The sequence below is a fragment of the Peribacillus loiseleuriae genome, assembly GCF_001183985.1.
GTDB classification, from domain to species: domain Bacteria; phylum Bacillota; class Bacilli; order Bacillales; family DSM-1321; genus Peribacillus; species Peribacillus loiseleuriae.
This window is the reverse complement of the sequence record NZ_LFZW01000001.1, coordinates 628552-683582: the sequence shown is the minus strand read 5'-3', so window position 1 is coordinate 683582 and position 55031 is coordinate 628552. Positions and strand designations below refer to the sequence as shown.

Below are 55031 nucleotides of genomic sequence, written 5' to 3'. Positions count from 1 at the left end.
GCTAATACTTTGTTCATATCTTTTTCTCTAACCCAAATTTCTCCTTCTCTAATCTCATAATTTATATTTGCCCCATCTAAACGTTCAATTTGGTTATCTGTTTTTTCTGTCCAGTAAATATAATCCTCTTCCGTATTACAACCTGATAAAGAAATGAGTAATATAAAAGCTATACCAAATATTTTCTTCATAGTAATCCCCTTTGCATTTATGGTCATTTACACCATAACATATTTTGTAAATTTATTATTGGACTTTTCTGCTTCGTTAGTTGATTAAAAGACCATTCCACAACCCTTGAGTTATGACACTCCAAGAATAATAGATAACATTGAACGATTACTCAACAAACGAATAGGATTAAAAAACTAGCATGATGAGTCAACTCGACCAGCCCTTTTTCAAACATCACCCCCATTTAGTACCATTTCATTAAAAAGAATTATGTACTAGAATAGTATGGAATAAAAGGAGGGAATTTTTGTGAGAAAAGGTTTATTATTTATCTTTACAATTGTTTTGGTGTTTTTACCATTTTCAATTAATGCCGATGCTCATCCAGGAAAAACTGATGCCGATGGAGGGCATACTTGCCATACTAATTGTGCTAAATGGGGGTTAAAAGACGGCCAATACCATTATCACAATGCCGATGGATCAGTTAGTCTTACTAAACCATCAACATCTAAACCTACAGCACCATCAGCTACAAATCGAAATCCATTGGTTGTATACATAAATGGAACGAAGCAATCTTATGACCAGCCGCCTGTGTTAGAGGACGGCCGGACATTAGTGCCGCTACGTGGCATTTTTGAAAGTTTGGGAGCTACAGTCCAGTGGGATCAACAAAAACAATTAGTTACAGCAAATCGTTCTGGAACAAAAGTACAATTAGAAATCGGCTCAAAAACGCCAACCGTCAATGGAAAAGTTGTGCCAATCGATGTACCTGCAAAGGTGAAAAACGGACGTACCCTAGTTCCTCTACGCTTTGTCGGTGAAGCTCTAGGAGCTACAGTTAATTATGATGCTGCAAACCGAACAATTAAAATTACATCAAGCGTGAATATTGCACCTTAATTTGATGCAAAAATTACGAAAGTCATGGCCGGCCATACACTAAAAGTAAATTTTAACGGTAAAGAAGAAACAACCCGTTTACTGTTAGTTGATACTTCAGAAACAGTTCATCCAAGCAAACCTGTTCAACCTTTTGGTAAAGAAACAAGTGATTACACTAAAAGTTTAGTGCTTGCTGGAATGGAAAGGCTGTTTGGAGTATTGAGAACTACGTTCAAGAAGATGAATTTAATTCATAATGTAAAAATCGAGTAGGAGGGTGTGACTAGCCCCCGTCTTCTCACACCACCATACGTATGGTTCCATTTTTGTCTGTCGTACTTGTGAATATCCCACATAAAGATTTTTCAACTCTTACGTCTCCCAATAGGAGTTTGTAAGGGTTCTTTGAGAATTTATAGGCCTAGCGTATGATTTTCATTTCTATAAACAATAAAAAAGAGTGCGGTAATGGAAACTTCGCACTCTTCTTATAAACTATTTAGTGTGTGCCTAATCTAAACTTATATAGAATCCTCAAAGTCAATGACTCTACGAATTTCATCAAAGCTAAATTTTTATTTGTAGCTAAATTTCATCGATTTTTTGAGTTCTTTGAAGTTCCAACAATCTGGATCTTAATTTCGGATCACTAGCATAAATATACAGCCCATGTATTCCTCTCTTCATAAGAACATTAATTGAATTTAATATGATCTTTTCCTTTATATCCTCACTATTTTGGAATTCATCTTTTCCTCTAAAAGCTTCCGTGTCCTTATAATTCTCAGTAAGAATTTTTAATTCATCTTTGCATTCATCATATGTAATTGATGGACCCAAAATTACACCAACATAGTTTAAATCAAAACCCTGGATTGTATATATGGACCCCACTTCTCTTACTGTATCTGCTTTTTCTGCCCATGTAATATTTCCGTAATCACCATTCCAAGGGAGTTTAAAATTATCTTCTTCTACGTAATACTCTTGATTGTCTTTCTTATGTATGTAATCGAATGTAGATACGATTCTCGCTAAACCATAGTCCTTATTCATTTTTTGTATTACGTCATACATTGTAGCCGCTGACTCGAAGATTTTAATATCATATTCAGGGTCCTTGGGTATTTTTGTAATCTTCTTTTCAACAAAATGGTCAATCCAATTCACCATTTCATTATTTGCTTTCATTCGGAATTGGTTAGTTAGCTTATAAGTAGGTTCCGTATTGTAATTTCCTATAATAGAGTAAAGCCTTTCTTCATCCCAGTAGCTCTTCATCTTTAACACTTGCTTATCATCATACACTGCAATAATAATCTTGCTATGCCTAATAATTTCTTGCAACTGATTATCCTCAACAAAATTATTATAGGGATCAGGCTTTGTTAACAACAAATGAGCTTCATCAACTAACACAATATCAGCCTTTTTCATCAATTTTTTCCGCTGATTAATAAAAGATGTTGGTTTTTCAAAATTCTTTTTAGTGAGTGCTTTAACGTTACCAGCTATTTTCTTATACGTTTTTAGCATCTCTGTATGATTTACTAATAAATAATTATTAGTATTATTTAAAGATGATGATTTTTCCTTGGAAAGCTCTTGGATTTTGTTAATAACTGAACTTAGTACAACACTTTTTCCCACTCCTGCTTCTCCTTTAATTAAGAAAACAAAAGGCTCATCATCATTAATGTGTTGTTTACAAACCTCAATAATCTTCTGCTGAAGTTCCAACTGTTCTATTGATAATTCTTTGAAGGGGGAAAGCTTGAATATATCCTTATTTTCAATGGTAGATCTAGAATTATCTACAATATCCCTTTTTAAAAGCTCGTCCCATATGTCTTCAAACAATTCCTCATTAAAGAATTTTTTATCATAATAATTGTGCATCACGCTATTAACTGTTTGACTCTTGTTTTGTAATTTGTACCGTTCATCCGCTAAAAAATAATTGATCAACTTGGTTTCAATATTGTATGTTGCGGATCGATTGAACTTTTCATGAATGATCAGCGACATCTTCTTTAATGATTTTCTCTCACGATTATTTAAGTGATCCCTCATACGATTTCTTACTGCCACAGTTTCACCAATATAGACCGTTGTACCATTATTTAGAAAGTAAACTACAGGATAATCGGTATAGTAACCATTAATACTATCTATTGATGTCTTTTCAAAAGGCATTGTTTTTATATCTATTTTACTCATTTTGCGTACTATCCACCCCATGTTTACTGATATATTGAAGAAGGATTCAATTTCCCCTATTCCTTAACTACTCTTTTTTTATTGGATATTTTAGAGCATTCTTCTCCATTTTCTTAAATACTTCCTCCTCCAAATCTACATTCATTTTTTCCGCTAATTGAAGAAGGTATATAAATACATCCGCCATCTCTTCTTTAATATTCTGTATCGATTCAGCGACCGCTTCTTCACTATTTCTCCATTGGAAATTTTCTAATAGTTCGTTTGCTTCTAATGATATAGAAATAGCTAAATCCTTTTCATTGTGATAAGGGGCCCAGCCCCGCTCATCTCTGAACTTAATAATTTTTTGAATAATATCGTTCATTTATAGCCCACCTAATTTAAATTCTATTCTTGTAAATATATTCTATTTTATCATTTGTTTTAATCTTCTGCTTATCATAAAAAAAGAGATACCAAAGTATCTCCCTAATTCGGTATATTATAAATTTCACCTTATCACATACTATTAGCAGCAATTTTCTTTATGACTTCCTCTAGTTCATAAGAGGAAAGCGCTCGACTTTCACTGTGCCTTCGCACAAAGGGGGAGATCCCCCCTTTTCTAATCCCCCAAAAAACAAGATACTTTAGGGCATCCCAAGCACTTATCTCGCCTCCAATGCATCCCGAACTTCTTCTTTCCGAACTAACTCCTTAATTCGCTGATCAATACGCTCTATCTCATTTACAGGATTCTTCCACCAATTTCTGCTCCAGATTCGTTCAATTACCCAGCCTCTTGATTCCAAATATCCTTGGCGATAAACATCTCGTTCTCTAGCGCTTGGGGAACTGTGATACATGGCCCCATCGCATTCAACTCCAAGTATGTATCTGGAACGATCATTTGGATGGGTAACTGCCATGTCAATTCGATAACCGGACATTCCTACTTGTGTGATGACTTCATATCCTAGATTCCGTAGTCGTTGGTACACTTGCTCTTCAAATGGGGAATCGAAATGAAGTGTTTGTTGTACAGCATGTGTACTTACGGTTTCGTTAATCTCTTGGATCACTGCATGTATGTCTTCTACCTTTCCGCCAGAAACGGCTCTTGCATATTTCAAGTAAGACTTTAATAGCTTCGGCCCTCGTTCGGATGCGTTGGCTACATTTAGGTCTTCTGGTTCAATACTAGAAACCACGATGGCCCCTTCTTTCGCACGGGTAACCGCTACGTTTAATCGATTTTCTCCGCCTTTTTGGTTAAGCGACCCGAAACGATTGTACACTTTGCCTTCTTCATTTTTTGCATAGCCGATAGAAAAAATGATAATATCTCGCTCGTCCCCTTGTACGTTTTCAATGTTTTTGACAAATAGTCGTTCATCTAGATTACGTGCCATTAATTCATTATAAAGGATTCTAAATTCTTCATCTTCTGCTGCTTCACCATCAATCATATCTTGTACCTTTGACTGTTGTTTCGCGTTAAAGGTGATAATCCCAACCGTTTTTCCAGGTTGTTGTTGCAGCGTACGTTTTAACTGCGCGACGACTTCCAGTGCTTCCACTTCGTTCGACTGGTTCAGCCATCTACCATCCACTCGTCTCCAAACAATTCCAGGTGGTTCTTTAAATGGCGTGACGTTTGGAGCAATTTGGACATAGCCGTTATAGAAGGCATGGTTAGAAAAATTAATAAGTTCTTCATACTTAGACCGATAATGCCATTGCAAAATCTTCGCTGGAAAACGTCGCTTCGCTAAATTGAGTAAACTAACTGACTCATCAGTATCAAACTCCGCTTCCTCCCCATTTTCTTCATCCGCGTATCCCGCTCGAAACATATTGGACGGCGGAAGCTGCTTTTCATCCCCCGCTACAACAATTTGTTTACCACGATATACAGACGGCATACCGCTTTCCACTGTTAACTGGGAAGCTTCATCAAATATAACAATGTCAAACAGTCCTTCCGTTAACGGGAAAATAGACGACACCATTTCTGGTGACGCTAGCCATACCGGTAAAATATCCACTAGTCCTTTGTCTGCAAAGCCGTTTACTAATTTACGAAGTGGCCAGATCATTCTCTTTTTACCTGTTTGATGTTTCAACTCTTTCGTCGACTTCCCTTGTACTTGTTGAACGGACTTTACCTTGTTCTTCAGTTCGTGGATCAGATACTCTGCAGCTACGTTCCGCTTTTCTTCTAATAGCTTAGCGAACGATTCGCGTATTCTTCCAAACTCGTTTGTAGAGACCTTTTGCACGTCTGGATACTTTGCCTCGATCTGATCAATCCAGTGAATATACGCTGAGTTTTTAAAGGTATCTACCCAAAATTCTGACAGCGTTTGGTCTGTATTTGACTCTTTTTCCTGTAGGGCAGTGATCACATTCTTTACATCGTCACTCGCCTGTCTCCAGAACATATCCATTAATTTCAGGTCATCAAAATCACGATGGATATACTCTAATAACAAGTCTAGCTCTTTTAACGGGATATCCCCTTCTGCGACGCGGTCTTGTAATATCTTCACTTGCTCCTCTTGCATCAAAGTAGACAGGACCTTCATGTCATCTGCCATAGCTTTCGTTACTTTTCCTAAGTCGTACATAATCTTTAACGACCGTTTTACCTTCATCCATTCTGTAGAACTAGTTCCTTTGAACTTCTCTCCGTTTGTAATCTCTTCAATAATGGATTTTCCTGTGATCGTCGTCCACCAGAAAATGCGCATACCTTGAAGGGTACGTTTTTGGCCATCATCTAAATCTGGATAGATTTTATCTAATCGATGTTGTACTTCCCATGTATAAGCAGGCGTAATCTTCTCAATATTCAGCGCTTCGATATAGTCTGTTGCTTTTTTCGCTTTCCCGATTAATGCTTCTAACGTTTCAATCGCTTCTAACTTCGCTTTCATGTCAAAAGCTGCAAAGCTCTTTCGGTGACGCAACGGATACGTCTCTTGTCCAAACTGCTCGTACCATTCTCCATACGTATACACCGCTTCCGCCATATCCCGTAAAGACTCTCTCGTCAATCGGTCGATCACACTGTTCAAAGAGATAATCTTGTTTGAATTGGTTATCGGTTTCGATTCACCGTAAAGCTCGTATAATTTATACCCATATGGCTGCGGCTCATAGAGCGCTTTGGCAATCGTGTTTAGTAACTGTTCTTGATTATCTAACCGAGAAGTCACGGTGATCAGCTTTTCAACCGCTTCGGCAAACTGCACCTCGTTATGTTCTAAAACGGTAGAAATTTTTTGGTAAAGTGCTTTTCGGTCCACTTTCTCATCATGCACAAGGGCAATATGGTCACTAAGCCCCAAACTATTCATCCGTTGATACACGACATCTAACGCAGCACGTTTCTGACAAACAACGAGTATCTTTTTCTTTCGATGAAGTGCATCCGTTATGAGATTTACAATGACTTGCGATTTCCCTGTTCCTGGAGGTCCGTGTATGACTAAGCCCTTTTGATGACGAGCCTCTCGCAAAATTTCTTCTTGGGAACCGTCTGTTCGTAATAGATTTAATATATCTTCTTTTTCACTAGTTAGCTCTTCTTCCTCAACACCACTAGATAACACACCTGCCTCAATTGATCGATCATCTTCAGAATTAATCAACTCCCCAACTAACGAAAGTGAGCTAGTTTCTGATAGATTAATCAACTCATCATAATCACGAACAATGGAAGAACCACCTTGTGGAAAATCACCAATGATCGCATTCTCCAGCAACGTCATATTAGCAACCTCTGGAATATCACTTACCTTATACTCCTTTAATCGACTTAGACCAGTTTCAGTAAACTGAACCTTTAACTGCTGCTTTTCCAAAAAGGCCATGATTTCCGTAAAGTCCATGGAACTCGCAATTGAAATAGCCTCTTCAAAAATCTCCTCTGAGAAGCCAAGCTTATTTAATTTCTTCATCGCCAAAAAGAGCGTCCGATTTAACTGTGGCCCACCTTCCTCCACACGTAACACCCATTTTTGCATCGCAATATTATCTTTTTCCAAACGAATTGGGTACAAGAAAAGAGGAGCTTGAATAAAGGTTCCATCGAGGAGAACACCAGATAGGAAAGGATATCCTAAATAAAGGTCATGTACACCTGTTTCATCTTCCATTGCTTTAATTTGACGATAGAGATCGGTTAACTTTTTTGATAAATTCATTGATTTCTCATCATCAAGAGAAGGATGCAATAATGTAATCTTCCCTTTCATTTTCTGCCCTACTATTTCCTTTATAATCGACTGTGCGTCTTCTTTTCCTTCTATGGAATCTAAATTCGCAAGGTCAAAGCTCCATTTCTGAGAGATCTTCAATAGGCGAATGGAGCGATTTCGTTTGTTTATATTGTTTAGCTTATCGCGCATGTGTATTAGATGAGCTTTCATTTGTATCACTTCTTTCGGTTAATGCGTTTTGTAGAAATAATCTATCTATAGTAAATTATACCTTATATTGTAGGCTAATGGTAACAAGATCTGGGTAGTAATATTTTCATGCTGCATCATTCCACATACTGAAGTGATATGTAGCATGTGTCATGGCACTTACAGTAATTCTAAGTACTGAAAAAACAACTGCAATATTCTTAAAGCAGTTGCTCTTTTTAGTTATATCAATGGTTTGGAACTATGCAATTTACTCTAAAATAGTTATACCTTAATTGGCTACACAAATTAAGTGAAAAAAAGTTGATTAATTCGATAGAGGAGGGCTGTTTAACTCTAGAAAAATTCGAAAAATCGGTCGTAGTGGTTCGGTCCCTAAGTAATACTGTTTCACTCATATCCTACAAAGGCATACTAAATTTTATAGACTACAGAGCAGATGTAACATCATCTAATTTAGCGCAAATATTACAAACTGAATTGTCCAGACGTGTTCCTTTTAATTTCTAAATTAAAGAATTCATATTTTGAATTCCATCCGTGATGTTTGGAGCCTTTTCAAACTCATTATTTTTAGCCTTTTAATAAGGGCAATTCACCATCAATACATAATTCAATTAAAATCTGACAACTAATACATACCTTGTCTTCTGGGGGTAATTCTATATATTCTTCTATGCATTGCCCGTATGTTTTTTCCAAATAATTAGAGAACTTAGACTGGAATAAGTCTTTGTCAATCCGTTTAAGTTTAGATAGGACATGCAATTCAAAATAATCTATTATTTGATCTAAAGTCCACGATTCCACGTCAGAACCGTGAGCATGGTGATTTATCCAAGAAACTGAAACCTCACTAGGGAACGCTATAGGTATAAAAGTTCCAGATCGAACAAAGATTCCATCTTCAAAAAGATAATTTATTTCTGGGGTATTATAGTTACATTCGAAGTATTTTAATAATTGTTGTAATTCTTTTATTTCAAATATTGGATCAATTATTTTAGTTTGATACCATTTTCTACTCATCATAAATCTCACCTTATTTCTTAATTAATTTAGAAATTAATTCTTTAAACTACTTATATTTTTCTTTTTATCTTCAAGGTAATTTTTTAATTGATTCGTCCATCACAATAAAAATTTGAATTAGCAGAATAAAAGCGGTAAAAAAAAGCTCCAGACCTTAAATAGAATATAGCAGATATTGTCGGTAACTGTCGGACTAGTTCCAGATTGAAAATTGGTGGTAACATCCATTTTAGTCACTAACTAAAAATAACTACGATACTTAGAAATAACTATATTATATTAAATTACCTTAACAAATCCTTTAAAATCATGGATTCTAAATAACTAGTGATTATAAATAATGGTCTTAGATTCAAATGTGGAGAAAATTATTTGAAGAAGATTTCAAAAGAAGTACTGTACAAATGATGATTGAGCAAAACAAGTCATTTGCCCAGACAGTGAGAGAACTATATATCAATCCAAATACCATTTATAATTGGCTGTAAAATATTCCAATCAGTTCATCGTTGTTACCCTTCTATAGACATTTTCGAATTATACCCGCGACTAATATCATTTAATTTATCACTTATATGTATTAGTTTTTTTCACTGTTTTACCTTCTTTCTGGAGAAACAATTGTACACAAATTTTCCATCTCAAAAAGGAAGAGCATATGCTCCTCCTTATAAATAGTTTATCTACATACTCTCTATTACATTACACTAATTTCAATAGATTGAAGAGCTGAAACAACTTCGTCTAATTTATTACAAACATCAGATATAGAATCATATAATTCGTTACCCTTTATTTGATCTAACTTATCATGTACATCTGAAATAGAATTATATAATCCTGTTCCTTTTATCTCTTCTAAAGTCCCATTTATATTATCCAATTTTTCATACACATCTGAAATAGAATTATAAACCCCATAACCTTTCATTTCATTCATACTATTATTTAAGTTGTTTATGCCATCTCGTATTTCTTTTAATACACTTACTAATTCATCCATATGCATCCCTCACAACATTTGTTTAAAATAGGTATTTTAGACCTATTTTAATAATACCATATAATAAAAAATATAGATAAAATTACCTAATTATTCATTATAAAGTATTTAATCTGGGAATCCTACCGCATATAAAGTCTCCTCAATTCTATCTATGATTTTCACTCTCTACTCCACTAAACCGTAACTACTCAGACCCCATGTGATTTTTTTAAAATAAACTCGCCTCTATGCTTGATTTCTTGATAACTAGTGAACACTTAAGATATCAAATTAAAGGAGGTGAAGGGTATAAACTACAAACAGTTTTTAGACATTTATCATCAAGGACCCGAGGAAGTCTATCGTTTACTCAAAACGTATGAAAAAAGAATCGAATCTTTAGGCGGACAACTTCAAGTGATTTCTAATCGTGTTTCTACTCTTGAATTTCAGTCTAAAAAAACTCTACAAATAGCCATAAGCCACCTTCATCCGACGGACTTCATAAGCCCAAAACAAAGAGTTTACGCAAAAAAAATCAAACCTGTTATATCAACAACATTTTCAAACTCAATCTGTTACAATCCGAAACCATGTCTATCTCTGGCAGCGTAGAGGTCATATGCCACTTCTTCATCTACGTAAAAATTTAACAAAAACTAAAAGCCTTCCAACTCAGGAAAGGCTCTTAACTCACTGTTACATCTAATTTTAATCTTTTAATATAAGTAGTGAACAGCACTCCACATGAGAAGTTTGCGGAAACATATCCACAGGCTGCATGCTCTCAACCCTATAAAGCGTACTCAACTCCTGCAAATCCTTCGCCAATGTCGATGGATTACATGACACATAAACGATCTTCTTCGGCTTTACTTTCATCATCGTGCGCAATAATGCTTGGTCACAACCGGTTCTTGGTGGATCGACAACAATAACATCCGGTCTAAAACCTTCCTTCACCCAACGCGGCATAACGTTTTCTGCTTTACCAACCTCGTAATGAACGTTGTTCCGATTGTGCTTTTTGGCATTTTTCTTAGCGTCATCAATCGATTCTTTGATGATGTCCATGCCGCGAACTTCTTTAGCTTGATCCGATAACCAAAGGCCGATTGTGCCGACTCCGCAATAGGCATCGACGACTTTTTCTTGTCCTGTTAGGGCTGCTGCTTGCTTGACTTCGTTGTAAAGCTTGACTGTTTGGACAGGGTTCAGCTGGAAGAAGGTTCTTGCTGATAGTTCGTAAGACAGGTCTCCAAGTGTTTCATTGATGATGCGTTCTCCTGCCAGGTGAATCGTTTTGTCGCCAAAGATGACGGATGTATTGCGGTCATTCACATTTTGAACAAGTGATTTCACTTCTGGTAGTTGATCGCGAATTTGCTTGATAAGTTCGTCTTTTCTTGGGATTTCGTTTGTTCTTGTGACTAAGACGACTTGGACTTCTCCTGTTTCGAAACCAACACGTGTGATCACGGTACGGATTACGCCTTTTTTCTTCCGCTCGTTATAAATGGAAATATCTAAGTTCTTTAAGATTTTCTTTACCGTTCTTGTTACTTTATTCGTTGCTTTATGCTGGACCAGACAGTTTGGAATATCAATTAGCTGGTGTGAGTCGGTACCGTATAGTCCGGCAATGATCTTGCCTTCTTTCATGCCGACCTGGAACTGGCTTTTGTTTCGATAATTCCATGGGTCTTCCATGCCGATCGTTTCTTTAATATTTAATGATTCAATGGGAACTCTTAGATAGCGTTCCATCGCTTGAACGACGATGTCGCGTTTTTCGACAAGTTGTTGGTCATAGCTGAGGTGCTGTAGTTGGCAGCCACCGCATTGTTCATAGACCGGGCAAGGTGCTGCAACGCGGTGTGGTGATGCTTTGCGGATTTGTTTAATTTTTGCTTGAGAAAATTTCTGATCTACTTTTGTTGCAATCGCAACGATTTCTTCACCAGGTAATGCACCAGGGACGAAGACGACTTTTTTCTTAAAATAACCGACTCCTTCGCCGTTAATGCCGAGTCGTTTTATCGTTAATGGGAAAGTTTGGTTGACTTCTAGTTGTTGATCTTGAGTTTGGCTCATTTCTTTTCACTCCGTTTTTCCGTACTTCTCCATAAATAGAGGGAGGCATAGCTTAAATAGGGCGACCAGTTTTCGCTATATTTGAGCATTTCTTCTTTGGTCGGCTTTTGCGGTAAGTTATATAATTGCTGCAAAGCCCTTTGGATACCAATATCAGCGACTGGAAACAAATCTGGTCTTCCAACGCCAAATAGCAGGAAGTTTTCTGCCGTCCAATTGCCAATCCCTCTTATTTTTACGAGTGTATCGATGATTTCCGTGTCTGTTTTTTCTGCTAGTTGTTTTAAATGTAACTCTCCAGTGGCTATCTTCTGTGATAAACCAATCACATACTCTGCTTTTCGCGTGCTAAATTGAATGTCACGCAATTCTTCCACCGTTAGTTTGGCTGCCCGTTCCGGTGTCGGAAAAAATGGTACACCATCTATTTCAAAGCCAAATGTTTTTACATAGCGTTCTGTTAGCGTATGGGCAAAGGAGAGGTTTAGTTGTTGATGGATGATGCATCTTACAAGACAGCTATAATAATCGAAGTCTAACACAATAGGTGTGCCGCGATGCTCGGTAAATAATGCCTGTAGGTCTGTCTCTTGAAAATGCGTTGCGATTTTTGCTAATGGCTCGTGAAAATGAAATACTTTCTTCACTCTCTCAAGTGCCTTTTCCTTATATTCATTTCGCTCCCCTTGCAAAATAAACGTAGGATTGTCCGTATGGCCGATACTTTGAATCTGAACGATGAGCGGTGTTTCTTCTATATATAGCGGCACCTTAATCGTCCGCTTTTCAAAATCAATGATTTGTAAAGGATCTAAGCTTAAGCGATCAAGAACTAAATCAAAATTATAAGGCGCTTCTACCTGTATCGTTTCCGTCCACATAATACCTTCCTTTAACAGTTTTCCACGTATTATAGCATATATGCGATACGATGCGGTAGCGGTGGGCAAGAACTAGATCATGGTTAATAGATAGACCGTATCGATTTAATGATAATAGGTATATTGGATGCTCTGAAGCACGATGAAATCTTTGGCGAAACATATGTCAAAAAAAGCTCCTTCTCCCTTAAGAAGAATGAGCTTTTTCCTTATTCCTTAATCTTCAGCCCCATCAAAGCAGCAAAGCCAATGGCTTGCTCTGTTGAAACCTCGCAGCCTTTAAGATCGTCAAGTGATACGCTGATTTGCTGAAATCGGCAGTTACTTAGATCCACGCCTTTAAGAGATGTTCCGATAAAGTTCGCTTCATTTAAATCACATTGCTTGAAAGCTACTTTGTTGAACTTTGCTTCAAATACATCGACATTGCAAAGCGAACACGAATCAAACATAACCTGTTTTAATTTTGCAAAGCCAAAATTACTTAAGTTTGCATGACAATTTTCGAACCGAACATTGCCTAATGTTGCATCTGATAGATTCAGACCTAGTATTTTCGATTCCTTGAATTCAACGCGATGAATAATGGCATCGCTAAAATCTGTATTGGATAGATTACACTTTTCAAAAATCACATCTGTTAATTCAATATTGCGGAATGACACATCGACAAAGGTCACATTTTTAAATATCACTTGTTCAAATCTGATTCGATGGATGTCTTCCCCAATGATCGAGCAATCGCTGATGATGCACAATTCATAATAAGGTTCGTCGTCCATTACGTGAAAATCTGTTGGAGTTAAATCATAAGGAATCTTTGGTTGTTCGATTTTAAATTTAGTAGCCATCCTATCACCTTCATTGTTTCCTTTTTCCAACAAGAATAGCACATAAATGACTGCTCTTCTAATGAAATCTTCCGGAATAACCCGGGGTCAGACCCCACATCTACTCTTTCTGGTAAATGACGTGTATATGACACATATAAATAGTGTGCGAGTGTGAGGTCTGCCCCCTAGTACAACATCGGATTCTCTATCTGCTGTTCAATCATTAAATCATCCAAGCTCTTAAACGTATACCCCTGCTTTTTCAAATCAGTAATGATCGAATCAAGCGCTTCGGCATTATCCTTTGATACAGTATGTAGCAAAAGAACGGCACCGGGATGAATCTGTTTCATCACTTCATTATACGAATAGCTTGCTCCTTTTTGCTGATCGACAATCCAATCTTTAAAGGCTAGCGACCAGAAGATATGAGTATAACCTTCTTGATTTGCGATGGCCATTGTACGCTCACTAAAGATTCCACGCGGTGGGCGTAAATAGTTCATCGTTTTCTGTCCTGTAATTCGCTCAGTTTCTTCCTTCACCTTCTGTAATTCATTTCGAATGACATCGTCCGTTTTTGTCGTCATATCCGGATGACTCCAAGAATGATTACCGACGATATGTCCTTCCCGTACCATTCTTACAACCAATTCAGGTGTTGTTTTCAAGTAATGCCCCGTTACGAAAAACGTTGCAGGCACATGTTGACGACGCAAAATATTTAGAATGTTTGCCGTATACCCATTTTCATAGCCATTATCAAAGGTCAGATAAATCTCCTTCTTTTCTGAGCTTCCTTTGTAAAGAGCACCATGCTTCTTCGTCATCTCATCAAGCTTAGCACCCGCTTGTGCTGGCTGCTCGTTTTTGCCTTTATTAAACCCCCAATGATTAGGTGCATTCGAGTTTGTCGCGAATGCTTCCAGCTGCGTGACAAAAAACAGCATCAGCACCATTGGTACGAATATTAACCTTTTCATAATTCCGCTCCTCTACTCTTTTTTACTTAGTGTTTGAATCAGGATTGAAATTATACGAAGTGGAATTTGGAAAATAATCTATGTTTGGGCATATACCTGTACAAAGGGGGAATTTATATGACTTTGTGGTGGGTCGTAACGATTGGCTTTGTCATCATTTTAGGGATTATTGGAACGATTTTTATCTATTTTCTAAGAAGCGGTTTAAAGAATGAAGAGTTGGTTGAACCAACATTTTATGGTGATGAAGAAACGACTGAGGGAGAACAGAATACTGACATAAAATAAACATATTGTTGAGCCAAGTTTGGTCCCTAAGGGAAAGATCTTGGCTCTTTTGTTTTTACTGTTACAGGAAATTTCGTTCTTTATTCAAAGCTTTCATTTTGTGGGTTAGTTCACTTTGCAGCTGTCTTATTTATGCTGAAACACCGGTTTGCGTTTTTCAATGAATGCCAAAACGCCTTCTTTACTATCCTCTGTTCGAAAAATCTCGACAAACAACTCCGCCTCTAATTGAAGTCCTTTGTCAATCGAGGTTTCAAAGCCTTCATCAATGGCTTGTTTAATCCTTGATAAGGATTGCAAGGAGTTTTTGGCGATTTTAGCTGCGAGGTTCTTTCCTTCGATTAGCCCTGTTCCTCTTTTAACGATCCGATTAACGAGGCCAATTTTTTCTGCTTGCAGTGCGGATATCGGGTCGCCCAAAAGCATCATCTCCTTCGCCTTTGCTATTCCTATGAGGCGAGGTAATCTTTGTGTACCACCACCACCTGGAAACAAGCCAAGCTTTACTTCAGGCAGTCCAATTTGAATCTGTTCCTCGGCAATACGGATATCACAAGCAAGCGCCAGCTCACAGCCACCACCTAGTGTTATGCCGTTTAAGACAGCGATGGTCGGTTTTGGACATGTAGCGATAAGATTTAGCGCCTCATGGCATTCTATAATTTGCTGTTTTATCATCTCATCGCCGAACATGTTGGGGAATTCTTTACTATCTGCTCCTGCTGCAAACGCCGTATAACCGGATCCCGTTATAATAACCGCAATCGTCTCGTTATCATGGATAAGATAGGTAAAGACTTCTTTTAAATCTCGAAAAACTTGTCTGCTGATGACGTTCAAAGGGGGATTCGTTATCGTAATAATCGCTAGTTTGTCTTCCTTTTCAACTTTCACAAATTGCGCCATTTACTTAGATCACCTCTTCTTCGGTTAAGTCAGGCACGTATTAGCATGACATCCTAGGGTAGATACAAGATGACTTCCATACGTCCAAGCCAATTTCCTTCTACATATATGATTTGAATACGCTCAACATGATTGCTAATAACTTTTTTTGAAATGGGATATAGTAACCGTAAATGTTTGGGGAGGAATAAGACGATGAAAAATTGGGTTTTCATTTTTACACTGGTTATGTTGAATTTTATTTTTCAACCGAATATCGCTACTGCGAGCCCAAGTTATCAAGACTTAAATGACACATTAATAACGACGCTAAATCCTGCTATTTCTAAAGAAATTCAAAAATTTTATAAAACGAACAAGCAATACGGATTATATGATGCGAAAATTATAAATATTCAGAGGGAACAAGAAGGTGGGTTTAGCTTTATCGTAAAGGTGCAGGTTACTACTTTTGAGCACGCCCATAATCCTCCTTATGGAACCGATACGATTACCTTACATGTAGATCCTAAAGAAGTGAAAGCAATAGATTTTGTTCACGTGGGCGATGCGGAAGAGACAAACGTTCAACAGTTTTACAAAGAAACGCTAGCGGATATTCAACACGCATTTGCGCTTAACTTGAAAAATCACCAGAAATATACATACAATCAACTTTTTTTTGAATCTGAAATACAGATGGAATTTAAGTCACTTTCTCATATTGCAGAAAGGATTGTGACGACGATTCTAAATCCTGAAATTAAGCCTCCCTATAAAAGCGTTATCGCCCCCGTAACTTTTATTAAAGACAATCATGGCTATATTCTCTTTAAAAGAACAGACGGTACAAATTATGTGTATTTCTTGAAAAAAACAAACGGAGAATGGCAGATTACTGATAAAAAAAAGAAAAAGGGCAAGAAAATGAAAGTAGAACTGCTTTGGTATGAATAAATGGAGCAAATAGCTTAATCATTTCATGTGGAAAAAGAAATTGTATATACAATTTCAGCCGATTTGTAAGTATATCAGCCAACCGTCTGAATGCGATCTTTTTATAAATTTTTCATTCCTAAATGGGTAGCAACCTTCCTCCCCTACTTGACAATTCCGATAAAAAGAGTATAGTTAACCTTGTTAATAGTTAATAAAGGTAACTATTTATTTCGAGAGGAGTGATCCATTTGCAAGGCTTTTTTCAGCGCTATTTATCTGTATACAGACCGCTCATTTCCAAGCTAAATGTATTACTCGGGGAACATGACCTCTCCTACTCCTTATGGCAGGTTATTTTTTTCGTAAAAGGCAACGGACCGTCTACTCTTGTGGATATTTCTACACATTACAATATTGAAAAACCTTCTATTACGAGATCTGTCCACCGTTTGGAAGAAATGCAACTTATAAAGCAAATCCCTGGAAAAGATCGACGTGAAAAAATTATTCAATTAACAAATTTGGGAGAAGAAATTTATCAAGTATGTCGTTCAAAGATCACCGAGTTGGAGTATAGCATTATGAAAGAAATTCCTGAGGAAATGCAGGAGACAGCTTCTCAAATTTTTCCTTTGATACGAGAAAACCTTATTAATAAAGAGGGGAATAAAAGTGAATAAACCAAAATTATGGACGAAGGATTTCTTAATTGTTTCTATTGCGAACTTTTTTCTTTACTTCACATTTTACTTATTGATCGCGACGATTTCGCTGTACGCAACAGAGAAATTTCAAGCATCGCCAAGTATGGCAGGCCTTGCTTCTGGAATTTTCGTATTAGGGGCACTTATTGCACGTCTGTTTTCTGGGAAATCGATTGAACAAGTTGGCAGAAAAAAGATGCTTTATATTGGTTTTATTGCGATTTTACTTGTCACACTTCTCTATTTTGTCATAAACAGTATGACTGTCCTATTAATCATTCGTTTCTTACACGGTGCAGCATTTGGAATCGCTTCAACAGCGACGGGAACCATTGTCGCAAGTGTAATTCCGAATGAGCGACGCGGGGAAGGGACCGGTTATTATGCATTGAGCGTGACTCTTGCTGCTGCAATTGGACCGTTTTTAGGCATATTTATCAATCAACATGCCGGTTTTAATATGAACTTTGTTTTATGTACGATTCTTTTAGCTCTTAGTTTTATCGCGGCTTTCTTTTTAAAAGTGACCAAAGTGGAATTTACGAACGAACAATTAGCAAACATGAAAGGCTTTAAGCTGAACAATTTCTTTGAACCAAAAGCCTTTCCGATTTCAATTATTGCTGTCTTTATCGGCTTATGTTATTCAAGTATTCTTACCTTCATTACATCCTATTCACAGGAAATACATTTAGTGGATGTGGCTAGTTTCTTCTTTGTTGTCTATGCAGTGGCCATTTTAGTATCAAGACCGTTTACAGGCCGATGGTTTGATACCAAAGGGGAAAATTTCGTGATGTATCCAGCTTTTCTATTTTTCACCATCGGGTTAATCATTCTTAGTCAGGCACATGTTGGCTATGCCCTTTTAATAGCTGGAGTATTTGTCGGTCTTGGATATGGGACGTTTATGTCAAGTGCTCAAGCAATTTCCATTAAAGTGTCACCGAAACATCGTATGGGCTTAGCCACTTCTACTTACTTTATTTTTACAGATTTAGGGGTTGGGATTGGGCCATTTATTCTCGGATTTATGATTCCAGTCATCGGCTTCCGTGGATTGTATGTGACGATGGCTATTGTGGTATTTGCTTGCATCTTCTTATATTATTTCTTACATGGAAGAAAAGCAGTACGTGGAACTGCAAATGTAGGCTAATTCGCTTAAGGGGCAGATCTCACACTCTATACATCGTTTATTATGTCGTGTTCACGTCATATAAACGATGTATAGTAGATGTGGAATTTGTCCCTTTTTTCGTGTTGCAAAAAGAGTAAAAAACCAGCCAAAATACCTCTAAGCCGGTTCTTCTGATATATTCAGGATTTGTGTATCATATATATTAGCGTTTGAATTGTTCGATTTTCATTTCAAGTTCATCAATCATGCTGATTAAGCGATCAATGTCTTCAAGCTCAGTATGTTCTGGATCAATATTTTCCAAGACCTCGATAAACATCGTTAGACGCCCTTTCAAGTATACTAATTGATCATCTTTATCGGTTATTTGCTTTCCCATGACGCACGCTCCTTTCGCCTTCTATATCGTATCGAACATGTTATGAAAGTGCAATATTAACATGATTGTAGCCATTGACATTATTTATTGATTGCCCATAATAGGAATGTAATCTTACTGAAGGAGTTTTCATAATGACCAGTTTAACCAATATTCCAGCAATACAACCGATTTCACCTGCCTATGATCCATGGGAAGCCTATATGGACGTTGAACAGTATGGAAAAATGACGCTCACCAATATCGAGTTCACGACGACGACACTGTGCAATATGCGATGTGAACATTGTGCTGTCGGCTACACCCTTCAGCCGAAAGATCCGAACGCCCTTCCACTGGACCTCATTCTTCGTCGTCTTGACGAAATACCAACATTACGCTCGCTTAGCATTACTGGCGGCGAACCGATGCTTTCTAGAAAATCGGTGAAAAATTACGTCCTTCCGCTGTTAAAATATGCACATGAACGCGGTGTACGAACGCAAATTAATTCGAATTTAACCCTTGACCTTGCTCGTTACGAAGAAATCATTCCTTATCTTGATGTGTTACATATTTCGCATAACTGGGGAACGACCGATGAATTCATTGATACTGGGTTCGCAATGATGGACAGAAAGCCTACTCGCGAGCAGCGTGCGAAGCTATTTGATAACATTATTCTAAATTCACAGGCTTTGACGAAAGCTGGTGTCTTAGTTTCTGCGGAAACGATGCTGAATAAGCGGACTCTTCCTCATCTTGAGCATATTCATAAGCAAATTGTTGAGGATATGGGCTGCCAACGACATGAAATCCATCCGATGTATCCTAGCGATTTCGCTTCTGCACTAGAAACGTTGACGCTTGATCAGATGCGAGAAGCAATTCATCGTCTGCTCGATTTCCGGAATAAAGATGTCTGGATGTTATTCGGTACCCTTCCTTTCTATTCATGTAGCAATAACGAGGAAGATGTGAAGCTATTGAAGCGCTTATATGACACGAAGAAGGTGACGGTCCGAAATGATCCAGATGGTCGCTCTCGCTTGAATGTGAATATTTTTACGGGGGATGTGATTGTCACAGACTTTGGCGATGCTCCATCACTCGGCAATATTATCGATCAACCGCTGTCACAATCGTATGAAACATGGATGAGCTCTAAGCTTGCCGGAGAATTAAACTGTCATTGCCCAGCAGTTAAATGCTTGGGTCCAAACGTACTCGTCAAAAACGCTTATTATCCAAAACTGGACTTTCAAACAAGAAATTCTACGATCTAAGAATTAAGGTCAAACTTCACACAATATGAGGTTTGACCTTTTAATTTAGGATAGACAAGCCACATTATCCCAGTTTAACGAACCATCAGTGGGTGATAAAAAACACTGATGGAAGTTTCACTTTATCTTGGCTGCTCACTAGCATTAAAGTTGAACGAAAGATGGTCTTGAACCGGAATCCACGCACCGATTCCTTGGGATGTGATATTTTTGATCAGCAAGGAACGCTTGCTTCCTTTTAGAATCACATACACCTCGCCATACGTGACTTTTCCTTTTTCGTTAATGGCTGAAGCATACGCATTTAGGTAGCCTAGTCGTCTTGCCGGTATATTATAGACTTGATCTTTCTTTGTTGCTCCACCAATAATCGTTTCAAACGCTAACGGCAAATTGGTTTTTTCCGCCGCTTTAATCAGCATCATTTTTTGCACGTCTGGTGAAGAGGGTATTTTGGCAGTTAAACCGCCGCGCACGAGTTTCTGCATTTCTTGAACATAATGAATGGGATGTGGGGTTAAATTGGCACGGTTATCAAAGAAATTCGTGTTGATTTTTTGATATTCCCAATTTGGCGCTGTTTCGCTCGATTGATAATTCAATGCCCAATGCCCTAAATAAATCGTCGCTCGATATCCAAATGAGAACGGTGCTTTCCCAACAGCTGATTCATTCAGCATATGAATGAGTTCAGGATTTTCAATTTTTATTTTTGATGTATCAATTAAGGATTGAGCGAATTCACTAGGTTGTAGATAAGGTAAATCCTGTGTCGAATTCGGATACGTGTTTTCCTTAGCAATATTTAAAACAGATGGAGGAATGACAGTTCTAGTCGCTGCGGGTGCTTTCTCCTTTGGTATTGGAGCGTTTCCCTTCTTTTCTACCGGCGTATTCTCTTTCTGTGTAGCAATTGCTTCATCTGCTAAAAAAGGAAGCCCTACAAGTAAAAAACCAACAATCATCCATATTCTAAGTCGCTTCATCATGACGCACTCCTTTAAAAAAGGTTTTGTTAATATCGTTTGTCAGACATAGCGTTTATATGCAAGTATTGAATAAAAAGAGTTGTGTGTTTTTATGAAGGTCATGGGGACGGGGCTTTGCAATTTATTAATATAGACAATCTACTTTGCAGATATACTTACGTTATAAAGAAAACACCTCAAAACCCAGCTCCGCACCGCCACCATTGTGATTAGGTGAGGGTAGCCTGCTACATGATTAATTCTTCATAATAAATGGTAGAGTTTTAGAGTCATTAAGGTTTCGTAAAAAAGATTTAGATTTTGTTGTTTTGTAACACAATTGTAAAATTCAGAATATTTACAAATTTAATTATGTGGTGTATAATCAACTTACATTCAAATAAAGGAGGGGAAATCGTTTAGTCAACATTACGTCAAGGAGGTATGCTTATAAGAACGACTTCATAACCTTTACTTTATTACACAATCATTTAACTAAAACGAAACATAAAGGATGGTGGCTACTTCTAGAATTATTCGTTCCATGTCACATAAAGTTACGTGAAGATAATTTTGGATGATTATATGTACTTACAGAATGTAATTGAATAAAAATGGCTCTCCTAATCAAGATAAGGTGAGCCATTTTTTCGTTTATCCCGGTTTAACAGGCTGTAATATGGCCGTTTCACTTTACTTATAATAAGTAAAATCCTATTCCCATGATCACATACGCTGCCAAAAGAGTAAGGCCTTCAAACCAGTTTGACTCGCCATCATTTGAAATCATAATAATTAATAACACCGCCGTCACCATGGCGATTAATTCAGGCAAAGTAAAGATCAGCGGCATATTAATTGGGAAAAACAAGGAAATCAAGACTAGTACAGGTGCTACGAACATGGCGACCTGTAATGTTGATCCAACTGCAATTTCAACCGCCACGTCCATTTTATTTTTATAAGCCATAAGAATAGCTGATGCATGCTCTGCTGCATTCCCGACGATTGCGACAATAATGACTCCGATAAATAGTTCTGACCAGCCAAATGTCTCGCCGACAATGCTGAACGTATGAACCAATTTTTCAGAAATATAGGCCACTATGAGCGTTGCCCCAAAAAGCACAGCAATCGCTGTTTTCTTACTCCATTCTGGTACTTCCTCTTCATGTTCTACCTGTTTTGTTTTTTCAGTAGGCTGATACACGCCTCGATGCGTGACAAGTTTAAAGAACAGCGCAGCAAGATATAAGAAGATTAAAATGATTGAAATACCTACACTTAATGACATCGTCCGGTTATGACTCATATTTTGCGTAAACACTTCTGGAATCACAAACGCCAAGCCTATCGCAAAAATTAATAATCCAGCATTATGCCTTGCATCAAATACATTGAATGTTTGTCGCTTAAATTTTGTTCCACCTACAAAAAAGGACAAGCCTGCGACCAACAATAAATTTCCTAGTACGGAACCCGTCAACGATGCAAGTACAACCCCAAGCAATCCTGCTTTCAAAGAAAAGATGGAGATAATTAATTCAACAGCGTTGCCAAACGTTGCATTCAATAAACCGCCGATTCTCGGTCCCATTACAATCGCAAGGCTCTCTGTCGCTCTGCCCATTAAGCTTGCGAGTGCAATGATCGTCAGACAGTATACGACAAACATCAAGATGGTTGGCCAATGCAGAATGGAGCCGATGATCGACAGCGGGACACCGACTACTAAAAGCACTAAAAATATTTTATTACCCATATCATTTCATCCTCCATTCCTCCATACTATCTCCTGTTTTTCCCATTCTATTAGTTCACTAAACAATTGATGCGGGATATTCGTAAGCATTGGCAGTATTACTGGACGTTTATTAGTGGGATCGTGGTTGAGTATGTTGATGGAGGATTTTTCTTTGCATGAAGCACTATGCTATGAATCATTTTCTTTTCAATCGCCATTTTTAATGAAAACAAGAAGGTTAATGAACCATTCGGATACACGCTATCAAAATAGATTATATAATTTACCGTTCGAACTTTCTTCCGATTCGAGTGCTATATACTATATCCCACAGGAAAAGGCTTAGACACGATGCCCAAGCCTTTTTGTTAATTAATGATATCCATTCTGCCCATTAGCAGAACCAGATGTTTTTTGCTTCGGTTTGTTTTTTCCTTTTTGCTTCGTGCTACCATCCTTTTGCTGACCCTTTGGCACACAAACGCCTCCCTACCTGTTTTGAAGCAACTAACTGCTTCTTTTTTTAGTATGGCTATATTCAGCTGCTTCATAAAGGTAATTTTCGGAAGGCTGTTAACATGTTGGATGTTTCCGTTCACTTGAAAGAGCATTGATTTCACCACCGATGATAATAATGATACCGGTCAGATAAAACCAAATCATGAGTACGATGATTCCACCAAGACTTCCATATGTAGTCGTGTACCCTCCGAAATGATCAACATAATAGGAAAACGCAAGCGATACGACAATCCAACCTCCTGTCGCAAAAAAAGCTCCTGGGGCAATATGTAAGCATTTCAGCTTTTTATTCGGAGCAAGCCAATACAACATAATAAACACAATAACAAGCACAACTCCGCTGACAAACCAGCGCAATGCATTCCAAATTTGCAGAAACTCCTCTGATAATCCGAATGAGGAAAATAAAAACACGCCAAGTTGTTTGCCAAATACAGGTAATAAGAGAGCAACCACAAAGACAAATATCATAGCAAGTGTAAGGAGAATTGACATCCCTCTGGCGGCAAAAAAGTTTCTCGTTTCCTCGACCTTATAGGCACGATTAAATGCACGAACGATGGCATTTAAGCCATTCGAAGCTGACCAAATGGTCGCAATGATTCCAAACGATAACAGTTTCGTATTTGCTTGCATCACTTGATTTATATTTTCCTCAATGAGCGCCATTGAGCTAGATGGGGCAAAGTTACGAAATAGTGTTAATAAATCATCTTCGGAAATAGGAAGATACGGCAATAAGCTAATGAGAACAAGTAGCAGGGGAAAGAGTGAAAGCAGGAAAAAATAAGCCAGCTGTGCCGCCAACCCTCCTACATCATCCTGGTCCATCCTTTTTATCATTTTTTTAACATACGCAATTCCCTTCATTTTGCCACCCCAAACTCGGTTACTTTGCCCAATAATATGTCTTTTCCGCCTTCGTCATGATTTTTTTTAAAAATATTACACAGTATGCAGTTGCAAATCGTCAGGTTCTTCATTCCTATTGTTCGTAATTTCAGCCGTAATTGCGTCTTTCGTTTCAATGACTGCATGTGCCAATTGTGGCGGGATTTCTTTCAATTCCTCCACCTTTTGTGAAATGAAGACAGCATCCTCGGTGATCTGTTCAATGGTCATTCGAATCTGCTCCGTTGTGTCACATACCTTTGTTAGGCTTAAGCTCGGATCCTTCACAAAGGACTTCATTTCTTGAATGCATCCTTTTCCAGAACTGATAACTGAGCTTCTCGTTGTTTTATCCAATAAACTAATCACCGCACCAGCTGCTGCACCTATTAAAATCGACTTCAAGAAGATACTTTTTTTTACCCCATACTTTTCATTCATAATTTTTCTCTCCCCTCATATTTTATATATGTGTGTTTGTAATTCTTCATTTTATCTTATGGTCCCATCATATACCAATTAGTGATTCTTTGTAAAAATTCTCTCGTTATTTTCCCATTAACAAGCATTTTCACCCATTGAACCACCTGGATTTTTCATTGACTTATCACCGCAATAATGACAAGATTAACTAAATGAATGGAGCGAAAGGAATGATATCATGGATGTGTCACATAACACAGCAGAAACAGCTGATTACATGGTTGAAAAGATAAAAGAAAAGTTAAAAATGATGAATATCGGAGCTGTAAAATCCACACATTTCAATGCAGAAATGTATGAGGAACTCCGAGACATTTACGAAATGGTCATGCGTAAAACCAAATTCAGCCCAAGCGAAATGCAAGCGATTGTTGAAGAACTAGGCAAACTACGCAACTAATCCTATGTTGCCCCAAAAGCTTAAATTGCTTTTGGGGTTTTTATATTTCACGTGAAAGAGGTCTGAATCATTTTGCGGAGTGGGAGATTGTCGCTGATCCAGTAAAGTCCTTATGGTGGCGAGTAACCTTGGTTACCCACCAAGTAAATCCAATTCTGGTTAGTAGGCCTGTATCATCCGTTCAAATTCACGCACGTATTCTCATTTTCCGAATCATCATTCACCGTTAGATAGGATCCATCAAACTCCCCTTCACTTTTTTCGTAAAAAGCTGTGTTAAATAACTCTGTTGACATCGGTAAAATCGTACACTTGTTCTATATCGAAATAAACAATTGAGAACGGAGTTGTTTTGGATGACTTTAAAGGAAATCATTACAGAAATAAGAAAACTGAATACAGCGGAGCAATAATTGGTAAATCACGACTTGATAAAGCACCGTAATAATGATGAAATGGTTAGTAAAATGATTGTTGAAAGTTGCCTGTTCTCAACAAATACTGCCAATGATAAACTTAGATTATCAAAACTTTAGAAAACCAATAATGTTTTTCAACTAATGGAGCTGTTAGCTTCAACGTCTAGTAAAGCATGGATGATAAATGAATAAGAAGATACTAAATTTATTTTAAAGAGGGGGGCAAGTAAAAGAAATGATGATTGTAAGTTTTCTTTTAATCGGTTGGATATTAAATTGGTTTAAGTTTAATAAGTTGTTTATTCAGGCATTCAAAGAGCTGTTTAACAAGGAAATCACAATTGCGAGTTATTATTTTATATTTTTTTGTGTTGGTACAATTGGCGACTTGATTTTATTTTTTAATGGAACATATAAAGTTTGATTATACAAATCGTTTATTCAGCTAATGAGGAACTTTAGTTGAAGATGTATGGGGAACCATATACCTACGGTTCCCCATTATATTTGATTCAAAATCAACAATACTGTTTAACATAGCTTCGCAAAAAAGCCAGCTCACACAAAATGAGCCGGCTTTCCGTCTATTTATTGCTTCGTTAAGATCAATGCCCCATCCTTCGTAATCGCAATTGTATGCTCATACTGTGCGGAATATTCCCCATCAGCAGTTGATGCTGTCCAACCATTCGGATCACGTACTGATTTATATGTACCGACATTTACCATCGGTTCGATTGTGAATACCATGCCTTCCTTTAAGCGAGGTCCTTTATGCGGCAATCCGTAATGCGGGACTTCAGGACTTTCGTGAATCACATTTCCAATACCATGACCGATGAAATCACGAACAACTGAGAAGCCCTCTCCCTCCACATAGGATTGAATCGCGTGACCAATATCTCCGATGCGATTGCCTGGCACACATACTTCAATCGCCCGATATAAGGATTCTTCGGTTACTTCAAGAAGGCGTTCTGTCTCCTTAGATACATTTCCTACTTTGTAGGTCCACGCTGAATCAGAAAGCGCTCCATTGTAATTAACAACCATGTCAATGGTAACAATATCTCCATTTTCCAATGGCGTTTTCCGAGGGTATCCATGGCAGATCTCTTCATTTATACTTGCGCAAGTGGCATATTGATACCCTTTGTAGCCCTTTTGCTCCGGTTTTGCTCCATGCTTTTTTAAAAAGCCCTCAACGAATTCTTCTATTTCCCAAGTCGTTACACCTGGCTTAATAAGCTTGGCGATTTCCCGATGGCATGCGGCCAGAATCTTTCCTGACTCATGCATTGCCTGAATTTCTCGTTCCGATTTCAATACAATCACTCTGGACACTTCCTTTTAAAATAACGTTTATCTCTATTCTACTGCAAAAAAGCCAAGATATGAACAACAATGCTCTTTTCTTCCAAGACAAAGAAAGTTGTCCTTTTAGAGGTTGTTCAAAAAGTCCGGTAAAAATAGCTGTCGAATTTCTTCGTCGCTCTGTCTCTCCGGTCCTCACGTATTATTGTATACGCTGCGCTCCTCGAGACGATCACTCCTCGAACTTCTCGGCTCTTTTTATCCTCCTTTTTGAACACACACTTTTAGGGACTGTCTTTACAATCTATACACAGTTTCTAGTAAAACAGCCTCTCGACTTGACCTGTATCTAATTATTGTTAGATCTGTAGACATTCTTTGTTTACGATTCTCAAGCTAATATAAAATAGAAAAAAAGACTCTAGTCACATTCCAATACTTGTAACATGAAAAACCTGGCTTCTATTAAATAGCAAGTATTTCCGCGCCATTTAAAGGAACCAAGTTTGTTTTTCTTATTTCATTATAGTATTCCGTGGCACGATAAGAATTTCCACACGCCGATTCTTCGCTCGTCCAACTGCTGTTTCATTAGCAGCGATTGGCATAAACTCTCCGTATCCTTTAGCACTAAACCATTTAGGATTCAAGCCATTATTTTCAAGCAGTATTTTCATAAAATTCACCGCACGCATCACACTTAAATCCCAGTTAGAATCATATCTAGCCGTTTGAATCGGTACATTATCGGTATGTCCGCTAATTACGATACTACGAGGTGGATCCATGATGAGCAATTCAGATATCTCCCGCGCAATCCCCTGGTTTTCCATCCTTATCTCGGCACTTCCCGAATCAAATAATACATTATCCCGAATTGTAAGGAGCAAACCTCCGCTCGTTAACGAGGTGTCTAATTTGTCATTTAATTGATTGTTCCTGATAAATACATTTACTTTTTCTTGGATTTCTGAGAGCTCCTTTTGTTCGACCTGTCCAAGATTGTCTTGCTCATTCTTTCCAGTACCATCTGCTGAAGGGTCTTTCTTGTCTGGTGGGCCCGGAACAGGAGAAGGATAATTCATTACCCCTGTTCCTCCTGTGAAAATTTGATTGAACACACCCGAAAGTTGTTGGAATTTACTAGCATCAACTGCGCTCGAGGAAAATAGCACGATGAATAATGCCAAGAGCAAGGTCATAATATCCGCATAAGGAACAAGCCATGATTCATCCATATGTTCTTCCTTACGTATTTTCCTTCTCTTCCTAGCCATCTTGCTTCACGCCTTCCAGCCATTTTCTCCGTTCATCAGCCGTCAAATAGGAAGTCAGCTTCTGTTCGATCGTTCGTGGCGCTTCTCCTTCAATAATTGATAGGATTCCTTCAATCATCATTTCCTTAATCCGTACTTCTGCCAGTGATTTACGTTTTAGCTTATTGGCAAATGGATGCCACAGCAGGTACCCTGTAAAGATTCCGAGCATGGTCGCAACGAAGGCTGCTGAAATGGCATGTCCAAGTTCGTCCGTATTATCCATGTTTCCAAGTGCTGCGATTAGCCCTAATACCGCTCCTAATACTCCTAGAGTAGGCGCATATGTACCTGCTTGTGTGAAAATGGCCGCTCCTCCAAGGTGACGCTCTTCCATTGCATCGATTTCTTCAGACAGTACATCACGAATATAATCCGCACTTTGACCTTCTACAGTAAGATTCAAACCATTTTTTAAAAATTGATTATCTACTTGCTCTGCAATGGTTTCTAATGCAAGTAAACCTTCCTTCCTTGCAATCACCGCCCACTCGGAAAATGTTTGAATTAATTCCTGTGGTTTTGTTAGCTCTTGTTCAGTAAATAAAATTTTCAATAGCTTTGGTAGTTTCTTTAATTCAGATGAAGGGAAAGCCGTGATGACAGCTGCAGCTGTTCCACCCAAAATAACTAAGATAGCAGCTGGATTCACCAAGGCAGACATAGCCACACCTTTTAAATACATCCCGACCCCTATTGCAACGACTCCTAGAATGACACCAATTATCGACGTTTTATCCATCATATTCACCCATTCATTTATTCTTCTACTCTCTTTCCTTTATATCGGTAGGAAACGTGAATAAATGAGTACCTTTTTATTTTTTTCAAAAAAACTAACAATATGATTGCTGATTGGTTTTCCGAATCAATTAAATTTCCATTTTCCCCAATATTCGTAAACAAGTTCAACAAAAAGAACAATTTACCTTTTCATGAATAGGACCGGATACGTTATCACTTCGTTTGTACCAGAAAAAAGATTTTAGCCCCCGTCCTCACCTATTACATGCTTGCAATTTTCTAAGCCAATATATGGCCCAGGCTGTTAAGCCGGGATAAACGTGATTGATCAAGTAGCAAGTTTTCTTATGGTACCATTTATGAATTGTCCCTTTAATTGGCATGGTTTTTTATTTTCTAAAATGATATGTTAAATGTCGAGCATTTTCCGGGAAATATTCACTCTTTCGACAGAGGCTTTTGGCGAATGTAAACAATTACCACATATTATTTCCCCCACATTCTACAAATTTTATGTAAAATGCTATATAGGGGTCAAACTCTAATTAATAGGGGTGACTAGATGTTTTCAAATACAGAAATTGGCATCGATTTAGGGACAGCCAATACATTAATTTATAGTAAAAACAAAGGAATTATTTTTAACGAACCATCTGTTGTAGCTATTGATACAATCACCAATAAAGTGGTGGCTGTTGGTAGTGCTGCAAAAGAGATGATTGGAAAAACGCCAGGAAATATAGTGGCTATTCGGCCATTGAAAGATGGAGTTATTGCAGATTTCGATATTACTTCACAAATGCTTAAGCAAATTATGAAGGTAGCAGCGAAGCAGCTTGGACTTTCAATCAGAAAGCCTGTCGTTGTAGTGTGTACACCATCTGGTTCTACGACAGTTGAGCGAAGGGCCATTGAAGATGCCGTGAAAAACTTCGGAGCAAAGCAGGTGCATTTAATAGAAGAAACAGTTGCTGCCGCAATCGGAGCAGACTTGCCCGTTGATGAAGCTACCGCGAATGTCGTAGTAGATATCGGTGGCGGAACAACAGAAGTGGCGATTATCTCCTTTGGTGGCGTCGTATCCTGCAACTCCATACGAATCGGTGGAGATCAGTTTGACGAAGATATTATTCAACATATTAGAAAACAATACAATCTGCTTATTGGAGAGCGCACTGCCGAACGAATTAAAATAGAAATCGGCCATGCTCTCATTCAGCATGACCATCTCACCATGGATATAAGAGGTCGGGATCTTGTCTCAGGTCTGCCGAAAACCGTAACTATTCACTCAGAGGAAATCCAAGAAGCCATTCGTGAGTCCCTTCTTCATATTTTAGAGGCCATTCGTGCTACCCTTGAAGATTGTCCACCTGAGTTGAGTGGTGACATCGTCGACCGAGGTGTAGTCCTTACCGGCGGTGGCGCTATGCTTAATGGTATTCAAGAATGGCTGAGCCAAGAAATTGTCGTTCCTGTTCATCTAGCGCCAAATCCGCTTGAATCGGTCGCAATTGGAACCGGACGTTCTGTACATCTGATAAGTAAACTTCAAAAAGCTATCAAGTAAACTCAAATGCTAACCCTTTCCTCTTTCACTACATGTAGTACGGAAAAGATATTGGAAAAAAAGAATCTCATCCATTGGAAGAGATTCTTTTTTTGCTAATCTCTATTACGCTTGAAGCCAAAACTTTAGGCTTCTTTCTGTTTGTGAGCAAAAGTTTTAGTCTCACCAAGGATTATGATCGTCTTTCGTAGGGAATAGACTTCTAACCAGTCAAAATCCAGGAGTGAAGTCTAATGAAACATCTACTAGCGTTCGGAAAAGAACTTAAGAACGAAATGAAGGAGGATCGGGCAACAGGGTTAGCTGCTGAACAGGCGTATTATTACTTACTTTCCCTCTTTCCATTACTCATTTTATTGCTTTCCATTCTTCCCTATCTAAATATTGAGCCACAACAAGCAATCAACTTTATGAATCATTTCTTGCCTTCAGAAACGACAGACGTGCTAGCTGATACGATTATCGGAATTGTAACAGAGTCAAACGGTGGACTTTTTACAGTAGGAATCTTAGGAACGATTTGGTCAGCATCCAACGGTATGAACGGCTTCATGCATGCTATGAATATTGCTTTTGATGTTAAAGAAACAAGAAATTTCCTTGTAGCTCGACTAATTTCCATTGCCTTAACTTTAGGGATGATCGTTGCCTTTATTGTTGTACTCGTACTTCCGGTATTCGGTAATGTTATTTTAAATATGGCTAATCAAGTTGTACCCATTTCAATCGAATTCAAAAGCATCTTCAATCTTTTACGCTGGGTCATCGCTTTCGCTGTTATTTCGACTGTGCTTACTTTTTTATACAAATTTGCTCCCAATAAGAAATACCTATTTAAGCATGTTCTTCCCGGTGCCATCGTTGCCACTGTCACTTGGCTAATCATTTCCATTGCCTTTTCCTTTTATGTAAGTAACTTTGGCCACTATTCTTCCACATATGGAAGCCTTGGTGGTGTCATCGTTCTTATGCTATGGCTGTATGTAACTGGGCTTATTCTTGTGATAGGTGGAGAAATCAATGCCATTTTTCATAACAGATATTCTTCAGTGAAGGAAGTAACTCGTGTAAAGCCGATGCATTCAAAAGACCGGAAATTAACGACCTAATGAGACGTATCAACTGTGTCAGTAGAACTTCACCGTTTGCAAGGACGTCGACAAACTCCAAGATAGTCATCAAGGTAAACCAATCTCTTCTTACGCTTTCTTTACGACTAACAACGGAGCAAAGCTTATAATTCTAGGCTTTGCTCCGTCATTTCATTTATTTAATTTGGGCTTATCCCCAAACCTCTTTTGAAACATCAACGATGAATTTTAGTTTTTCCCATTGTTGTTCCTCAGTTAGCTTGTTGCCATGATGCGTGGAAGCAAATCCATATTGTGGGCTTAAACACAATTGTTCATGTGGCACAATACGAGCTTTGATTGCTTCTTTATCTTCGACTTCTCCATTTTTAGATGTGACAATTCCCAATACAACTTGTGCACCATCATTAGGAATATGTTCTAATGGTTTAAAATCTCCTGAACGTTCATCGTCATATTCTAAGAAGAAACCATCTACTTTTTCTTTTGCAAGTAAGGTTGGTGCGATGAGTGAATAGCTTCCTTTAAACGCCCAAGTAGATTGATAGTTTCCACGGCATAAGTTTGTTGTCACGATTATATCTTCAGGTTTCCCTTCCAAAACGCCATTGACTACACGCAAGGCTAATTCGATCAAATATTCTCTTGAACACTCCCCATCATTGAATGGGATATCTGGTGAAGAAAGTCCAGCTATGTATATAACGTACACCTTACCTCATAAAACGCTTTTAATGCATCTTGGTACGCTTTAATAATATCAATATCATTTGCATATTCTTCAATGTCTCGGTAGATTGTTTCGCAATAGCTCGGTCCGCAACGATTTTCTTAAATTCAATAAAGTCCTGTATGAATGGATGATCAGGATTGAATGAAATCTTCCCTATATTACGAACATTATATCTCTCTGTTTCTACCCCACCATCAAAAGAGTATCCTTTTTCAGGTACAAATCCTTCAAACCCATTTAAATACTCTAAGAAGTCTAAGTGCCACCATGTGCGTCTAAATTCACCATCCATCACTAGCTCCAGCCCTACCTCAATTTGCTTATCAACAATCCGTTTTATTTCCTTTGTTTCAATTGTTCCGCAGTAATTGTACCTTCTTTAAAGTCTTTTCTTGCATGATGTAGAGTATCTGGTCGCAATAAACTACCTATGTGATCTGCTTTAAATGGTACTTTCGTTATTGTTTTTGTCATGTCCAATTCCTTCTCTCTTTTATTAGATTTTTTGCGTACTAGTAAGCAAAATATAAAAACCTCTTCTTGAAAACAAGATGAGGTTTACGCGCAATGACTATTTACTCTTCTTATCTTCAAGCCTTACGCTTCTGGAATTAGCACAGTACTTAAAAAGTCTGTTACTGAGGTATTAGGGCCAGTCCCTCCACCGCTCTAGATAAGAAAGTTACATATTTAATTGTTTGATAATTCTTACCTTATATCTATTATCATTGAATAGAAAGGATGAAAATATAAAACTCCAATTAATCTAATTGTTCATTTACTTCTTTATAACTAAACAAAAAGCACTGAGATGGCTTATTTTCCTGTTATAAGCTCCCTCTATTTTATTATCTATTCACTACATGTTGAACAGTTTTCACCATACCAATACGTTCTAGATACTCCATTGTTCGTTTGGCAATAGGGAATGGCTTATCAAATGGTGCAGGATACATGTCTTGTTCAACAATCACCCAACCATTAAAATCAATTTCAATAAAAGCTTCTAAAAACGACTCCATATCTACCATGCCATGTTCAGGCTCACACATAATATCTTTACTTATGGCTTTTACGAGTGACCACTTTCCAGTTTGCATACTCTCTCTTACCTTCAGATCGCAATTTTTAATATGAAGATATGGGATTCGATTATGATGTTTACGCATAAAAGCAATAGGATCACCGCCAGCGTACGCATGATGTCCTGTGCCTAGACAGAGCTGGATATCTGTATCTTTTAATAATCTTTCAATTTGTTCTTCTGTCTCAACATGAAGGACCGGACTTGCACAGGATGTGCTGACTTCTGTGTTGCTCGTCATGACGTGCGCGATTTTAATAGAAGGTCATTAATATGCTTTGATGCAATTCGACAGCTATTTTTATCAGACTTTTTTAACACCCTCTAATATTGTGAAATTTCATTAAAAAACAGGGCCTTTGGAATAACAACAACCAAAGGCCCTCATAAAAGGAAAAATAGATTGAGAGGAATCCCAATCTATTCTACAATTTAATTCGTCATAAGAGATTCCGTTTGTACGTGAATTAGTTGGCGTGTCTCAAATGATTTCTTACACGCATAGCCAAGTTTTGTTGATTCTACTCCGTCTTGTACAGTAACTGTTGGCTTACGCTCTTCTAAAATGCAATTAATGAATTCTTCTACTTCGCTTAAATACGCTTGCTCAAAGCGCTCTATAAATCCATCAAAGCATTCTTTTACAGCACCTGTTTCATTAAATATCACGACTTGATTTCTCTCTGGAACTGTACCAATTCTGATGCTACCTTTTGTACCGATGATCTCAGTCTCAATATGATAGCCATGTGCAGAATTTCGGCCAGCAACGAAAATCCCCATTGCATTATTTGCAAAGCGAACCATGGCCGCACCAGTTTCAGCATCTTGTAGTTCATCAAATTCCGAACGTGCATAGCCGCCACCAATCGCCCAAACTTCCTGCGCTTCAGATCCCATATACCACCGCGCTAGATCAAAGTCATGAATAGACATATCTAAGAAAAGTCCACCACTATAATTGGCTTTTGCAAATTTCAAGAAATTATCCATCTGGCTAGCTGGGTCAAGTCCATAACAACGAATCAAGATTGGTTCCCCTATATCACCATTGTCAATCTTTTGCTTAGCAGCAGCATAAGAACGATCATATCGACGCATAAACCCTACCATAAATACTTTATCAGAATGTGCTTCAACTGCCTTCTTCACTTCTTCTACTTCTTCAAGGTATAATCCTAGTGGTTTTTCACTAAAAACATGGAATCCAGCATGAAGAGCTTTTATTATTTGTTCACAATGATAACCTGATGGCGACGCAATGAAAATAGCATCTAATTCTTTGTTCGTTAGCATTTCATCATAGTTTGCATAACTATATGGAATTCCCCATTTTTCTTGAAATTCATTTATTTCACTTTCGACCACACTACATATTGCCGTAAGCTCACAATTAGGAATTCGAGAAGCTATATTCTCCGCATGTTGACGTCCTAATCGACCAAGTCCTACAATTCCTACCTTAATTTTTCCTGCCATCTTCCATTCTCCTTCTTTTGTTAAAAATGCCATATCATATTTTTTGTTTCTTTTATTAGATGGATTAGGAGCGTTACATTATATGAGCTCCTTCACTTCTCTTATGCTTTATGACTCGTTTTATACTCTTTCATTTTAGCTCTGACTGTTGCAGTGACTGCTTCTTTACCAGGTGTTAATATTGCGCGAGCATCGTACACCTGACTATCATTTTCTAGCACTTCACGAACAGCTTTTGTCCACGCCCGTAAACATTCTGTATTCACATTAATTTTGGCGTGACCTAGTTCTATTGCCTTCTGAATTTGGTATTCAGGTATACCTGAGCCACCATGTAATACAAGTGGTATTTTTGTCAACTCAGAGATTTGTTTCATCTCATCAAATCCGAGTTTAGGTTCACCTTGATAAAGTCCATGAACTGAACCAAGGGCAGCTGCCAATGCATCTACCCCTGTTTCATTTACAAGCTGTAAACATTCATCTGGATCTGCATATGTAATTCCACCTATTAGTCCATCCTCATTTCCGCCAACTGTTCCAACTTCCGCTTCTACTGATACTTGTTTTGAATGTGCATATTCAACAACTTGTTTGGTCATGGCGATATTTTCATGAATTGGATAATGAGATCCGTCGATCATAACTGAACTAAATCCAGCATCAATGGCTTGTTTACATCTTTCAACGCTCATACCATGATCTAAATGCAGCGCAACTGGAACAGTTATGTTCAATTCCTCTACAAGTCTATGAACCATAGTAGCTATCATGTTAAAACCGCCTAAATAATCAACAAGTCTGTCAGACGCTGCCAATATGACAGGTGCCCGTTCTTCTTCTGCTGCTTGTAAAATGGCTTCTGCCCACTGAAAACTGTTAATATTATACTGCCCAACAGCGTATTTTTCTTCTTTTGCTTTTATAAGCATCTCTTTCATAGATACTATCGTAGATGATACTGCCGCCACTTGTATCTCACCTCTCATATCAAAAAATAATCAATTATTTCTTTTTTTAGTTATTAGCTTAGTAAAAGATACTAGCTATCAGGAATAAGGATATTTATACGACTAAACGTCGTAAGTGCCTACAACACAATCAAAAGATAGCTCCTTTATAAGCCGTTCTACTATTCTTATTGAGCCTTTCTTAATTCTCTCTGATTGTTTTCATCATAGTTCCGGAAATATTGTTCCAGCTCCTCAAGTGAGTGGTCTTTAGTTTCTGGCAAAAATTTAGCCACAAATAAAACTGACAAAACCCCTAAACCTGCGAAGACAAAGAACGTTGTGGATAAACCAATCGTTCCGAGCAATACCGGGAAAAACAACCCAACAAAGAAGTTTGATATCCATAGAAAAAACACACTTAATCCCATACCAAGACCACGGAACCTTTGTGGGAATATTTCCGAAAGCGTTAACCATGTTACTGGTCCAATGGATCCCTGAAAGAATGCAAGAAACATAACGGTCATAGATAGAACAAGATACGGAAGTGCCGGAGACCCTTCCAATGTTAAAGAGAATATCCCAATAAGTAGAAGCGATATGATTGTCCCGCACAGACCAATGATTAGCATTGGTCGACGTCTGACCTTTCCAAGTAGCCAAATACCGAAGAGCATGGCTGCTACTGAAATGAGACCATTGGCAACGTTAGCGATAAGTGCAGCATCCGTTGTGAATCCAGACTGCTGAAGAATCTGGGTACCGTAGTACATAATTGAGTTAATACCTGTGACTTGATTCACAATGGCAATTCCAATTCCAAGAATTAAAATGCGACGAACCCAAGATACAGAAAAGTCTTTAATGGTTGCCTGCTTAATTTCCGACTCTTTGCTAATGCCTGTCTCGATTTCTTTGAGTTCTGCTTCAGCACTTTTTCCTTCACGTATTTGCTTAAGGACACGCAACGCATCCCCTTTTTTCCCCTTTGATGCAAGCCAGCGTGGGCTCTCTGGTACAATCATCATGCCGAAAAATAGGACGACAGCTGGTAAGGCTGCGATGACTAGCATGTACCGCCATACATGTGGATGATCCCCCATTGTAGTACCAAGGATCGCATTAAAGACAAAAGCTAATAATTGTCCTGTAACGATCATCAATTCATTCCGAGTAACAATTGCGCCCCGCTTCTCTGCAGTTGCCATTTCTGCTAAATACGTAGGTACTGTAACTGAAGCACCACCAACAGCTAGCCCAAGCAAGAAACGAAAGACAACCATCACCATAGTATTTGGAGCAAGGGTACATCCAAGTGTTGCAAAAAAGAACAATAGGGCAAGATGCATAATGTTTTTACGGCGGCCAACACGATCTGATAGGCGGCCGCAAAACACTGCACCGATTGCAGCTCCTAATAGAAGTGAACTTGCGACTAGACCTTCAGTGAATGGCGTGAGATTAAGCTGATCGGGTCTCGACATAAAAGGCAATGCACCATTTACAACACCAGTATCATATCCGAACAACAGCCCCCCAAATGTCGCGATTAATGCAAAAGTTCCTAAAGACTTGTTTGGATTATGTTTTTTCTTAGTTATGTGTTCTTGCATATATTTCATCCCCTTTCAGGGCTTTTAAAATTAATTTCTGACTAATCTATTACCTTCTTTTTGAATTAATTTTTCATCAATATATTTTCGAGCCATTAAAGCATACTCTAAAGGATGTGCGACAGAAGGATCTTGTTCAGCCTCAATGACAATCCAGCCTTGATAATTCGTATCAAGCAACTGCTTGTATACTTTTACAAAGTCGATACAGCCGTCACCTGGTACGGTAAACATGCCACTTAAAAAGGAATGTAAAAATGATTTTCCGCTCTTTTTGCATTGATCCATTACATCTTTTCTAACATCTTTAAAATGAACATGTTTGATACGATCCATATGCTTATGTAACAATGATATATAATCACCATCAGAAACGTAGATGTGACCTGTATCATAAAGTAAATGCACATAGTTTGAATCAGTGCTTTCCATTAGACGGTCTACTTCTTCTATCGTTTGAATACCTGTTCCCATATGGTGGTGATAGACTAATTTCAGATTGTACTGTTTTGCGATTTTGCCAAGTTCATTTAATCCTCGGCATAATTTTACCCATTCCTCATCAGTAAAATAAGGTTTTTCAGAAAACACATTACTATTTAACCCTTGAATACTATATGTTTGCTCTGAAACGACTGCCACGTCTCCATGAACTTCCTGTAAATACTCACAATGTTTGTGGAAAGCTTTAGATACTTCTTCGACACCATCACGAATGAGAAAACTACTGAACCATTGACCAGCGATTTTTAAATTACGAAGTTCCAGTTCTTTGTTTAACACTTTGGGTTCAGGGAAGAAGCCGCCAACTTCTGTCCCTTGAAAACCCGCCACTACAATATCGCTTAATAGGTGCTGCAATGTATTCTCTGCACCGATTTCTGGAATATCATCATTACGCCAGCCAATCGGGGCAATTCCCCATGAAATCTTTCCCTCTTCCATAAAGCGACCCTCTTTCTTAATATTGTTTGGCAATCTTTAGTTTTTGTTGTTTTAATTCATATGCCTTTTGCGTGCTCTCTTTTTCAGATACTTCAGCAACACCAACATGCCACCAGCTGTCATATCCATCTGTCATTGTTTTTGGCAGCACTTTCATTTCTATCAATGTTGATACTTCCTGTTTCTTCGCGTCTTCTAATGCTGCTTGTAGTTCTTCGACTGTATTAGTGCGATAAGCTTTAGCCCCGTATCCTTCTGCTACTTTTGCATAATCAATATTCAAGATTTTATGATCATGCGTCCTAAATTCACAGAAATAACTGCCGCCTCCATTTCCCATCTGCAAATTATTAATGCAACCAAACCCTGAGTTATCGAATAACAGGATATTAACTTTTTGATTATATTGAATGGCTGTGATAAATTCCGAATGTAACATGAGGAAACTACCATCACCTACAAGGGAGTAAACCTCTTTTGTTGGCTCTGCTAATTTGATGCCTAATGATCCTGAAACCTCATACCCCATACATGAATAGCCATATTCAAGATGATAAGTATTCGGTACAGTTGGATTCCAAATACGTTGTAAATCTCCTGGTAGTGATCCAGCAGCACTTATCACGATACTGTCAGGTTCGATGGTGTCATTAATAGTAAGTAATGCTGTTGTTTGTGCCAATTCTGTTTGTAAAGCGTCAGCATATTCATTTAGCATGTCTTGAGAGAATTGATTTTTCACCTCAGGATCAAAGCTCTCACGACTAAAACTGACTTGACTTAAACGCTCACGCTCTGCTACCCATTCTTCTTTTAATTCAGTAATCACATTGGCAAATTCACTCTCATATCCATCTAATAGAGGAGCCAATTGTTCTAATGTTGTTTTTGCATCTGCTACAACTTGGAACGCATCCAATTTATAAGCTTGCATCCGACTTACGTTGATATTTAGGAACTTTGTTGTCTCGAAATTAAAAGCGGTTTTTGATGAAGTAGCAAAATCTGTATATCTTGTACCAATCCCAATAATTAAGTCCGCTTGACGTGCTGCTTTATTAGCCGCTAATGTTCCAGTAACCCCCAAGCCCCCTAAATTACTTTTAAATGTGGATTCTACAGTTGCCTTACCAGCTTGTGTTTCGACTAATGGAATATGATGTTTTTCTGAAAGCTTCATTATAATTTCACGGGCTTCAGAATATTTTGCTCCTCCCCCAACAAGTATGACAGGTTTTTTGCTTGCTTTAATTAACTCAGCCGCCCCTTTTAACTCACGATCTACCGGAGCTTTACGATCGAGATAATGGACACGCTTCCCAAAGAATTTCTCATCAAAATCATATGCTTCCCCTTCAACATCTTGAGAAATACAAATGGTTGCCGGACCTGCTTTGGCCGGATCTGTCATGACTTCAAATGCGCGAATCAAACTAGACATCAACTGTTCAGGGCGGGTGATACGATCCCAATATCTTGAAACTGGTTTAAGTGCATCATTTGTTGTAATGGCTGCACTATACTCTTGTTCAACTTGTTGTAATACGGGGTCAGGCTGACGCGTTGCAAAAGTATCCCCTGGTAAAAACAATACCGGGATGTTATTAGCAAGAGCTGTACCAGCAGCTGCTGCCAAATTGGCTGCACCTGGTCCAACAGATGTTGTAACTGCATATATTTTGTGGCGCAACATTTGCTTACTATAAGCGATGGCAGCGTGAGCCATTCCTTGTTCATTTTTCCCTTGGATTACTTTCAAATGACCTGAATCTTGCTCAAGTGCCTGACCGATTCCCAAAACATTTCCATGTCCAAAAATAGTAAAAATCCCTTCAACAAAAGGTAATTCTTGGCCATCAACATGGATATATTGTTGATTCAAAAATTTGATTAAAGCTTGTGCTGTTGTTAATCGAATGGTTGCCATGAATTTCACCTCAATCTAAATGGTTGCTTTTTCTGATTCCCTGGAAATTAATTGTTCAATTTCTTCTACTGTAGGCATCGCTTCTGAAGAACTATGTTTGCTTACTACAATAGCCGCTGACGCACTGCCATATTTTAAAGCGGTTTCAATTTCTTCACCTGAAATTAAAGCGTATAAGAAAGCAGAAGCATAGGAATCACCGGCACCGAACGTTTTTAATACTTTTGTTAAATAGGCTTGCCCTCTGAACATTTGCCCTGATTTTGTGTAGGCATAGGAACCATCTACGCCGTGCTTAATTACGATTAACTCTGGAGAATGTTTAAACAAATTATTGACGGTATTCTCGTTTTGCCCTTCTGTACGATTTTCCATTACATCAAATTCATCACGTGTACCAATGACAACATCGGCTTGCTTTGCGACTAATGAATAATAAACAGAGGTTGCTTCAGCAGATTCCCAAGTATACGGACGGTAATCTAATTCAAAAATAACTTTTACGTCATTTTTCTTAGCGAGGTTTACTGCTTTTAATACCGCTTCACGAGATGGACTTTTCGAAAGCGCTGTACCTGAAACGAGTAAAATCTTTGATTGTTTGATGTAATCCTCATGAACCTCAGATGGTTTTAAATAGAGATCTGCCACATCTTCTCGGTACATTAAAATACTGCATTCTTCTGGGCTTTTAATCTCTGTAAAAGCTAGTCCTGTTTTATGCCCTTCTTTATCTATCACCATATTGGATGTATCAATCCCAACACCACGCATATATTGTTCGATAAAGCGGCCATGTTGGTCATCAGAAAGTTTACCAATAAATCCTGCTTTTAAGCCTAGCTTAGAGCCGCCAATGGCAATATTAGCTGGTGATCCACCTACGTATTTTGAAAATGTCATTGTGTCTTCCATCGGACGGTTATACTCTACGGCGTTTAAATCAATACAAGCGCGACCAATCGCGATAATGTCGTATTTTCTCTCTGTATTAAATTCATATTTCATCTCGGATAACAGCTCCTTTTCTGTGGATAAGGGGCGGGGCTTCGCAAAATCAGTTCCCCACCGCCACCTTCATTAGGTGGTACAGTTTAAGATCTTAAACCTTTTTCATCGCCTGAGTTGGGAGTAGACTCTCATGGATGTTTTTCATCTATTTTTACCGCTTTAAAATCCATTCATGATCAGGATCGTTGTGGAATTTCCAAGTACGTGTTGGTCCCGCCATTACGTTTAAATAATAAGATTGATAGCCATCAGGTACACCAACTGGATGATACCCTACTGGTACGATGACTACATCACCATTCTCGACAGTCATTGTTTCATCGAGTGAACGGTCGTCCGTATACACACGTTGGAAAACAAATCCTTGCTGCGGATTCATTTCGTGATAATAGGTTTCTTCTAAAAACGATTCTTCTGGTAAGTTATCCTGATCATGTTTATGTGGTGGATAACTTGACCAATTTCCGCTCTCTGTATATACTTCTACAACTAGCAAACTATTAGCAGATGGATCTGAATCAGGTAAAATATTATGTACTAGTCGTTTATTATTGTTTGTTCCTCTATTTTCAAACGTAATATCTGACGCTCTAATTAGTTTTGTAGGTAATTGTTTTTCAGAAGGTGAATAGCAAAGTGCCACACGAGCTTGACTCATTGCTTCGACTTCAAAACTACGATCATTTGATACATATACGCTATCTGTTGGTATTTTTTCAAAAACGCTTTCGCGCGTACCAATATTATGAAACGTTTCTTCTTTGTCTGTGACATTGATTTTTCCAGTTAACGCCACAATGCAACATTCTGTTTTCGCTAATTCCTCTGAATACTTAGCACCTGGAGCTAAATCGACGATTTTAAATTCAACATATTTTAATGAGGAATTCTCCGCCGTTACTTCATGAACAATTGTCACTGCAGAAGTCGATTCGGCTTTAGCTGGTTTTCTGCGCAATTTACTCATTATGAACACCTCTTATTTTTCTAATTCTTTCTATTATATAAGTACATGAATGAGTTCACTTGAGTCAGAGAAGAGTTCTTTATTAGGAAACTCTCTCTGACCTGATTTTTTCTTACAAGCATTCATGATTTAAGAACTAAAAATGACTGCCTTCATCTAACAATATGCCTTATTCAAAAGTTGGTTCTGCGTAACGTGCTGTGACAACTTTTTTACGGGTATAGAAATCAACACTGTCTTTTCCATTTGCGTGTAAAGTACCGAAGAATGATGATTTCCATCCGGAGAATGGGAAAATAGCCATCGGGGCTGGTACACCTAAATTAATTCCTAACATCCCTGCGTCAATATTTTCACGGAAGTAACGTACTGAATGAGCATTCGTTGAAAATAGACAAGCTCCATTTGCAAATTCTGATTGATTCGCAATTTCAATCGCTTCTTTTAAGTTTTTCACACGAATGATCGATAATACTGGAGCAAATATTTCATCTTTCCAAATTGTCATATCCGTTGTTACACCATCGAAAATGGTTGGTCCAACGAAATAGCCATCTTCAGGTGAGTTCGTTCGACCATCACATACGAGATTTGCACCTTCTGCAAGCCCTTTTTCAATATAACTGATCGTACGTTTTTGATTTTCTTCTCTTATAACGGGACCTAAAAATACACCATCATCCAGGCCGTTACCAATTTTAATAGCGGCTGTTTTTTCTTTTAACTTCGCCATAAATGCATCGGCAATTCCTTCTTCTACAGTTACAACAGCACATGCCATGCAACGTTCACCAGCAGAACCAAATGCAGCCCCGATAATATTTGTCACTGTTTCCTCTAAATCAGCATCATTTAGGACAATCGTATGGTTTTTAGCACCTGTTAACGCTTGAACACGTTTTAAATTCTCGCTGCCTCGTTTGTATACGTATTCTCCTACAGGTTTTGAACCGACGAATGAAATCGCTTTAATCTCAGGATGATCTAAAATACCATTTACGACATCATGTGCACCGTGAACAACGTTAAATACCCCATTTGGAAGTCCGGCTTCGGTAAATAATTCTACTATTCTTTGTGTTAAAAGCGGCGTTCTTTCTGATGGTTTCAAAATAAACGTATTCCCTAGCGCGATTGCCATCGGGAACATCCAACATGGCACCATCATCGGGAAGTTAAATGGTGTAATTCCACCAATAACACCAATTGGATAGCGATATGTTGTTGCTTCAACATCTGTAGCAATCGAAGATAGTGAATCTCCCATCATTAAAGTTGGTGCACCTGCAGCAAATTCTACATTTTCAATTCCACGTTGCACTTCGCCTAACGCCTCAGAAAGATTTTTACCATTTTCAATTGTGATTAGACGAGCTAGCTCTTCTTTATGTTTTGTTAATAATTGCTGATAATTGAATAAGATTCTTGCACGTCGTGGTACCGCAACTTTGCTCCATTTTTCAAATGCTTTTTTCGCGACTTCTGCCGCATATTCGATATCTTCTTTTGTTGAAAGTGGTACTTGGGCAATCACTTCTTTTGTTGCTGGGTTGTAAACGTCTTCATATTGAGTCGTTTTGCTTTCAACCCATTCACCATTTATATAATTTTTTAGTTTTTCTACTGCTACTGTTGGCATGTCAATTCCTCCTAGAGAATACCTTTAAATTTTGGCACTACATGAATAAATGCTAATACCTTTTTAATAACTTATCTATTTGGTCATTGTAACTGTATTCCATCAAATGATTCCAAATTGGTAAGGTTTATTACTTTTTGGATATCTTTTGATTATCTTATGATTAGATTATATTAATAAAAGCGCTTTCAGTCAAATGTTTTCTATTAATTCAAATATTTTTTTACTAAATTACTAAATTATTACACATTTATACGCAGAAACTAACCACTATATTGAATCGATTCATTCATATGTCTATTCCCTTGTTAAAAGAAAGAGATTATTAACTTCGAAAACCCTTTCAATCATCTTTTTTTTGATTTCATAAAATAAAATGATTATCTTTTGGTTAAGTATTGATAAAGCGCAACTGATATGACATACTATAATCAATTATCTAGTTAATCTATTTTGTTAAAATGTCTTATAGTGCATATTCAAAAAGGAGGATAAAAAGAGCCGAGAAGTTCGAGGAGCGATTGTCTCTATACCTGCACGTATACAGTAATACGTGAGGACTGGGCTTGCACAGGACGTGCGCGATCTTAACAGAAGGTCATTAATGAGTGACGAAGAAATTCGCAAGCTTTTTTACCGGAATTTTTGAACAACCTCTTATTGTAATGAGACTTTGATACATGTTATCATCTAATAACTCTATGACAATGTAACGAATAGTGGATATATTAGTAAATAAGGATGGATAAATATGATAAAAGTGAAACGAATTAACCTAATCCGAGATTATATTTTTGAACATCAAACTGTATCTTTTGATGAACTTGTTAATGTCTTTAATGTATCCAAAAATACAATTAGACGTGATATTCAGTTGTTAGTTGAAAGCGGGGACATTAAGAAGGTATATGGTGGAGTCGCTGTGAATCATTCAACACTTGTATCCTTTACTGATCGAATCACACGTAACCAGCAACAAAAAGTAATAATTGCTCAATCAGCTGCACAATATGTTGAAGACGGAGATATTATTTTTATCGATTCAGGGACGACAACATTAGAAATGTTTGAGTTTTTAAAGACAAAAGAATTGACGATTATTACGAATAATCTTGATTTTATTATTAATTCTCTCCCTTTTGAAAATTTAAATGTCATTTCAACGGGAGGAATGCTTGAACGCAAAACCAAATCGTTTGCGATCTTAAAAAAAATGGATTTATTAATGGCGTATAACATTAACAAAGCGTTCATGGCTTCAACAGGCATCTCCATAACAAATGGTGTGACCAATTCATCCCCTCTTGAAAATGAAATAAAACAAACAGTTGTTGAAAGAAGTTCAGAAGTCTATTTATTGGTTGATCATTTTAAATTTGATAAGTCTGCTGTCATGACTTATTGCACGTTAGATAAGATCGATTATTTGATTACCGACACCCTACCAGATGAAACATATCAAGAATTTGCAAAATCAAACGGAATTCATCTTGTTACCGCCAATGAATTAGCTTTGTAAATATATTGGGGATATTAATTTTCGGTCGATAAAGCCTGTCATCACCCGCAAGATTCAATATAGTAGTCGATTCGCTGTTGTTTTGAGAAATGTGATCATGCTGTTTATGCCTTAAGGTAGATACAGGCTTTAATGAGCAAAAACAAGAAGAGAAAACCGATGGATTAGCCTTTTAAACAGACTATTAAATTCAATTCGGATATAGAAATATTCATCATTAGCTTACAAATAACCATAATGTATGTTCGTCTTCGCGTTGCATATAGTGCGACAATATGATGACAAATTCTCTCCTATTTATTGTAAGCGTTACCATAATCACTCATGAAATAGGTTCACTTTGGTCTGATGCACAAAGTTCGATTTCAGCTCGCAAAAACTCTTTTCCAGTGCGTAAAGCGCTCATTCCTCAGCTGGTGGATCCCATTCGGGCATGAAAACTTGATCTACAGGACTGAACACTTTCACTTTTCAATGAAAATCACTACTCGCATCCGCAAAAAAAGACAAAGAAGGTGTCCATAAGAGTCTGAACCCTCTGGATTCCACCTTCTTTTGCCTACTCTCTTACTCGTTCAAATATGCCCATGCATATTGAGCGTATAGTTCGGCTCCAGTAGCGAGAGCGTCTTCGTCAATATTGAATTTTCCATGGTGATGTGCCCATTCCGTATCTTTTTCGGGATTCCCACTGCCGACTAATGCGAAACTGCCAGGGGCCTCGTCTAAATAGAAGCTAAAGTCTTCGCCACCCATTGTCGGCTTTTCAGTATATAAAACATCCTCGCCGAAGGCTCCCGAAGCGACCTGTTGTACAAACTTAGCACTATATTCATCATTAATAACCGGTTGGGTTCCGCGAATATATTCCACTTCGGCACTTGCCCCGTAAATATTTGCAACATTTTCAGCGTATTGCTCGATTTGCTTTTCAATATGTGCACGCGTTTCATTGTCAAAACAACGGACCGTTCCTTCGATGACAGCATTTTCAGCAATGACATTGAAGCGTGTGCCGACATCCATTTTTCCTATTGTAAGCACGGCAGGTCTTTGCGGATCAATTGTTCTTGATACAACAGTTTGAACATTCATGACGAAAGAGGAAGCAACAATGGCTGCATCGATGCAATCATGTGGCATGGCGCCGTGACCACCTTTTCCTTTAAATGTAACTTTAACAATATCGGCTGAAGCAAAAGATGGTCCCGGTGTACATGAAACTTTATGAGTCGGCATCTGTGACCATATATGAATACCAAATACATTATCGACGCCTTCCATCGCACCTTGCTTCACCATTTCTCGTGCACCTGTTGCCGCTTCTTCAGCAGGTTGGAATATTAATCTTACAGTCCCGGGTAGTTCCTCTTTACTTTCATTTAGAGCTTTGGCTGCAATAAGCAGCATGGCAGTATGTGCATCATGACCACAAGCATGCATTTTTCCATCTTCCTTTGAAGCATATGGAAGATCTTTGTTCAATTCTTCTACTGGTAATGCGTCTATATCCGCTCTTAAAGCGACCGTTTTCCCTACCTTGGCCCCTGCTACATTTGCAATGACACCTGTAGGATTTGTTCGACGATAAGGAATTCCTAAATTTTCTAGATATTCACAAATGAATGCTGTCGTGTTTTCTTCTTCCCATGATACCTCTGGCTCACTGTGGAGCTTTCTGCGTAACTCTGTTAGTTCTTCACTATATGTCTGAATCGCTTCTTTAATTTTTTGATGAATCATGTTTATTCAACCTCCGTTAAGTTCTTCGCTGCTTCAAAAAGGATTTGGAAACCCTCCGCCAAATGACGTGCATCCGACCATTCTTCTGGACAATGGCTAAGCCCGTCTTTACTTGGAATGAAAATCATCCCGACATTTGTAACATCAGAAAAGATCATCGCATCATGACCTGCGCCACTATTAATGGAACAATACGGGATTTCTAACCTACTACTCTCTTGTTTTAACAAAGAACGAATGTCCATATTCAATTCTTTTGGTTGAATATATAAAAGCTCTTCAACAGATGTCCGGATTCCATTTTCACTGTAAGACTGTATCAGTTCTATTGTTTTTCGGATTGTGTTTCGTACGTTTTCTTCCTTACCAGATCTGATGTCCACAGAGAATATCACTTTCTCTGGAATGACATTTGCTCCATTAGGAAAGACTTCTAAACGACCTGTTGTGATGACGGTTCCTTCTCCTTCATCGATTGCAAGATCCGGAAGTTGTGAAATGATCTTTGCAGAAATAACTAAAGCATCCGAGCGGCGATCCATTGGAGTTGTACCTGCATGACCTGCTCGCCCTTCTATCGTCACTTCCAATTGGGCCAACCCAACGATGGCTTCAACGACACCGATTGGAAGATTCTTTTCTTCTAGAATCGGGCCTTGTTCGATATGCAACTCCAAAAATGCCTTTATTGTATTTGGCTTTCTCTCTTTGGCTAATGAAGAATCTAGTCCGATTTTTGACATTGCTTCTTCCGTCGAGATGCCGTCTTTGTCTTTTAGATTTTTAAACTCTTCCTCACTCAGTGAACCGATAATTCCTCGCGATCCCATCAGTCCGCCACCAAATCTTGATCCTTCTTCTTCGACCATCGCAATGATTTCCAAAGGATATTTCGGTTTTAATTGATTTTCAGAAAAGAGAGCGGCTACTTCCAAACCTGCAACGACTCCGGCAGTACCGTCATACGCTCCACCATTCGGGACAGAATCAAAATGTGAACCAATGAGAACGCTTGGTGCGTCTTTTAAACTTCCTTCAAACTTTCCAAAAATATTGCCAAAACCATCTTCCGAAACAATCAGACCATATCCCTTCATTTTTTCCTTGATATAATTTCTTGCTTGCAAATCTTCTTTGCTGTACGTAAGGCGAGTAACCCCTTTATCAGGTGTCGATGTAAATGCACTTAAAGCGTTTATATGGCTTTCCATTCGTTGTTGAGACATTTTCACAATCCCCTTCTTTTTTTACAAGAATCCTACGAATATTCCTGCTAAAACGACTGAAACGATTGTTACAGTTATGAATCCACCAACGAGCATAGGTGGCAACATGTGGCTCGTTAGCACTTCTTTTTCTTTCTCATCATTCGTTAAGGACTTTATCACTTCGTTCGTAATGATGTAGTCTGCGGGAAACCCATATAAGGCTGTTAACGATACGGCGAACGCCATTTCTTTGCTGACTTTTAAAATTTTACCGATTATGAATGAGAATATATACATTCCGATGACTGCTAAAATAATACAAACGATGAGAGGATATAAGATCTCAAGCATCATACTTGGTGTCGCCTTTTGCAAACCGTCGAAAATGAAAAGCATAAGAGCCATAATAGAGAAACCGAACCCATTCGCTTTTTGTAAAGGTTGTTTTTCCAAAAAGCCGACACTTTTTGCGATAATTCCAAATAATAAACATAGGACAAGTGCATTAACCGTCACGAACGGCGCAAGTAAAGTAGAGACAAGATAGGCAAGGTAACCAACTACGGCAAGCCTAAAAAATTTGAAATATTCCGTGTTATATTTTTCCGGCAAATATTTGAAAAGTTTAAGTTCCTGCTCCTTCTCTACTTCCACACCATTTTTCGCATCTTTTATTGTCAGCTCTCCACTACGGTATTTCTCAAGTAATCTTTTCCCTTCCTTTTTTAATACAATTGAAGTGATAGGATATCCTGCAAATCCTTGCATAACGTAGATGACGATTGCAAATACAGATAAAGACGCAAGTCCTGCTTCTTTGGCTCCTTCAGACATAATTAATGCTGATACGATTCCACCTACTAATGGAGGAATGGCAACAACGACTGTTTTAAAGTCGAAAATCAATGTTCCGATCGTAAATAGTATAGCGATAATTCCTAAAACACCAGAAAGGGCAATGACAATGGTCTTCCATTGATTCTTCAATTCTTGGAGAGAAAGCAAAGTCCCCATATTTGTAATTAATAAGTACATCATCATCGTCGCAACCACTGGTGGTACTCCAGCCACCGCTACGATGTCTGTAGGGAAAAATGTCCAATATCCAATAAGAAATAGTACAGCACAAACGAATACAGACGGTACCCAGGCTTTTGTTCGAACAGCTACTACGTCACCTATATATAAAATTAATACAAGAATAACTAAAGCTAACATTTGTGGCATTTGTGACATAAGAATCACTTCACTTTCTTTTAGTATGATAATATTTTAATATTTTAAAATATTATCATAGAATTTAATGAATTAAAAGATAATTTTGATTTTTAAATGAATTATAATTATTCACTCATTATGTAAACGCATTATTTAACAATAAAATGTAAAGATCCCATATAGTCTCATATTATTTCTGACATCTGATAACAATGTAAAAAAGGATAATTATTAAAATATCGGTATAATATATACATCAATTTAAATGAGAAGCATTCAATTATCAAAAGAAAAAAATGGACGTTTTCAAAAAAGGAAAAGGATTATAAACCGTCATCCATCAGATAAATAGGACTTTCTTAGACGATGCCAAGAAGGCTTAGTTTCAGGAACATCCTTTTTCCATTATAAAAAACACATGAAGAAGATCCTAAAGGTCTGACCGCACACTCTAAATTGTTTAATATTTCATGTAAACAATTTTGAGTAGTTGTGGAATCAGGCACTTTTGTTCTCGGACATTTTCTCGATGTGTTTCGTTTTTGTATAGCTAAAATATTTCAAATAGAATCTTGTGAATTCCTCAAATACGTTTCACTTTGTGTTCCTTCAGAATTGGAATTGACATACAATTTTCTATTTGGGATCGCTAGGGCAACTCCTTCATTATTAAGAATATCCATGATGGCAAAGTTAATTTCTTCTTTTACTTTTAAGAATTCTTTCCAGACCGTTGTTTTCGTAAAGAAGTAAAAGTACATATCGAATCCATCTACCCCGTATTTATCAAACTTTGCAATGATTGTGTCTTGATGGATTTCTGTGTGATTTTTTAACATATACTCAATCTGGTTCATGACATCTTCTAATTTATCTTTAGGTGTATCATACGCTACACTTAAATTGAACACGATTCGCCTTTTCCCCATTTCACTCCAGTTCGTTATTGTTTCATTGGCGAGCTTTGAGTTAGGTACTATAACAAGTGCTTGAGCAAATGTGCGTATCTTTGTACTTCTGAAAGTGATTGTTTCAACTGTTCCTTCTACGCTAGGTGTCAAAATCCAATCCCCAATCGTAAAAGGTTTTTCTGTAACGATGATGACGCCTCCAAATAAATTGCCAATTGCATCCTTAGCAGCTAGAGCAAATGCAAGCCCGCCTAAGCCTAACCCTCCAACAAAGCCAATAACATTGTAATTAAATTCTTCTGCAATCCCACTAAAACTAATTATTACAATGATCACCCGCAATACTTTTGACAAGAATGGGATAAGTATCTCATCAACTTCAAAATTGAATCTTTCGTTAAGCTGTGCAAAAAGAAGTGTAGATGAAGATGAAAAGTTATACAATCCCCAGCCGACAAGAAAGATAATCGAGGATTTTATTAATTTAATAAATAACAAATGTGTTTGGTCCAGATAAGGGAAATACCAAACAGAAATATAGATCCCTAATAGAATGAACAGCCACTGAATTGGTTTTTCAAATGATAAAAATATGTGAGAGAAAAAAGTATTTGGTGCTTTTCGACTCACCTTTATTAGTAAAGCAATCACATATTTTGAAAACATCTTCCGGAAAAGTAAAAATAACAAAAAGATACCTGCTGAAACTGCAACATCATTTATAAACTCGCTTGAAAACACCAATTTCCATGACATAACGAATGATCTCCTATCAACTAGAAAATGTAATATGGCTGGTTCCTCTAGTATCCTAAACCTTTCCTACTATAGTTGAAATAAGTGCTGAAACTATGCATTACCTATATTGACAATTTTTATCCCGCATTAACGGTCAGTAAGCCCCCCACTGATTGAAGTTTCACTTTATTATCCGCTATTCTGCACAATTGTAACCATAAAAAAATGCAGAAAGAGCAATCTCTCTTTCTGCATTTTTTTATTTTTTATAATATGGCGAGAATTTTAGTAAATGGCCAATCCAATCAGCATCCCTGACCAAGACTGCAAAATATTCCTTTTTCAAATGCTTTTCCGCTGTTTCAAATGAAGAGAAGGTTTTTGTAAGTGGTTTCTGACTTATCTCAATCACCCAATTCTCCTCCCCTTTTTGATAGACAAAAATGGACTCGTCATTTCTGCCTTTATACAAAGAGCCACTCGGAGCACCTTTCAGATTATGTTGATTTTTAAAGGCATCACGCTTCAGTGGTTCCAAATAGAATGTTTGCTCAACAAATTGCTTAAATGCCTTCTCTGTTAAGTTGCATCCTGAGGCCTTGCGATGTCCACCACCATCATAAAGCGCCGCAATTTCAGAAACATCCACATCATCATGAATCGTTCGTAAACTAATCCGTTTACTACCAACCATTACAATCGCAATATAGTCCAGATGCGTAAACTCCTTGGATAGCTCATTCCCAAGTTCTGAATGATAGTTTTCCCCATGGACAATGCCTGCTAAATGTTCGCCTATAACCACTTGATACACTTCACGTTTTTTTCGATTTATGTAACGTGTTACTCTGCTTTCTTCGACATCAAGTAACTTACTTTCAATCTCATCAAAATGAAACGGCTCGCTACTGTTGAGTTTCGTCAAAATTTTTCTTTCAAACTCATCAATTGATATCATGAAGAAGAGATCGTTTAATTTCTTTGCAGTGAAATTTTGATTCACGTCCCACTCCCATGTATCATATTGTCTCACTAGTTCGACGAACTCATCTGCACCTTTTGTTTTCGTAAGCAAGCCTTCTCTATCTAAGTAATCGTACAAAAGAGATGTGGCTGATGTTAACTTGCCGTCTTCCTGCTCTACGGTCACAGACGCCCAAGCATGTTCATTCAAATGCAGCGCCGATTTATGATGATCAATTAACAATGCCTTTCCGCCAGCAGCGACATATTCATTAATTTTCTTCTCATTCTCTTCGTTCACGGATAAATCGGTAATAATTAGCGTGTCCATTCCCGTAGCATTTTCAAGAAACCCAGCCACTTGATGATTCAACCGACCAATCGAATTATAGCTCACCTTTACCTCATTACCCCATGCAAGCTTTGCGACAATCCCACAGCCGACTCCATCTAAATCATTATGTGAAAAGAGATGGTACATATAACCCCTCCTAAAACAGATATTTTATAGCTTTCCCTAATTTTACATTTTCCTTCATGCATAAATGGTTGATCGTCATAAAGATTTAAAGCGACCTTAATAAGGTCGCGCGAGCAAAAGTGATAGCATAAAAACGTTATATAAAAATCCTTTACCTTGATGATCCTTGCTCTGCCCATTTTCTATAAAAACAACCTGGGGTATTTTACCATTGCAAAGGCATTTATAAAACAATTAAGAGCTTATCCGCTGTTCCAATGCTTTAAACACGTCCGATAATTCCGTTGTTACAAGATCCAACTCGTCTTTCCCCTTCTTAGCCGAATCTAGATAAATCGGTTCACCAATAATAATCGTAATCGGCTGCCTTTTAAATAAATCCTTAAAACCCGTTGGACCTGAGTAAGCAGCAGGCACGATTGGAACGCGAGCTAATTTCGCAATCGTAACCGCTCCCCGCTTTAACGGAGCTTCCTCTGACGTTCTGGTACCAGAAGGAAAAATCCCCACATTCTTATCTTGCTTCAATAATTGAATTGGAATCTTTACCGTGCTTGTTCCTGGGTTATCGCGGTCGATTGGAAATGCATTAATTTTTCTTAAAAACCAACCAATTGCTTTGTTCTGGAATAGTTCTTTCTTCGCCATAAAATGAATTTCCGCAGGTAGAATCGAAACGCCGAGCGCCAGGATGTCGACCCACCCTCTGTGTGTACAAGCAATTACATAGCCGGACTCATCGGGCAGATTTTCTATATTTTTCACAACCAATTTGCCTCGTAATTTTAACAGAAACCTCACGAACTTAGCGACAGGTGTATACACTCACATTCACCCCAATATGGATAGATATATCCATTTTATCACTATGTTTTATTACTTGGTACTAATTTCTTATTTAACATTCATATGAATGCTCGAATGCCTTTACTTGAATAGCCCCATTGCAATTGGATGCACAATTTCGATTGAGTAGCCCAGCCAATATTCCAGATAGTAGAACCTCAACTTGTTATGATCTCCAGCTTCTACAATTAAATGAATTGGTCCACATTAATGAGTTTTGCGATATTCTGCCGGTGTGTATCCCGTATATTTTTTAAAGCACATACTAAAGTATTGAGGGTTATTGTACCCGACCCTATCAGCTACTTCATATGTTTTGATTTTATTTTCACTGAATAATTCCATCGCTTTTCTCATTCTTAATCCTAGTAAGTAATCGCCAAAGTTAATTCCTTTCTCCACTTTAAATAAATTGCTTAAATATGGCGCGCTAACATGAATCACTTCAGCAACTTTTTGTAATGTTACGCCTTCCATATGATAATGAGCATCTACATACTCCATTGCTTGATCCACAAGCGTATAGCTATTTTTCTCTTTCTTTTGATTCATAAACTCTTTCCATTCCTGCAAAGTACTTTGAATTAAACTAAAAATATCATGTAGCGTTTCCATTTTCATGACTTTCCTGTAATGCGCGGTTAACTTCTCGCTATTCGTATGGCGCCAATTCCATTTCTCAGCTTCATGAAATAGTAGGGTAATATATTTTACTGCAAGGAACCTAATATCTTGGAGGGTAGCTTCTTTACTATCCACTAATATTTTAAATAGTAACTGAATCGTTTCATTCGCTTTATCAGGAAGACCACGTTTGATTTGCTCTACTAACTCTTCTTCCAACTGTGTTATATCTTTTTGATAATGGGAGTTATCAGATACAAGATCATCAAGGGAGTAGACCTGGCCTTTCCCCATAATATGGCGCATATTCATTGCTAGATGCGCTTCTAAAATGGAGAAACCAATTTCGAACCCTTCTTGATAAATTCTTCCGAATGTTCCTGTCGTACAAATTTCAGTCTTTTTGTAAATTTCTTGAAAAAGATATTCCGTAAACTGTCTTATTTCTACTGCTCCTATCTCCTCATGTGGAAATAGGAGTAGTAGAAATTGATCGATTCCAGCTTCCATCACCCTTCCTTGATTTTTTTTCAGTTCACGGGAAATCACTTCTTTAATCACGGTTTTTAAGTTTTCATCATTCATTTCATTTTGACTTCCTACATCGAATTTTATGAGAATGGCCACAAAATAAGGACCTTGTAATTCAATACCTACACTTAACAATTCTTGCTCTACGTCTATTGGTATGTTGGTTGGTTCAGTTAATTTATGAAATAAATTTCGTTGTAAGTATGGGGTAACCTCAGCTAAATTTTTTTCTCTTTTTTGGTTTACTTTCCATTCCATCGCAGCTTCTTTTACTTTTTCAAGGAGCTGATCTTTATCTACTGGTTTTAATAGATAGTCGAAGAC

The 55031-nt window shown here is 37.8% G+C and carries 46 protein-coding genes, 2 pseudogenes and 1 riboswitch (1 of these 49 running past the window's edge); of the genes and pseudogenes, 12 read left to right on the top strand and 36 right to left on the bottom strand.

Features of this window, described 5'->3' with window-relative positions; translation table 11 throughout:
• On the bottom strand, positions 1-191 hold a 191-nt coding region (locus AC625_RS27200; RefSeq protein ID WP_180320057.1), incomplete at its 3' end, for a hypothetical protein.
• A 292-nt stretch (positions 192-483) separates the two neighbouring features.
• Here AC625_RS27200 and AC625_RS03110 point away from each other — a divergent pair.
• Positions 484-1083 carry a copper amine oxidase N-terminal domain-containing protein gene (locus tag AC625_RS03110; protein WP_049679952.1) on the top strand — a complete coding sequence of 200 codons (600 nt, stop codon included), beginning with the start codon at positions 484-486 and terminating at the stop codon, positions 1081-1083.
• A 24-nt stretch (positions 1084-1107) separates the two neighbouring features.
• Entirely contained in the window at positions 1108-1338 is a 231-nt protein-coding gene (locus AC625_RS03105; RefSeq protein WP_049679951.1) for a thermonuclease family protein, read from the top strand.
• Positions 1339-1650: 312 nt separating this feature from the next.
• On the opposite strand, the gene AC625_RS03100 is transcribed toward AC625_RS03105, so the two are convergent.
• From AC625_RS03100 to pdaA, 9 genes are all read right to left on the bottom strand, one after another.
• Positions 1651-3285, bottom strand: a complete 1635-nt coding sequence (locus AC625_RS03100; protein WP_049679950.1) for a DUF2075 domain-containing protein — start codon at positions 3283-3285, stop codon at positions 1651-1653.
• 67 nt (positions 3286-3352) lie between these two features.
• Entirely contained in the window at positions 3353-3652 is a 300-nt protein-coding gene (locus AC625_RS03095) for a nucleotide pyrophosphohydrolase (RefSeq protein ID WP_049679949.1), read from the bottom strand.
• A gap of 283 nt (positions 3653-3935) precedes the next feature.
• Positions 3936-7703 (bottom strand): AAA domain-containing protein, encoded by a 3768-nt coding sequence (locus AC625_RS03090; RefSeq protein ID WP_049679948.1) that lies wholly within the window; start codon positions 7701-7703, stop codon positions 3936-3938.
• A gap of 573 nt (positions 7704-8276) precedes the next feature.
• Complete coding sequence (locus AC625_RS03085) at positions 8277-8732, bottom strand: hypothetical protein (RefSeq protein WP_049679947.1); 456 nt, start codon at positions 8730-8732, stop codon at positions 8277-8279.
• A gap of 700 nt (positions 8733-9432) precedes the next feature.
• A complete protein-coding gene (locus tag AC625_RS03080; protein WP_049679946.1) occupies positions 9433-9738 on the bottom strand; it encodes a hypothetical protein in 306 nt (101 codons plus the stop codon).
• Positions 9739-10431: 693 nt separating this feature from the next.
• Positions 10432-11814 carry a 23S rRNA (uracil(1939)-C(5))-methyltransferase RlmD gene (rlmD, locus tag AC625_RS03075; RefSeq protein WP_049679945.1) on the bottom strand — a complete coding sequence of 461 codons (1383 nt, stop codon included), beginning with the start codon at positions 11812-11814 and terminating at the stop codon, positions 10432-10434.
• Complete coding sequence (locus tag AC625_RS03070; RefSeq protein ID WP_049679944.1) at positions 11811-12695, bottom strand: DNA-3-methyladenine glycosylase family protein; 885 nt, start codon at positions 12693-12695, stop codon at positions 11811-11813. The genes rlmD and AC625_RS03070 overlap by 4 nt, the downstream gene beginning before the upstream one ends.
• A gap of 209 nt (positions 12696-12904) precedes the next feature.
• Positions 12905-13546 carry a pentapeptide repeat-containing protein gene (locus tag AC625_RS03065; protein ID WP_049683567.1) on the bottom strand — a complete coding sequence of 214 codons (642 nt, stop codon included), beginning with the start codon at positions 13544-13546 and terminating at the stop codon, positions 12905-12907.
• Between the two features lie 167 nt (positions 13547-13713).
• Positions 13714-14511 carry a delta-lactam-biosynthetic de-N-acetylase gene (gene pdaA, locus AC625_RS03060; protein WP_049679943.1) on the bottom strand — a complete coding sequence of 266 codons (798 nt, stop codon included), beginning with the start codon at positions 14509-14511 and terminating at the stop codon, positions 13714-13716.
• A 117-nt stretch (positions 14512-14628) separates the two neighbouring features.
• On the opposite strand from pdaA, the gene AC625_RS26355 reads away from it, so the two are divergent.
• A complete protein-coding gene (locus AC625_RS26355) occupies positions 14629-14799 on the top strand; it encodes a hypothetical protein (RefSeq protein WP_156187399.1) in 171 nt (56 codons plus the stop codon).
• 126 nt (positions 14800-14925) lie between these two features.
• On the opposite strand, the gene AC625_RS03055 is transcribed toward AC625_RS26355, so the two are convergent.
• Positions 14926-15705, bottom strand: coding sequence for an enoyl-CoA hydratase (locus AC625_RS03055; RefSeq protein ID WP_049679942.1), 780 nt, complete (start codon positions 15703-15705; stop codon positions 14926-14928).
• Between the two features lie 195 nt (positions 15706-15900).
• Here AC625_RS03055 and AC625_RS03050 point away from each other — a divergent pair, with 195 nt between their 5' ends.
• From AC625_RS03050 to AC625_RS03040, 3 genes are all read left to right on the top strand, one after another.
• Positions 15901-16641 carry a DUF3888 domain-containing protein gene (locus AC625_RS03050; protein ID WP_053177991.1) on the top strand — a complete coding sequence of 247 codons (741 nt, stop codon included), beginning with the start codon at positions 15901-15903 and terminating at the stop codon, positions 16639-16641.
• Between the two features lie 221 nt (positions 16642-16862).
• The gene (locus tag AC625_RS03045) at positions 16863-17303 is read left to right on the top strand and encodes a MarR family winged helix-turn-helix transcriptional regulator (protein ID WP_425415431.1); all 441 of its coding nucleotides are present in this window, start codon (positions 16863-16865) and stop codon (positions 17301-17303) included.
• A complete protein-coding gene (locus AC625_RS03040; protein WP_049679940.1) occupies positions 17296-18486 on the top strand; it encodes an MFS transporter in 1191 nt (396 codons plus the stop codon). The genes AC625_RS03045 and AC625_RS03040 overlap by 8 nt, the downstream gene beginning before the upstream one ends.
• Positions 18487-18670: 184 nt before the next feature.
• Here the strand turns inward: AC625_RS03040 and AC625_RS27195 are convergent, their stop codons facing one another.
• Positions 18671-18847, bottom strand: a complete 177-nt coding sequence (locus AC625_RS27195) for an SE1561 family protein (RefSeq protein ID WP_172796878.1) — start codon at positions 18845-18847, stop codon at positions 18671-18673.
• 134 nt (positions 18848-18981) lie between these two features.
• On the opposite strand from AC625_RS27195, the gene yfkAB reads away from it, so the two are divergent.
• Positions 18982-20112: a radical SAM/CxCxxxxC motif protein YfkAB gene (gene yfkAB / locus AC625_RS03035; RefSeq protein WP_049679939.1), complete on the top strand. Its 1131-nt coding sequence runs from the start codon at positions 18982-18984 to the stop codon at positions 20110-20112.
• A 122-nt stretch (positions 20113-20234) separates the two neighbouring features.
• Here the strand turns inward: yfkAB and AC625_RS03030 are convergent, their stop codons facing one another.
• The 4 genes from AC625_RS03030 to AC625_RS03015 form a co-directional block, all read right to left on the bottom strand.
• The gene (locus AC625_RS03030) at positions 20235-21098 is read right to left on the bottom strand and encodes a YfkD famly protein (protein ID WP_156187398.1); all 864 of its coding nucleotides are present in this window, start codon (positions 21096-21098) and stop codon (positions 20235-20237) included.
• A gap of 679 nt (positions 21099-21777) precedes the next feature.
• The gene (gene cax / locus AC625_RS03025; protein ID WP_049679937.1) at positions 21778-22842 is read right to left on the bottom strand and encodes a calcium/proton exchanger; all 1065 of its coding nucleotides are present in this window, start codon (positions 22840-22842) and stop codon (positions 21778-21780) included.
• Positions 22843-23397: 555 nt separating this feature from the next.
• Positions 23398-24216: a YihY/virulence factor BrkB family protein gene (locus AC625_RS03020; RefSeq protein WP_049679936.1), complete on the bottom strand. Its 819-nt coding sequence runs from the start codon at positions 24214-24216 to the stop codon at positions 23398-23400.
• 75 nt (positions 24217-24291) lie between these two features.
• On the bottom strand, positions 24292-24678 hold the full coding sequence (locus tag AC625_RS03015; RefSeq protein WP_049679935.1) for a hypothetical protein: 387 nt from the start codon (positions 24676-24678) through the stop codon (positions 24292-24294).
• 220 nt (positions 24679-24898) lie between these two features.
• Between AC625_RS03015 and AC625_RS03010 the strand changes: the two genes are divergently transcribed.
• Together AC625_RS03010 and AC625_RS27190 are read left to right on the top strand one after the other, a co-directional pair.
• The gene (locus AC625_RS03010; protein ID WP_049679934.1) at positions 24899-25120 is read left to right on the top strand and encodes a DUF1128 domain-containing protein; all 222 of its coding nucleotides are present in this window, start codon (positions 24899-24901) and stop codon (positions 25118-25120) included.
• A 425-nt stretch (positions 25121-25545) separates the two neighbouring features.
• Positions 25546-25656 (top strand): annotated as a pseudogene (locus AC625_RS27190) (IS1595 family transposase); the annotation flags it as partial.
• A 471-nt stretch (positions 25657-26127) separates the two neighbouring features.
• Here AC625_RS27190 and map read toward each other — a convergent pair.
• The 3 genes from map to motA form a co-directional block, all read right to left on the bottom strand.
• Positions 26128-26874, bottom strand: a complete 747-nt coding sequence (gene map / locus AC625_RS03000; RefSeq protein ID WP_049679932.1) for a type I methionyl aminopeptidase — start codon at positions 26872-26874, stop codon at positions 26128-26130.
• A gap of 494 nt (positions 26875-27368) precedes the next feature.
• Positions 27369-28130 (bottom strand): flagellar motor protein MotB, encoded by a 762-nt coding sequence (motB, locus tag AC625_RS02995; RefSeq protein WP_049679931.1) that lies wholly within the window; start codon positions 28128-28130, stop codon positions 27369-27371.
• Positions 28123-28911, bottom strand: coding sequence for a flagellar motor stator protein MotA (motA, locus tag AC625_RS02990; RefSeq protein ID WP_049679930.1), 789 nt, complete (start codon positions 28909-28911; stop codon positions 28123-28125). The genes motB and motA overlap by 8 nt, the downstream gene beginning before the upstream one ends.
• A 564-nt stretch (positions 28912-29475) precedes the next feature.
• On the opposite strand from motA, the gene mreBH reads away from it, so the two are divergent.
• Positions 29476-30483, top strand: coding sequence for a rod-share determining protein MreBH (gene mreBH, locus AC625_RS02985; RefSeq protein WP_049679929.1), 1008 nt, complete (start codon positions 29476-29478; stop codon positions 30481-30483).
• Between the two features lie 233 nt (positions 30484-30716).
• Positions 30717-31592, top strand: a complete 876-nt coding sequence (locus AC625_RS02980; protein WP_049679928.1) for a YihY/virulence factor BrkB family protein — start codon at positions 30717-30719, stop codon at positions 31590-31592.
• A gap of 172 nt (positions 31593-31764) precedes the next feature.
• Here AC625_RS02980 and AC625_RS02975 read toward each other — a convergent pair.
• The 10 genes and pseudogenes from AC625_RS02975 to iolA all read right to left on the bottom strand — a co-directional run bounded on the left by AC625_RS02975 (position 31765) and on the right by iolA (position 43925).
• Positions 31765-32781: pseudogene (locus AC625_RS02975) on the bottom strand (uroporphyrinogen decarboxylase/cobalamine-independent methonine synthase family protein).
• Between the two features lie 107 nt (positions 32782-32888).
• A riboswitch (SAM riboswitch) is annotated at positions 32889-32987 on the bottom strand.
• 168 nt (positions 32988-33155) lie between these two features.
• Complete coding sequence (locus tag AC625_RS02970; RefSeq protein WP_082190924.1) at positions 33156-33632, bottom strand: sugar phosphate isomerase/epimerase family protein; 477 nt, start codon at positions 33630-33632, stop codon at positions 33156-33158.
• Between the two features lie 191 nt (positions 33633-33823).
• Complete coding sequence (gene iolG / locus AC625_RS02965; RefSeq protein WP_049679927.1) at positions 33824-34870, bottom strand: inositol 2-dehydrogenase; 1047 nt, start codon at positions 34868-34870, stop codon at positions 33824-33826.
• Between the two features lie 101 nt (positions 34871-34971).
• Positions 34972-35859, bottom strand: coding sequence for a class II fructose-1,6-bisphosphate aldolase (fba, locus tag AC625_RS02960; protein WP_049679926.1), 888 nt, complete (start codon positions 35857-35859; stop codon positions 34972-34974).
• Positions 35860-36008: 149 nt separating this feature from the next.
• Entirely contained in the window at positions 36009-37436 is a 1428-nt protein-coding gene (locus tag AC625_RS02955) for a sugar porter family MFS transporter (RefSeq protein ID WP_049679925.1), read from the bottom strand.
• A 30-nt stretch (positions 37437-37466) separates the two neighbouring features.
• Positions 37467-38381 (bottom strand): myo-inosose-2 dehydratase, encoded by a 915-nt coding sequence (gene iolE / locus AC625_RS02950; protein ID WP_049679924.1) that lies wholly within the window; start codon positions 38379-38381, stop codon positions 37467-37469.
• Positions 38382-38397: 16 nt separating this feature from the next.
• Positions 38398-40308 (bottom strand): 3D-(3,5/4)-trihydroxycyclohexane-1,2-dione acylhydrolase (decyclizing), encoded by a 1911-nt coding sequence (gene iolD, locus AC625_RS02945; RefSeq protein ID WP_049679923.1) that lies wholly within the window; start codon positions 40306-40308, stop codon positions 38398-38400.
• A gap of 15 nt (positions 40309-40323) precedes the next feature.
• Positions 40324-41316 carry a 5-dehydro-2-deoxygluconokinase gene (iolC, locus tag AC625_RS02940; protein WP_049679922.1) on the bottom strand — a complete coding sequence of 331 codons (993 nt, stop codon included), beginning with the start codon at positions 41314-41316 and terminating at the stop codon, positions 40324-40326.
• Between the two features lie 154 nt (positions 41317-41470).
• Entirely contained in the window at positions 41471-42286 is an 816-nt protein-coding gene (gene iolB, locus AC625_RS02935) for a 5-deoxy-glucuronate isomerase (RefSeq protein WP_049679921.1), read from the bottom strand.
• A gap of 169 nt (positions 42287-42455) precedes the next feature.
• A complete protein-coding gene (gene iolA, locus AC625_RS02930) occupies positions 42456-43925 on the bottom strand; it encodes a methylmalonate-semialdehyde dehydrogenase (RefSeq protein WP_049679920.1) in 1470 nt (489 codons plus the stop codon).
• 751 nt (positions 43926-44676) lie between these two features.
• Between iolA and AC625_RS02925 the strand changes: the two genes are divergently transcribed.
• Entirely contained in the window at positions 44677-45444 is a 768-nt protein-coding gene (locus AC625_RS02925; RefSeq protein WP_049679919.1) for a DeoR/GlpR family DNA-binding transcription regulator, read from the top strand.
• A gap of 567 nt (positions 45445-46011) precedes the next feature.
• On the opposite strand, the gene AC625_RS02920 is transcribed toward AC625_RS02925, so the two are convergent.
• From AC625_RS02920 to AC625_RS02890, 7 genes are all read right to left on the bottom strand, one after another.
• Entirely contained in the window at positions 46012-47187 is a 1176-nt protein-coding gene (locus tag AC625_RS02920) for a M20 family metallopeptidase (protein ID WP_049679918.1), read from the bottom strand.
• 2 nt (positions 47188-47189) lie between these two features.
• Positions 47190-48419: a Zn-dependent hydrolase gene (locus tag AC625_RS02915; RefSeq protein ID WP_425415430.1), complete on the bottom strand. Its 1230-nt coding sequence runs from the start codon at positions 48417-48419 to the stop codon at positions 47190-47192.
• A 15-nt stretch (positions 48420-48434) separates the two neighbouring features.
• Complete coding sequence (locus AC625_RS02910) at positions 48435-49622, bottom strand: hypothetical protein (protein ID WP_049683564.1); 1188 nt, start codon at positions 49620-49622, stop codon at positions 48435-48437.
• A 551-nt stretch (positions 49623-50173) separates the two neighbouring features.
• Positions 50174-51280, bottom strand: coding sequence for a mechanosensitive ion channel family protein (locus AC625_RS02905; protein WP_049679916.1), 1107 nt, complete (start codon positions 51278-51280; stop codon positions 50174-50176).
• 241 nt (positions 51281-51521) lie between these two features.
• Positions 51522-52706 carry a DHH family phosphoesterase gene (locus AC625_RS02900; protein ID WP_049679915.1) on the bottom strand — a complete coding sequence of 395 codons (1185 nt, stop codon included), beginning with the start codon at positions 52704-52706 and terminating at the stop codon, positions 51522-51524.
• A gap of 234 nt (positions 52707-52940) precedes the next feature.
• Positions 52941-53531: a lysophospholipid acyltransferase family protein gene (locus AC625_RS02895; protein ID WP_049679914.1), complete on the bottom strand. Its 591-nt coding sequence runs from the start codon at positions 53529-53531 to the stop codon at positions 52941-52943.
• 228 nt (positions 53532-53759) lie between these two features.
• On the bottom strand, positions 53760-55031 hold the 3' portion of the coding sequence (locus tag AC625_RS02890) for a response regulator transcription factor (protein WP_049679913.1). It continues 294 nt past the right edge of the window; the window shows 1272 of its 1566 coding nt (coding positions 295-1566); the start codon falls outside the window, past its right edge; it ends in the stop codon at positions 53760-53762.

Excerpts from the sequence above, each read along its gene's own strand:
- motA (WP_049679930.1), bottom strand. The coding sequence starts at position 28,911 with ATGGATAAAACGTCGATAATTGGTGTCATTCTAGGAGTCGTTGCAATA.
- iolD (WP_049679923.1), bottom strand. The coding sequence starts at position 40,308 with ATGGCAACCATTCGATTAACAACAGCACAAGCTTTAATCAAATTTTTG.
- yfkAB (WP_049679939.1), top strand. The coding sequence starts at position 18,982 with ATGACCAGTTTAACCAATATTCCAGCAATACAACCGATTTCACCTGCC.
- cax (WP_049679937.1), bottom strand. The coding sequence starts at position 22,842 with ATGGGTAATAAAATATTTTTAGTGCTTTTAGTAGTCGGTGTCCCGCTG.
- mreBH (WP_049679929.1), top strand. The coding sequence starts at position 29,476 with ATGTTTTCAAATACAGAAATTGGCATCGATTTAGGGACAGCCAATACA.
- motB (WP_049679931.1), bottom strand. The coding sequence starts at position 28,130 with ATGGCTAGGAAGAGAAGGAAAATACGTAAGGAAGAACATATGGATGAA.
- AC625_RS26355 (WP_156187399.1), top strand. The coding sequence starts at position 14,629 with ATGACTTTGTGGTGGGTCGTAACGATTGGCTTTGTCATCATTTTAGGG.
- AC625_RS03015 (WP_049679935.1), bottom strand. The coding sequence starts at position 24,678 with ATGAATGAAAAGTATGGGGTAAAAAAAAGTATCTTCTTGAAGTCGATT.
- AC625_RS03085 (WP_049679947.1), bottom strand. The coding sequence starts at position 8,732 with ATGAGTAGAAAATGGTATCAAACTAAAATAATTGATCCAATATTTGAA.
- AC625_RS03080 (WP_049679946.1), bottom strand. The coding sequence starts at position 9,738 with ATGGATGAATTAGTAAGTGTATTAAAAGAAATACGAGATGGCATAAAC.
- AC625_RS02920 (WP_049679918.1), bottom strand. The coding sequence starts at position 47,187 with ATGATTCATCAAAAAATTAAAGAAGCGATTCAGACATATAGTGAAGAA.
- pdaA (WP_049679943.1), bottom strand. The coding sequence starts at position 14,511 with ATGAAAAGGTTAATATTCGTACCAATGGTGCTGATGCTGTTTTTTGTC.
- iolB (WP_049679921.1), bottom strand. The coding sequence starts at position 42,286 with ATGAGTAAATTGCGCAGAAAACCAGCTAAAGCCGAATCGACTTCTGCA.
- AC625_RS03105 (WP_049679951.1), top strand. The coding sequence starts at position 1,108 with ATGGCCGGCCATACACTAAAAGTAAATTTTAACGGTAAAGAAGAAACA.
- AC625_RS02955 (WP_049679925.1), bottom strand. The coding sequence starts at position 37,436 with ATGCAAGAACACATAACTAAGAAAAAACATAATCCAAACAAGTCTTTA.
- AC625_RS03010 (WP_049679934.1), top strand. The coding sequence starts at position 24,899 with ATGGATGTGTCACATAACACAGCAGAAACAGCTGATTACATGGTTGAA.
- AC625_RS02925 (WP_049679919.1), top strand. The coding sequence starts at position 44,677 with ATGATAAAAGTGAAACGAATTAACCTAATCCGAGATTATATTTTTGAA.
- iolG (WP_049679927.1), bottom strand. The coding sequence starts at position 34,870 with ATGGCAGGAAAAATTAAGGTAGGAATTGTAGGACTTGGTCGATTAGGA.
- fba (WP_049679926.1), bottom strand. The coding sequence starts at position 35,859 with ATGAGAGGTGAGATACAAGTGGCGGCAGTATCATCTACGATAGTATCT.
- AC625_RS02980 (WP_049679928.1), top strand. The coding sequence starts at position 30,717 with ATGAAACATCTACTAGCGTTCGGAAAAGAACTTAAGAACGAAATGAAG.
- AC625_RS03090 (WP_049679948.1), bottom strand. The coding sequence starts at position 7,703 with ATGAAAGCTCATCTAATACACATGCGCGATAAGCTAAACAATATAAAC.
- AC625_RS03100 (WP_049679950.1), bottom strand. The coding sequence starts at position 3,285 with ATGAGTAAAATAGATATAAAAACAATGCCTTTTGAAAAGACATCAATA.
- AC625_RS03050 (WP_053177991.1), top strand. The coding sequence starts at position 15,901 with ATGAAAAATTGGGTTTTCATTTTTACACTGGTTATGTTGAATTTTATT.
- iolE (WP_049679924.1), bottom strand. The coding sequence starts at position 38,381 with ATGGAAGAGGGAAAGATTTCATGGGGAATTGCCCCGATTGGCTGGCGT.
- AC625_RS02910 (WP_049683564.1), bottom strand. The coding sequence starts at position 49,622 with ATGCCACAAATGTTAGCTTTAGTTATTCTTGTATTAATTTTATATATA.
- AC625_RS02905 (WP_049679916.1), bottom strand. The coding sequence starts at position 51,280 with ATGTCATGGAAATTGGTGTTTTCAAGCGAGTTTATAAATGATGTTGCA.
- AC625_RS03065 (WP_049683567.1), bottom strand. The coding sequence starts at position 13,546 with ATGGCTACTAAATTTAAAATCGAACAACCAAAGATTCCTTATGATTTA.
- AC625_RS02970 (WP_082190924.1), bottom strand. The coding sequence starts at position 33,632 with ATGACGAGCAACACAGAAGTCAGCACATCCTGTGCAAGTCCGGTCCTT.
- AC625_RS03095 (WP_049679949.1), bottom strand. The coding sequence starts at position 3,652 with ATGAACGATATTATTCAAAAAATTATTAAGTTCAGAGATGAGCGGGGC.
- AC625_RS02900 (WP_049679915.1), bottom strand. The coding sequence starts at position 52,706 with ATGTACCATCTCTTTTCACATAATGATTTAGATGGAGTCGGCTGTGGG.
- iolA (WP_049679920.1), bottom strand. The coding sequence starts at position 43,925 with ATGCCAACAGTAGCAGTAGAAAAACTAAAAAATTATATAAATGGTGAA.
- AC625_RS27195 (WP_172796878.1), bottom strand. The coding sequence starts at position 18,847 with ATGGGAAAGCAAATAACCGATAAAGATGATCAATTAGTATACTTGAAA.
- AC625_RS03070 (WP_049679944.1), bottom strand. The coding sequence starts at position 12,695 with ATGTGGACGGAAACGATACAGGTAGAAGCGCCTTATAATTTTGATTTA.
- AC625_RS03030 (WP_156187398.1), bottom strand. The coding sequence starts at position 21,098 with ATGAAGCGACTTAGAATATGGATGATTGTTGGTTTTTTACTTGTAGGG.
- rlmD (WP_049679945.1), bottom strand. The coding sequence starts at position 11,814 with ATGAGCCAAACTCAAGATCAACAACTAGAAGTCAACCAAACTTTCCCA.
- AC625_RS03020 (WP_049679936.1), bottom strand. The coding sequence starts at position 24,216 with ATGAAGGGAATTGCGTATGTTAAAAAAATGATAAAAAGGATGGACCAG.
- iolC (WP_049679922.1), bottom strand. The coding sequence starts at position 41,316 with ATGAAATATGAATTTAATACAGAGAGAAAATACGACATTATCGCGATT.
- AC625_RS03055 (WP_049679942.1), bottom strand. The coding sequence starts at position 15,705 with ATGGCGCAATTTGTGAAAGTTGAAAAGGAAGACAAACTAGCGATTATT.